The organism is Bradyrhizobium sp. BEA-2-5 (genome assembly GCF_032918025.1).
GTDB classification, from domain to species: domain Bacteria; phylum Pseudomonadota; class Alphaproteobacteria; order Rhizobiales; family Xanthobacteraceae; genus Bradyrhizobium; species Bradyrhizobium pachyrhizi.
This window is the reverse complement of sequence record NZ_CP136629.1, coordinates 7,871,066-7,927,382: the sequence shown is the minus strand read 5'-3', so window position 1 is coordinate 7,927,382 and position 56,317 is coordinate 7,871,066. Positions and strand designations below refer to the sequence as shown.

The window sequence follows — 56,317 nt, the reverse complement described above, 5'->3', positions numbered from 1 at the left end:
GCGTTCTATGCGGGCGTTCCGTTCTGCCCGGTATCGCCGGCCTATTCGCTGGTGTCGCGCGACTATGGCAAGCTCAGCTTCGTCATCAAGCTTCTGACGCCAGGCCTCATCTTTGTCGACGATGCCGACAAGTTCGCCGACGCGCTGCGTGCCAATGTCGGATCCGACGTCGAGATCGCCGCAAGCCGCGGCACCGTGCCCGGCCGTGAGGTGACGCGCCTCGCCGGTCTCTTGGCGACGCCGGAAGACCCGCGCCTCGATGCGACCCATGCGGCGATCGGCCCCGACACGATCGCAAAATTCCTGCTGACCTCGGGCTCGACCGGCAACCCCAAGGCCGTCATCAACACCCAGCGCATGATCTGCGCCAACCAGGTGATGCTGCGCGAGACGCTCGCCTTCCTCACGGACGAGCCGCCCGTCATCATCGACTGGCTACCCTGGAACCATACCTTCGGCGGCAACCACAATATCGGACTGACGCTCTACAACGGCGGCTCGATGTACCTGGACGCCGGCAAGCCGATGCCCGGCGGCATCGAGGAGACCGTGCGCAATCTCCAGGAGATTTCGCCCACAGTCTATTTCAACGTGCCCAAGGGCTACGAGTCGCTGCTGCCGTATTTGCGCGACGACCAGGGCCTGCGCGCAAAGTTCTTCGACCGGCTGCACGCGATGTTCTTCTCGGGCGCGGCGCTGTCGCCCTTCGTCTGGGACAGCCTCGACGAGCTCGCGGTGAAGGAAAAGGGCTACCGCGTGCCGATGCTGACGGGCCTTGGCGCCACCGAGACTGCACCGTTCTTCATGTCGGTCAATCCGCGCACCAGCCGCTCCGGCCATGTCGGCCTGCCGGTCTCGGGCAATGACGCCAAGCTGGTTCCGAACAACGGCAAGCTGGAGGTCCGCTGCAAGGGGCCGAACGTAATGCCCGGCTACTGGCGCCAGCCCGACATCACGGCGAAATCGTTCGACGAGGAAGGCTTCTATAAGTTCGGCGACGCGCTGAAGCCCGCCGACGCTGGTGATCTCAACGCCGGCTTCGACTTCGACGGGCGGATCGGCGAAGACTTCAAGCTCGCCAGCGGCACCTGGGTCAGCGTCGGCCCGCTGCGGGCGCGCTTCGTTGCGGCCTGCGCGCCGCTGGTGCGCGACGTCGTCATCGCCGGCATCAACCGCGACGAGCTTGCTGCGATCGTGATCCTCGATCTCGACGGCTGCCGCCTGATCAACCCGCAGCTCGCCTCTGGCGACATCGCGGCCGCGGCCAACGATCCGCTGGTGCGGGCGGCCTTCCGCGAGCGCTTCGCGCGCGTGCTGGCCGGCGCCACCGGCTCCTCGACACGGATCACGCGCGCGATCCTGATGGACACGCCGCTATCGATCGACAAGGGCGAGGTCACCGACAAGGGCTCGATCAACCAGCGCGCGGTGCTGGAGCATCGCACGGACATCATCGGAGCGCTTTATGCGCCGGTGCCCCCGGCATCGGTGATCACACTCGTCTAGTTCTCGAACAGGAGAAAGCCATGCAGTTGAAGGACCAGGCCGCCATCGTCACCGGCGGTGCATCGGGATTGGGCGCTGCGACCGCGCGCCGTCTCGCCGCGCAGGGCGCCAAGGTCGCGGTCTGCGACCTCAACGCCAAGCTCGCCGAGAGCGTCGCGGCCGAGATCGGCGGCATTCCCGTGGTCTGCGACGTCGCCGATGCGGCGGCCGCCGAAGCCGCGGTCGCTGCCGCCGCCAAGGCCCATGGCCCGGCCCGCGTGCTGGTCAATTGCGCCGGCATCGGCGTTGCCAAGCGCGTTGTCGGCCGCGACGGCCCGATGGCGCTCGCCGATTTCGACAAGGTGATCAAGGTCAACCTGATCGGCACCTTCAACATGCTGCGCCTCGCCGCGACCGAGATGTCCAAGCTCGAGCCGCAGGCGACCGGCGAGCGCGGCGTCATCATCAACACCGCCTCGGTCGCCGCCTATGACGGCCAGATCGGCCAGTCGGCCTATTCGGCATCGAAGGGCGGCATCGTCGGCATGACGCTGCCGATCGCGCGCGAGCTCGCGCAGTTCGGCGTCCGCGTGCTGACCATTGCGCCCGGCCTGTTCCTCACGCCGCTGCTCGCCAACCTGCCGCAGGAAGCCCAGGACTCGCTCGCCGCGGCGATCCCGTTCCCGCGCCGGCTCGGCAATGCCGACGAGTTCGCCGCGCTCGCGCTGCACATGGTCGAGAACGCCTACCTGAACGGCGAAGTGGTGCGCCTCGACGCCGCGCTCCGGATGGCGCCGCGCTGAAGCATGATCCGGAAGAGCATAAAGCGCGCTTCCGGATCGCTCATGCTCGATCAAGGATAAACCATGTTCGTGAACCGGCGCGAGGTCCAGATCCAGTGGGGCGATTGCGACCCCGCCAACATCGTCTATTACCCGCGCTATTTCGCCATGTTCGACGATTCGACCTCGACCCTGTTCGAGGTCGCCGGTTTCTCCAAGCAGGACCTGGTCCGCAAGTATGGCCTGGTTGGCATTCCCATGGTCGACACGCGAGCCAAGTTCTACATCCCCTCGACCTATGGCGACTGGATCACCATCGAGACCAAAATCGAGAGCATCAAGCGCTCGAGCTTCGAGGTGAAGCACAACGTCTACAAGGGCGAGGCGCTGGCGATCGAGGGGTTCGAGACCCGCGTCCTGGTCGGCCGCGACCCCGTTAACCCCGACAAGCTGAAATCGGCACCGTTCCCGCAGGAGATTATTGACCGCTTCATGAAGGGCTGACTCGCACCCCCTCATGACCTAAAGAAGGGGCTGAATTGGCCCGCAAAACCGGTTTAAACCCAAAAAACTTAACTGCAGGGAGGAATGAATGAGGAAGGCCACTCTCGCCGCGGCGCTCGCAGCAGCCATCGCGCTGCCGGGCGCGCCCGCACTGGCGCAGACCAATGAAATCACCATCGGTATCTCGATCTCGACTACGGGTCCTGCCGCCGCGCTCGGCATTCCCGAGCGCAATGCACTCGAGTTCGTGCCGAAGGAGATCGGCGGCGTGCCGCTGAAGGTGATCGTGCTCGACGACGGCGGCGATCCCACCACCGCGACCACCAACGCCCGCCGCTTCGTGACCGAATCCAAGGCCGACATTATCATGGGCTCGGCGCTGACGCCGCCGACCATCGCGGTCTCCAACGTCGCCAACGAGGCCGGGATCCCGCATTTCGGTCTTGCGCCGTTCCCGATCACGCCCGAGCGCATGAAGTGGTCGGTCGCGATGCCGCAGCCGATTCCGATCGTGGGCAAGGTGCTGTACGATCACATGAAGTCCAAGGGCGTGAAGACGCTCGGCTACATCGGCTATTCCGATTCCTACGGCGACCTCTGGTTCAACGACCTCAAGGCCCAGGCCGTGCCGATGGGCATGACCATCGTCGACGAGGAGCGCTTTGCCCGTCCTGACACCTCGGTAACCGGACAGGTGCTGAAGCTGGTCGCCGCCAATCCGGACGCGATCCTGGTCGGCGCGTCCGGCACCGCAGCCGCCCTGCCGCAGACCGAGCTGCGCGAGCGCGGCTACAAGGGCCTGATCTACCAGACCCATGGTGCTGCCAGCATGGACTTCATCCGCATCGCCGGTGCGGCCGCGGAAGGCGTCATCATGTCGGCCGGTCCGATCATGTCGCCGGAAACCCAGCCGGACACCGCGCTGACCAAGAAGCCGGGCCTCGCGCTGAACTCGGCCTATGAAGCCAAATATGGCCCGAACAGCCGCAGCCAGTTCGCCGGCCACTCCTACGACGCGTTCGAAATCCTCAAGCGCGTGATCCCGGCGGCGCTGAAAACGGCAAAACCCGGCACGCCGGAATTCCGCGAAGCGATCCGCAAGGCGTTCATCTCCGAGAAGGAGATCGTCGCGACCCAGGGCGTCTACAACTGGACCGAAAAGGATCGCTACGGCCTCGACGACCGTTCGCGCATCCTGCTGACGGTCAAGGACGGCAAATACGTCCCGGCGATGTAAGTTGGCTCACCATCCGTGAAACGAAGAAGCCGGTCCCGATGCGGGCCGGCTTTTTCCTTACCCTCCCCTGGAGGGGGAGGGTCGCTTCGCATCGCGGGAGCGATGTGAAGCGGGGCAGGGTGAAAGTCTATCGCCGCCGGTGGTGCCTCAATGGCACGGCTTCCGCCTCGCGAGTGCCGTAGAGTTCGACATAAATCCGCTCCAGCACGGCACTGAGGTCAGCCGTGATCTCCGAATTCCAGAAGCGGATGACGCGATATCCCTCGTTCTCCAGCCATTGCTGCCGCTCGCGATCGCGCAGTGCAGTGTCATCGTCGTTGTGGTGTCCACCGTCGAGCTCGATGATCATCCGCTTGGCCGGGCAAAAGAAGTCGACGACATAGGGACCGATCGCGGCTTGCCTTCGAAAATGCGTTCCGTCCGTTGGCAGCTCTCTCAGCCCGCGCCACAGGATTCGTTCATGCGGCGTCGTGTCGGCGCGCAGCTTCTTCGCAGCCGCTCTTAGGATCGATGCTGAGACCATTTGCGCGGCTTCACCCCACCCCGATCGCACCCGCGATGCTGCGCATCGCCGCGTGCCCTCGACCCTCCCCCTCCAGGGGAGGGTGAAGTGGAGCGCAATCTTCGCGCGAATGCAAGTCGATGGACGGCTCTTACCCTCCCCTGGAGGGGGAGGGTCGCTTCGCAGCGCGAGTAGCGATGCGAAGCGGGGTGGGGTGACGGTCTATCGCCGTCGGCAGTACCTCAATCACCACTGGCAACCGACGTACAACAAGGGCAATCTAAACCGCGCTCTCGCCTTCGTGCTGGAAGCCGAGATAGCTCGCGGCGACGCCCTTGTTGGCGGCGATGTCCTTGGCGGTACCTGACAGAACGAATTCGCCGAGCTCCATCACATAGGCCTGGTCCGCGATCTTCAGCGCGGCCTGCGCGTTCTGCTCGACCAGCAGTACGGAGACGCCGGCGGCGCGCAGCTCGGTGACGATACGGAAAATGTCGGCGACGATGATCGGAGCGAGGCCGAGGCTCGGCTCGTCCAGCATCAGGAGTTTTGGCTCGCCCATCAGCGCGCGGCCCATCGCGAGCATCTGCTGCTCGCCGCCGGAGAGCGTGCCGGCAAGCTGCTTGCGCCGCTCCTTCAGCCGCGGGAACAGCGTGTAGACCCGCTCCATCGAGGCTTTCGCCCGGCTCCGCTCGATGCGGAAGGCGCCCAGCTCGAGATTGTCCTCGACATTCATGGTCACGAACAATTCGCGGTGCTCGGGGACGAGGCCGAGCCCCATCGCGACGCGGTCCTCGATGTCGAGCCGGGCGCCATGTCGACGCCGGCGAAGCTGGTGCGACCCTTCAGCGGCAGAATGCCCATGATGGCCGAAAGCAGCGTGGTCTTGCCGGCGCCGTTGGCACCGACGATGGTGACGATCTCGTTGGCCCCGACCTCGAGCGAGACCGAGCGCACCGCCTCGACCTTGCCATAGGCGACATGCGCGTCGGTGACAGACAACAGCGCGCTCATGCCGCCACTCCGAGATAGGCCTTGATCACTTCGGGATTGGTCTTGATCGTGGCGGGGGTGCCCTCCGCGATCTTGGTGCCGAAATCGAGCACCACGATGCGGTCGGCGAGGTTCATGACGAAGCCCATGTCGTGCTCCACCAGCAGCACGCTCATGCCGCCGTCGCGCAGCTCGCGCAGCAGCGTCGCGAGGCGCTGCTTCTCCATGTGGCGCAGGCCCGCGGCCGGCTCGTCGAGCAGCAGCAGCATCGGATCGACGCAGAGCGCGCGGGCGATCTCGACGATGCGCTGCTGACCGAGCGAAAGGCTGCCCGCGAACTGGTGCATCTGCTCGGTGAGGCCGACGCGCTCGATCTGGCGGGCGGCTTCCGCGAGCAGCTTGGCCTCGTCGGCGCGGTCGAGGCGCAGCATCGAGGAGAGGGGGCCGGAATGGCCGCGCAGATGCGCGCCGATCGCGACGTTTTCCAGCACGGTCATGTCGGGGACGAGCTTGACGTGCTGGAAGGTCCTGCTGATGCCGAGCTTGACGATCTCCTGCGGCGGCGCGTTGTCGACCTTCTTGCCGAGCACCGAGATCTTGCCGCTGGTTGCGGTCAGGACGCCGGTGATCAGGTTGAACGTCGTGCTCTTGCCGGCGCCGTTCGGGCCGATCAGCGCCACGATCTCACGAGCCCGGACGTCGAACGAGACATTGTTGACCGCGACCACGCCGCCGAACTGCTTCCGCGCCCTGTCGATGTGCAGAAGGATCGGAGACGTTCCTGGCGCCCGTTCGCGGTGCTCCAGGTTCACGGACGTGTCCGGGGTCTTGCGGGCGGGCTTGAACGGCAGCCGCGACATCAGCCAGGGCCAGACACCCTGAGGTGCGAGCTGCAGCAGCGCCACCAGCATGATGCCGAACACGATGGTCTCGACCTGGCTCTGGCCGCCGAAGATGTAGGGCAGGTAGCTCTGCAACACCTCCTTGAGGATCACGACGATGCCGGCGCCCAGGACGCCGCCCCAGACATAGCCGGCGCCGCCGACCACGGCGATGAAGAGATATTCGATGCCCATATGCGCGCCGAACGGGGTCGGGTTCACCGCGCGCTGGAGATGGGCGTAGAGCCACCCCGAAAGACCGGCGAGCACCGCGGCATGGATGAACACCAGCAGCTTGGCGCGCGGCGTCTGCACGCCGAACGCTTCGGCGGCGACATGGCCGCGCCGCAACGCGCGGATCGCGCGCCCGGTGCGGGAGTCCAAGAGGTTCATGGTGAGTAGCGCGGACAGCAGCACCGCGACCCAGATCGCATAATAGATCGCATCCGGGCTCAGCATCTTGAACGTGCCGATCGACAGCGGCGGGATCGACGAGATGCCGTCGTTTCTCCCCAGGAACTCCAGCTTGCTGAAGAGATAGAACAGCCCGAGCCCCCAGGCGAGCGTGCCGAGCGGCAGATAATGGCCGGAGAGGCGGACGGTGATCAGCCCGAGCAGCACCGCGAGCGATCCGCTGACCACGAGCGACAGCGGCAGCGTCAGCCAGGGCGACAGGCCGTAGGCCGTCGACAGCACCGCGGTGGTGTAGGCGCCGAAGCCGACGAAAGCCGCCTGCCCGAACGAGGTCAGGCCGCCGACGCCGGTGAGCAGCACGAGACCCATCGCGACCAGCGCCGCGAGGCCGATATTGTCGAGCAGCACGATCCAGAACGGCGGCATACCCGGGACAAGCGGAATCACCGCCATCACGAGCGCGAAGATGATGAGGGGAAGGCGCTGCGTCATCGCGCTCAATCCTTCTCTTCTTCGACCTCGGGCGCCGCGAGCGAGCGCAACACGAGCACGGGGAGGATCAGCGTGAACACGATGACTTCCTTGAAATTGCTGGCATAGAAGGACGAGAACGCCTCGACGATGCCGACGACCAGCGCCGCGACGGCGGTGAGGGGATAGCTGACGAGCCCGCCGATGATCGCGGCGACGAAGCCCTTCAGGCCGATCAGGAAGCCGCTGTCATAGTAGAGCGTCGTGATCGGCACGATCAGGATGCCCGACAGCGCGCCGATGACAGACGCCAGCAGGAAGGCGATCTGCCCGGACAGCGTGGTGCGGATGCCGGCAAGCCGCGCCCCCAGCCGGTTCACGGCGGTCGCGCGCAGCGCCTTGCCGGTCTTGGTGTAGCCGAAGAACAGCCACAGGGCGACGATGAAGCCGATCGTCAGGCCGTAGACCGCAAGGCTTTGGCCGGTGAAGCGCAGCGGGCCGGCGGTTACTGCGGCATTCGACAGCGCAGGCGCGCGCAGGCCCTCGGCGCCGAAGAACAGCAGGCCCAGTCCCTGCAGCGCGAGGTGGACGCCGACGGACGCAATCAGCAGCACCAGCACCGAGGTGTGCGCCAGCGGCTGGAACGCGATGCGGTAGAGGTAGAGGCCGATCGCCGCCACGATCAGGAGCGCGAGCGCGATGTTGACGGCGATCGGCGTGCCGGGACCGACCAGCGCGTAAATCAGGCCGAGCAGCGCGACGGGAAAGGCGATGTTGAGCGCGACCGAGTGGATCACCAGCCGCGCATGCAGCGCGTTGCGGGCGAAGAACAGGTCGAGGGCGAAGGCGACGAGGCCCATCGCGACCGCAAGCCGTGCGGTGCCGGGCACCTGGCCGGTCGCCAGCATGGCATAGGTCAGCGCGCCGTAGGTGACGAATTCGCCCTGGGGAATGAGGATGACGCGGGTGACGGCGAACACCAGCACCAGCGCCAGGCCGAGCAGCGCGTAGATCGCGCCATTGGTGATGCCGTCCTGTACCAGGAACAGCATGATGGTGGTATTCAAGACCGGACGCTCCCCCTCAAGCGTCGGACCGCCTCAACCGGTCGTGCCGGTCAGGTCGGCCGATATCGGCTGTTGAAAGGTGCCGACATTTGATATAGTCCATAACAATTATTAGATATAATCTCAAGGTCCCCGAGTGTCGTGCGGGATTCTTGTACCGGGATTGCGAGCCTGGAGCGATGACTGTTTCCAAGACCGCCACCGATGCCCTCCGTTCGTCGCGCGCCCTGCGCAGGGAACCGGCCGACTCTGCCGGGGACGACAGCATGCTGCAACTGGGCGAACTGTCCGGATTGCTCGGCTATTCGTTGAAGCGGGCCCAGCTCAAGGTGTTCGAGAACTTTCTGCGCTGCATGGCCTCGCTCCAACTGACGCCGGCGCAGTTCTCGGTCCTGCTCCTGGTCGAGAAGAACCCCGGCCGCAACCAGACCGAGATCGCCTCCACGCTCGGCATCCTCAGGCCGAACTTCGTGGCCATGCTCGACAATCTCGAAAGCCGCGATCTGTGCGCGCGGATCCGCTCCACCAACGACCGCCGCTCGCACATCCTGGTGCTGACCGACAAGGGCAAGGCCGTGCTGGCGCGAGCGAAAAAGCTCGTCGCCACCAAGCACGAGGCCCGGCTGAACGAGGTGCTCGGTCCGGCTAACCACGCCGCGCTGCTGGAGATGCTGGCGAAGCTTGCGCAGGAGTTTTGACGCTCTTGTCATTCCGGCGCGTCGCGTAGCGACGAACCCGGAATCTCGCGCGACAATCTCTAAAGCGCGATGCGATCGGGATGAATCGTCATCGCGCCTTAGCTCTTTGTTTGAGCATGATCTTTTCGGAAAGCCGCTGCGCACCTTTCCGGATCATGCTTTAGATTCCGGGTTCGCGCTTACGCGCGCCCCGGAATGACGAAGGTGGATCAATCCACCAGGATCACCCGCACATCGTTGACATTCGTCAGTGTCGGCCCGGTCAGCAGCAAATCCCCGGTCTGCGCGAAGAAGCCGGTGGCATCGTTGTTCTCGAGATAGGCCTTCGGATCGAGGCCGATCGATTTCATCTTCGCGAATGTCGCCTGGTCGATCACTGCGCCGGCCGGGTCGGTCGCGCTGCCGGCGCCGCCGTCGGCGCCGTCGGTGTCGCCGGCGAGGGCCGAGATGCCGGCGGTGTCCTGCAACAGGCCGGCGAGCGCCAGCGCGTATTCCTGGTTCGGTCCGCCGCGCCCCTGGCCACGCACGGTGACCGTGAGCTCGCCGCCGGAGAGGACCGCAACCCGCTTGCCTTCGCTGCGCGCCTTCAGCGCAAGCCGCGCGTGATCGGCGGCGACCTCGCGCGCCTCGCCTTCGAGATCGGCGCCGAGGTCGATGGTCTCGTAGCCGGAGGCGCGCGCCATCTTCACCGCGGCGTCGATCGAGGCCTTCGGCTTTGCCAGCAGTTCGAATGTCGCCCGCGCGAAGGCGGCATCGCCGGGCTTGCAGCTTTCGTTCGCGGGATCGTCGAGCGCGCGACGGACCGCGTCGTCGATGGAGAGATTGTATCTGGCGACCAGCGCGCGCGCATCCGCCAGCGTCGTCGGATCCGGCACGGTGGGGCCGGACGCGATCGCGGAAGGGTCGTCATGCGGCACGTCGGAGATCGCGAGCGTGACGATCTCGGCGGCGTTCCTGCCTGCGCGCGCCAGCCGGCCGCCCTTGATGCGCGAGAGGTGCTTGCGCACGACATTCATCTCGCCGATCGGCGCGCCCGAGCGCAGCAGCGCGCGGTTGACCTGCTGCTTCTGGGCAAAGCTCACGCCCTCGACCGGCGCGATCCAGTTCGCCGAACCGCCGCCGGTCAGCAGCACCAGCAGGAAATCGTCCGGGGTCGCTGTCGCGGCGAGCCGCAGCGTGTCGTCCGCCGCTTTGAGCCCGGCTTCGTCAGGCACGGGATGGCCGGCCTCGACCACGCGGATGCGGCGGGTCGGCACGCCGTAGCCATGGCGCGTGGTGGCGATGCCGACCAGCCGCTCCGGCGGGAGCTCGAGCGCGTCGAGATAGTGCCGCTCGGCCGCCGCGGCCATCGCGGCTGCGCCCTTGCCTGCGCAGAGACAGATCACCCGTCCCTTCGGCACCGGCCGCAGCCGCGGCGCCAGCACGACATCGGGATGCGCAGCCGCCACCGCGGCATCGAAGATCGAACGCAGGAAAGGACGACGGTCGGTCATGGTTGTGCCTTATGTAACGCGGTCAGTTTCCGCCGACTTCGCCGCTGATGACGTCGCCGAACAATTGCCAGCGCTCGCCCTTGAACTGCATCAGCTGGAGCTGTTCGATCGGCTGGAAGTCGGCAGGCCCGGTCGACAGCGTCACGCCGGGCAGCAGGCCGCCCTGCGCGAATTGCTTCAGGCTCGCCGCCTGCTTCATCACATTGGCGCGGGTGAGGTCGTCACCGCAGCGGCGCAGCACCTCGACCATCGTGGTCGCCATGTTGTAGCCGGTCATCGCCGAGGCATCGACGCGGTTGGTGTCGGGCATGTATTTGGCGAGCAGGTCGTCGAACGCCTTCATGCCGGCGTCGTCCTTCCATTGCGGATCGCTGGCGTCCTTGGCGTAGGCGGCCGAGATCACGCCCTGCGCATTGTCGAGGCCGGCCGGACGCATCACGGTCGCGGTGGAGGCCGAGACGTTCGAGATGATGGTCACGGGCTTCCAGCCGATCTCGCCGATCTTGCGGATCGCCTGCGCCGCGAATTTCGGCGTGGTGAAGAAGACGATGACGTCGGGATTGGAGGATTTCAGCCGCACCACATGGGAATCGATCGTCGGCTCGGCGACTTCATAGCTCTCCTTGGCGACGACGCGCGCGGGGTCGCTGGCGAAGCCGTCTTCCAGCCCCTTGAGGTAGTCCTTGCCCATGTCGTCGTTCTGGTAGAGCACCGCGACCTTGGTGCCGGGCTTTTCCTTGAGCAGATATTTCGCGTAGATCCGCGACTCGCTCTGATAGCTGGGCAGCCAGCCCATGGTCCAGGGGAAGGCCTTCGGATCGTTCCACTTGGTCGCGCCGGTGGCGACGAACAGCTGCGGCACCTTCTTGGCGTTGAGATATTTCTGGATCGCGGTGTTGGAGGCGGTGCCGAGCGTGCCGAACAGGAACAGCACCTCGTCGCTCTCGACCAGCCGGCGCGTCTGCTCGACGGTCTTAGGCGGCGAGTAGCCGTCGTCGTAGGAGACGAAAGTAATCTTGCGCCCGTTGATGCCGCCGTCGTCGTTGACCTTCTTGAACACCGCGGCCATCGCCTTGCCGACCACGCCATAGGCCGAGGCCGGGCCGCTATAGGGCATGGTGTTGCCGATCTTGATCTCGGTGTCGCTCGCACCGGTGTCGTATTTCTTCTGCGCCCATGCGGCATTGCCGGTCGCGGCGGCGACGGCGAGGCCGAGCAGGGCGGTTGCGACACGGTGTCGGATCGGCATCGGCATTTCCCGAAATCTCCTTGTTGTTGCCGCCGCGCAAGGGCGTCGGTTTCTTGTCGGGGTTCTTGCCGGTTTACCTAGCGTATTGCCGGGCAAAGTGTAAGCAGGCATTGCCCGGGCCGGCCTGCGAGCAGGCTATGGCTATAAACTCCGGTTTCCGACGCGTTTTCTTCGCGCGAACCGGTACCCGCTTCGCCCGAAAACGCGCCAACAAAAAGCCCCCTGCGACGGTATCGCAGGGGGGCCTTTCCCGGTCGAGGGGCGGCGGGAAATCAGCCGCCGACGTCGGCGCTGATGACCTCGCCGAACAGTTCCCATTTCTCGCCCTTGAACTTCATCAGCTGCAGCTGGCTGATCGGGGCGAAATCGGTCGCCGACGTGTTGATCTTGATGCCGGGCAGCAGCGCCTCGGTGCGGAAGTCCTTCAGGCTCGCGGCCTGTTTCATGACGTTCGCGCGCGTGAGGTCGTCGCCGCAGTTCTTCAGCACCTGGACCAGCGTCTGTGCGACGCCGTAGCCGACGATCGTGCCGCCGTCGGTCTTGTCGCCTTCGGGGAAGTACTTCGTCATGAAGTCGAGGAACGCCTTCATGCCGGGGTCGTTGGCCCATTGCTTGTCGGAAGCGTCCTTCAGATAGGCCGCCGAGATGATGTCCTGCGCGTTCTCGAAGCCGGCCGGCTTGATCACGCTGCCGACCGAGGCCGAGACGTTGTTGAGGAAGTGCAGCGGCTTCCAGCCGATCTCGGCGACCTTCTTGATCGCCTGCGCCGCGAATTTCGGCGTTGTGATGTTGATGAAGACGTCGGCGCCGGTCGCCTTCAGCTTGACGATGTGATTGTCGATGGTCGGCTCCGACGTCTCGTAGCTTTCCTCCAGCACGATCATGCTTGCGGCCTTGGCGCCGAGGCCGTCCTTCAGGCCCTTCAGGTAGTCCTTGCCGTAATCGTCGTTCTGGTAGAGCACGCCGATCTTGGCGTTGGGCAGCTCCTTCAGGATGTATTTGGCGTAGATCTGCGTCTCGCTCTGGTAATTGGGCTGCCAGCCCATGGTCCAGGGAAAATCCTTCGGGTCGTTCCACTTGGTGGCGCCGGTGGCGACGAACAGCTGCGGTACTTTCTTGGAGTTCATGTATTTCTGGATCGCCGAGTTCGACGGCGTGCCGAGCGAGTTGAAGATCAGCAGCACTTCGTCGCTCTCGACCAGCTTGCGGGCCTGTTCCACGGCCTTCGGCGGCGAGTACGCGTCGTCGTAGGAGACGAAATTGATCTTGCGGCCGTTGATGCCGCCCTCGTCGTTGATCTTCTTGAAATAGGCGGCTTCGGTGCGGCCGATCACGCCATAGGCGGAGGCCGGTCCGCTGTAGGGCATGATGTTGCCGATCTTGATCTCGGTATCGGACGCGCCGGTGTCGTATTTCTTCTGGGCGAGTGCAGCGCTGCCGGATGTCGCGACGAGCGCGAGCGCGGCCCCGAGGACCGCAAGTTTCTTGGTAGCGGACATCTATGTCTCTCTCCCTGTTTGTCAGACGCATGTGTCTCGGCCCTCTTGCTTGGAGAGCTCTTTATTTGGCTGCAGTGATTATCATTTTAGGCGGTTCGCCTCAATGAGAAGCCCCTGCGGCAAACGCCGCAGGGGCGGTATCTTTGGTCGACCTTTCCGGCCTAACCGCCGACGTCGCCGCTCAGGACCTCGCCAAATCGCTCCCAATGCTCGCCCTTGAAGCGGATCAGTTGCAGCTGCGAGAGCGGCGCGAAATCGGAGGCCGACGTGTTGACCTTGATGCCCGGCAACAGCCCCGCAGGCTCGAAATCCCTGATGCTGGCCGCCTGCTTCATGATGTTCTCGCGGGTCAGATTGTCGCCGCAGGCCTTGAGCACGTGCACGAGGCCCTGGCTCACGATATAGCCATACATCACCGCGGCGTCGGCGCGGTTCGCATCCGGATAGTACTTATCCAGGAATTCGTTCCAGGCGATCATCGCCGGGTCCTTCTTCCATTGCCCGTCGGTCGGGTCCTTGAAGTATTGCGACGAGATGATGTCCTGGGCGTTCTCGAAGCCGGCCGGCTTCATCACGCTGCCGACCGAGTTCGAGACGTTGTTGAGGAAATGCAGCGGCTTCCAGCCGATCTCGGCGTTCTTCTTGATCGCCTGCGCCGCGAATTTCGGCGTGGTGATGTTGATGAAGACGTCGGCGCCGGTCGCCTTCATCCTCACGATGTGGGAATCGATGGTTGGCTCGGAGACTTCGTAGCTGTCCTCAATGGCGATCATCGAGGCGGCCTTGGCGCCGAGCCCGTCCTTGAACCCCTTCAGATAGTCCTTGCCGTAGTCGTCGTTCTGGTAGAGCACGGCGATCTTGGCGTTCGGATGGTTCTTCAGGATGTATTTGGCGTAGATCTGCGTCTCGCTCTGGTAATTGGGCTGCCAGCCCATGGTCCAGGGGAAGTTCTGCGGATCGTTCCACTTGGTGGCGCCGGTGGCGACGAACAGCTGCGGCACCTTCTTCGAGTTCATGTATTTCTGGATCGCCGTGTTGGGCGGCGTGCCGAGCGAGTTGAAGACGAGCAGCACCTCGTCGCTCTCGACCAGCTTGCGCGCCTGCTCCACCGTCTTCGGCGGCGAGTAGGCGTCGTCATAGGAGATGAAATTGATCTTGCGGCCGTTGATGCCGCCCTCGTCGTTGATCTTCTTGAAATAGGCGGCTTCGGTGCGGCCGATCGCGGCATAGGCGGAGGCCGGGCCGCTATAGGGCATGATGTTGCCGATCTTGATCTCGGTGTCGCTGGCGCCGGTGTCGTATTTCTTCTGGGCAAGCGCAGCGCTGCCGGATGCGGCGACGAGCGCAAGCGCAGCAGCAAATGCCGTCAATTGTCGTATTGCAGACATGCCGTTTCTCTCCCTGATTGCAGATGATGTGTCGCGGCCCCCTGTTTCGAGGGCTCATTATTGGTCGTAAAAACTATCATCTTACCTGGGGTGTCTCAATGAAAAGCCCCTGCGGCATTGCGGCAGGGGCTGCGTCTTTAGTCGACCACCCTCAAGGCGGGCCGCTGCTCAAAAATTCGCCAACGCGTTCGCCTGTGCGCGGCGCCAACCGCAGAGATTGCGGTCGAGTAAAGCGGCGCCGTTGAGTTGAGCGCGCGGCCGAACAGACCGACGTGACGATCAGTTGCTCAGATTGCTCGAAATGATGTCCCCGAACAGCTCCCACCTTTCGCCTTTGAACCGCATCAGGCGCAATTGCTTGATCGGTGCGAAATCGGTGGCCGAGGTGTTGATGCTGATGCCCGGCAGCAGCGTGCCGGGGACGAAGTCCTTCAGGCTTGCGGCCTGCTTCATGAGGTTGGCACGGGTGAGGTCGTCACCGCACATTTCCAGCACCTGCACCATGGTCTGTGCGGCGGCGTAGCCGAACGAGGTGGCGCCGTCGAGCTTGTTGGCGTCGGGATAATTCTTCTTGAGGAAGGCAAGGAATTTCTCCATCCCGGGATCCTTGTCCCACTGCGGATCGGCGCCGTCCTTGAGATAGGATGCCGACAGGATACCCTGCGAATTCTCGAAGCCCGCCGGCTGCATCACGCCGCCGACCGAGGCCGAGACATTGGCGACGATCTGCAACGGCGTCCACGCGATCTCGGCGGCCTTCTTGATCGCCTGTGCCGCGAATTTCGGCGTCGTGATGCTGACGAATGTGTCGGCACCGGTGGCCTTCAGCTTGACGATGTGGCTGTCGATCGTGGGCTCGGATGTCTCGTAGGCCTCGTCGGTGACGATCATCGATGCCTTGTCGCCGAAGGCGTCCTTCAAGCCCTTCAGATAGTCCTTGCCGAGATCGTCGTTCTGGTAGAGCACGCCGACCTTGGCGTCCGGCTTCTCCTTCATGACGTATTTGGCGTAGATGCGCGCCTCGCTCGCGTAGTTCGGCTGCCAGCCCATGGTCCAGGGATAATCTTTCGGGTCGTTCCACTTCGAGGCGCCGGAGGCGATGAACAGCTGCGGCACCTTCTTCTCGTTCATGTATTTGCGGATGGCGCTATTGGTGGAGGTGCCGAGCGAGCCGAAAATCAGCAGCACCCCGTCGCTCTCGACCAGCTTGCGCGCCTGCTCCACCGTCTTGGGCGGCGAATAGCCGTCGTCATAGGTTATGAAGTTGATCTTGCGACCGTTGATGCCGCCCTTGTCGTTGACCATCCTGAAATAGGCCTCCTCGGTCTTGCCGATCACGCCGTAGGCCGAGGCGGGTCCGCTGTAGGGCATGATGTTGCCGATCTTGATCTCGGTGTCGGATGCGCCGGTGTCGTATTTCTTCTGCGCCAGCGCGACATTGCAGCTCGTCAAGATCAGAGCGAATGCGGACAACAGCGCCGCCAGGGACGGGCGTACGGCAGTCATGGTTTCCCCACCTCGGACTCTTGGTTTTGGGTATTCAATACCATCGGCGCGGGGCGTCAACAAAAAGCCCCCGCGACGGATATCGCGGAGGCCGTTGTTTTATTCCCGCAGTGCAACGTCACTCGGAGGGGACGTCGCCGGAGATGATCTCGCCGAACAGTTCCCACTTCTCGCCCTTGAAGCGCATCATCTGCAGCTGCGCAATCGGGGCGAAGTCGGTGGCGCTGGTGTTGATCTTGACGCCGGGCAGCAGGGTATCCGGCGCGAAGTCCTTCAGGCTTGCGGCCTGCTTCATGACGTTGGCGCGGGTGAGATCGTCGCCGCACATTTCCAGCACCTTGGCCAGGGTCTGTGCGGCGCCATAGCCGTACACATAGCCGCCGTCGGACTTGTCGGCACCCGGCATGTACTTGTCGACGAACTCGTTCCACCTCTTCATGCCGGGATCGTTGGCCCATTGCGGGTCGGTGGAGTCCTTGGCGTAGGCTGCCGACAACACGCCCTGCGCGCTTTCGAATCCGGCCGGCTTCATCACGCTGCCAACCGAGATCGACACATTGGTGAGGATCTGGAGCGGCTTCCAGTTGAGCTCGGCGGTCTTCTTGATGGTCTGGGCCGCGAACTTCGGCGTGGTGTAGATCAGGAGCACGTCGGGATTGGCCGCCTTGATCTTGACGATGTGACCGTCGATCGACGGCTCGGAGATCTCGTAGCTCTCTTCCATGATGATCATGGACGAGGCCTTCGCGCCGAGACCGTCCTTGGTGCCCTTGAGGTAGTCTTTGCCGAAATCGTCGTTCTGATAGAGGATCGCGATCTTGGCGTCCGGCTTCTCCTTCATCAGCCATTTGGCGTAGATGTGCGCTTCGCTCTGGTAGGAGGGCTGCCAGCCCATGGTCCAGGGAAAGCTCTTCGGATCGTTCCACTTGGTCGCGCCGGTGGCGACGAACAGCTGCGGGATCTTCTTGGCGTTGAGGTATTTCTGGATCGCGGTGTTCGAGGGCGTGCCGAGCGGGTTGAAGACGGCCAGCACCTCGTCGCTCTCGACCAGCTTGCGGACCTGCTCGACGGCCTTCGGCGGCGAATAGCCGTCGTCATAGGTGACGAAATTGATCTTGCGGCCGTTGATGCCGCCGCGATCATTGATCATCTTGAAATAGGCCTCCTCGGTCTTGCCGATCACGCCGTAGGCGGAGGCGGGTCCCGAATAGGGGATGATGTTGCCGACCTTGATCTCGGTATCGCTTGCGCCGGTATCGTATTTCTTTTGGGCGAATGCGGCAGTGGACGTCGCGGCAACAGCAACGATCGCCGCGGAAATCGCGGCGATCCGAACGGTAGAAAGCATAATATCTCCTGGTTTGCTTCTATAGGCTCTTAACTGGTTTGAGCATGATCTCTTTCGGAAAACCGCTTCGCACTTTTCCGGATCATGCTTCAGTTTTTCTTGAACTTTGCGGCCAGTTGCTGGGCAACGATCGCAATCTGCCTCGCGCCATGCGGCACGAGGTAGATGACGAGGAACAACAGCACGCCGAACACCGCGCCGGAGAGGCCCTTGGAGATGCTTTCCGCCATGTTCGGCACGAAGATGATGAAGGCCGCACCGACGAACGAGCCGGGCAGCCAGCCGACGCCGCCGACCACCATGCCGAGGAACAGCGAGATCGCGAGCGTGATGGTGTAGCTGTCAGGCGCGACGAATTGCACGGCGATGGCGCCAAGCGAGCCGGCAACGCCGGTGATGCCGGCGGACACACCGAAAGCCAGCGTCTTGTAGAGCGCGACGTTGACACCCATCGAGGAGGCCGCGATCTCGTTGTCACGGATCGCCATGAAGGCGCGCCCCGAGCGGGAGCGCAGCAGGTTCACCGAGAAGATGTAGATCGCGATCGTCACGGCGAGCGTGAAGTAGTACAGCCACATGTCCTGCGACATCGGCAGGCCGAACGGCGCGTCCGGCTTGGTGACGACGAGGCCCTGCACGCCGCCGGTCCAGTGCTCGAGGAAGTTCAGCTTCAACAGTTGCGGCATCGCGGTGGCGAGCGCGAAGGTCGCGAGCGCGAGATAGACGCCGGACAGCCGCAGCGCCGGCTTGCCGAACAGGTAGCCGAATCCGAAGCAGATGATGCCGGCGATCGGCAGCGTGAGGGCATAGTTCATGCCCGCATGCTCCATCAGCACCGCCGAGGTATAGGCGCCGACGGCGTAGAACGCGCTCTGGCCGAGCGAGAACTGGCCGGAGCCACCGGTCAGGATGTTGAGCGCCAGCACGGCGAGCCCGTAGATCAGGAGCATCGTCATCTGGAAGATGATGAAGTTCTTGACGAACATCGGCACGACCAACAGCGCCGCCAGCACCACCAGCGAGGTGCCGGTGCCCAGCGTCATGGCCCGCTTCGGAACGGCCTCGACCGCCTGGTGGCCTTCGGCGACGACTTCTTCTGCAGCGCTCATGATCAAACTCGCTTGACGATGTGCCGGCCGAACAGGCCAGCGGGTTTGACGACCAGGACGGAGATGATCAGCGCGAGCGCGATCGGGAGCTTCAGTTCGTTGCCGACGCCGGGGATGTAGGTGCCGGCGAGGTTCTCGAAGACGCCGACCAGGAAGCCGCCGACCACGGCACCGAACGGGCTGCTCAATCCGCCGAGCACCGCCGCGGCGAAGCCGTAGATCAGGACGCCGCCCATCATGTTGGGCTCGAGGAACACGACCGGGGCGATCAGCATGCCGGCGATCGAGCCGATCGCGGTCGCCATGCCCCAGCCGAGCGCGATCATCCAGCTCGTATTGATGCCGACGAGGCGGGCCGATTCAGGCACCGAGGCGGCCGCGCGCATCGCAAGGCCGATCCGGGTGTACTGGAAGAAGAAGAACAGCAGGAGCAGCATCAACAGCGTGATGCCGATCATGCCGGCCTGGTGCGTCGAGATCAGCTGGCTGCCCAGGAACGGCGAGGAGCCGAACGGGGTCGGGTACTGCTTGATGGTGAAGTCCCAGATCAGGCCGGCCGAGGAGTTGATGATCGCAAACAGCGCGATGAAGCCGGCGACGTTGGTCAGCACCGGCGCCTTGGCGAGCGGCTTGAACAGGATGCGCTCGATCGCGATGCCGGCGGCAAACGAAAAGGCGACGGTGAGCACGAAGGCGCCCCAATAGGACAGGCCCCACTGCATCAGCTGCCAGGAGATGAAGGTCGAGAACATCGCCATCTCGCCTTGCGCGAAATTGAGATGGTCGATGGCCTGGTAGATCATGACCACGGCGAGCGCCATGCAGGCGTAGATCGCGCCCGTGGCGATGCCGGCCAGGACCTGGTTGGTGAAAAGCTCCATTGTCCCGGCTCCCTCAGTAACCCAGATAGGATTTGCGGATTTCTTCGTTGTTCGCGATGTCCTTGGCTTTGCCCGACATCACGATCCGACCGGTCTCGATCACATAGGCCTGGTCGGCGAGCTCGAGCGCCAGCTGGGCGTTCTGTTCGACCACCAGGATCGACACCTTGTCCTCGCGGTTGATCTTGCCGAGGATGCCGAACAGATCGCGCACCACCAGCGGCGCGAGGCCGAAGGACGGCTCGTCGAGCAGCATCAGCCGCGGCCGCAGCATCAGGGCGCGGGCGACCGCGAGCATCTGCTGCTCGCCGCCGGACAGCGTACCGGCCACCTGGGTGTGCCGCTGCTTCAGCACCGGGAAGTGGGCGTACATGCGCTCGATGTCGCCGCCGATCGCCTTCTTGTCGGCGCGGCTGATGGCGCCGAACTGCAGGTTCTCCTCCACCGTCATGGTGGTGAAGGTGCCGCGGCCCTGCGGCACGTGGGCGATGCCGAACCGCACGATGCTTTCGGTCGAGCGGTTGTTCAGAGGCTTGCCTTCGAACTCGATCGCTCCGGTCGAGCGTACCATGTTGCAGATCGCGCGCAGTGTCGTGGTCTTGCCGGCGCCGTTGGCACCGAGCAGCGTCACCAGCGAACCCTCGTTGAGCGAGAAGGACAGGCCATGGAGTGCCTGGACCTGGCCGTAATAGGCGCGCAGGTCCTTGACGTTGAGCAGCGTCGTCATTGGTCCTTGCTCCCGAGATACGCCTTGATGACGTCGGGGTCGGCCTGCACCTGGGCGGGCGTCCCCTCCGCGAGCTTCTTGCCGAAATTCAGCGCGACGACGTGGTCGGCGATCGACATCACGAGGCCCATGTGGTGCTCGACCAGGAGCACGGTCATGTGGCGCTCGTCGCGAATGCGGCGGATGAGAGCTCCGAGCACGTAGACTTCCTCGTGGTTGAGGCCGCCGGCAGGCTCGTCGAGCAGCAGGATCTTCGGATCGGCCGCCAGCGCGCGCGCCAGCTCGACCCGCTTCTGCGTACCGAAGGGCAGGCCGGAGACGATGGTGTGGGCGACGTCCTCGAGGTCGAGATAGGCGAGGATCTCGTGCACCTTCTTGTTGACGCTGGTCTCGCTGCGCCGGACCCAGGCCAATCTCAGGGAATCGCTGATGATGTCGCTCGAGGTCTTCGAATGCGCGCCGACGCGGACATTGTCCATCACCGAGAGGTTCGGAAACAGCGCCACGTTCTGGAAGGTGCGGCCGATGCCGATCTCGGCGATGCGGTGCGGCGGCCGCGACAGGATGCTCACGCCGTCCAGCAGGATGTCGCCGGACGACGGCTGGTACAGCCGCGAAAGGCAATTGAAGAGCGTGGTCTTGCCGGCGCCGTTCGGGCCGATCAATCCGAGGATCTGGCCCTTGTGCATGTCGAAGGACACGCCGTTGAGCGCGATGATGCCGCCGAACACGACGCTGACGTCGCGAACCGCGAGCAGGGGCGATGTCCCCCGCGCGAGCTGTGCCTGCGTCATGTCGTCTCGCTCGCCGTCTTCGAGCGGTGCGAGCGGCCCTGCGATGCGTTTCGCTGGGCGTGATGGAGGCTATCTGATCCCCTCGGCCAAACGTGCAACTTTCCCTCCTACTCTGGTCTTTTTGCGTTCTTCTTTTTTGGATTGCGGCGCCATTCCACCGAGCGCCTGCTCGATGTTCCTTACCATCGCCAGCAGACGCGGTCCAATGTCGTTGATCAAACGCTCTTCCGTGAAGCGGAATGCTGGCGCGCCGCAATTGAACGCGTAAGGTCCGGTTCCGTCGTTCAATCTCAATGCGACGCCGACTGCGGCGACGTCGTTCTGCCAGTCGCCTGCGGACATCGTGAAGCCGTGCTTCGCGACCGTCTCGCCGGAGCGCTCGATGCCGTCGCGCATCTTGGCCCAGCGGCTGCCATAGTGATCGCGCAGCTCGCGTAATAAAGCCGCGCGCTCGTCGGGCGGCAATGCCCAAATATAGGCGCGGCCCATCGCACTGGTTGCAATCGGCACGCGCGAGCCGACGTCAAGTTGAACGCCGACCGTCTCGCTGCCGCGGCTCTGGCCGAAATAGATCATGCTGTGACGGTCGCGGCCGCCTACGGCGACGGCACCGCCGGTCGCGCGCATCACTTCCTCGCGGAACGGCTCCGACAGATGCCGAACGCCCAGATTGGCCAGCGCCGCGTAACCGAGCGACATCGCTGCGGGTGCGAGCTGGTACTTCTCGAACTTCGGTACAGGTGTAAGGTATCCCAGCTTGGTCAAGGTGTAGGTCAGCCGCGACACGGTCGGCTTGGGCAGGTTGGTGCGGGCCGCAATCTCCTGATTGCCGAGCAGGCCGTCATTGGGTTGGAACGCGCGCAATACATCCAGTCCGCGGGAAAGCGCGACGACGAAATTCCGATCGGTCGCGGCTTTCTTGCTGGCGCGCTTCATTCCCTGCCCTTGTCATGCTCGTTGACAAGGCACGTGCTTCAAAATAACCCTCCATGTCAAGATGTGGAATTAAATTTCGCAGTGCGAAATTGGTCTAATCGTAGCGGCTCAACGCAAGTCGTGCAGCTACTCAACACAAGTCCAAGAACAAGCATCCAGGGAGAGTCCCGGTGAGTGAAGTCGTCAAGCTCGAACGTCATGACAATATTGCCGTCGTCACGGTTAACAGTCCGCCTGTGAATGCGCTGAGCGCCGCGGTGCGCGGCGGCATCTTCGAATGCATCAAGAGCGCGATCGATGACGCGCAGGTCCAGGGCATCGTGCTGACCTGCGCCGGCCGCACCTTCATCGCGGGCGCCGACATCACCGAATTCGGCAAGCCGCCGAAGCCGCCGGCCCTCAACGACGTGCTGTCCGAGATCGAGAATTCGCCCAAGCCCGTCGTTGCCGCGATCCACGGCACCGCACTCGGCGGCGGCCTCGAGGTCGCGCTCGCCTGTCATTTCCGTGTCGCGGTGAAAGAGGCCAAGCTCGGCCTGCCCGAGGTGAAGCTGGGCCTGTTGCCGGGCGCCGGCGGAACCCAGCGCCTGCCGCGTGCGGTCGGGCCTGAGCTCGCAGTCAAGATGATCGTCGGCGGCGACCCGATCGGTGCCGCGGAAGCGCTGAAGAACGGCCTGATCGAGGAGATCGTCGAGGGGCCGGCCTCGGGCGGCGAAGCCTTCGTGCGCAAGCTGCTGGCCGAGAAGCGCCCGCTGCGCCGCCTGCGCGACGACGATTCCAAGATCGCGGCCGCCAAGGCCGACCGCTCGATCTTCACCAATGCCGTCGCCGCCATGACCAAGAAGTCGCGCGGCCTGGAAGCGCCGTTCGCGGCGGCCGATGCCGTCGGCTACGCCATCGACCTTCCGTTCGACGAAGGGTTGAAGAAGGAGCGCGAGGGCTTCCTGAAGCTCGTCGCCAGCGACCAGTCCAAGGCGCAGCGCTATGCGTTCTTCGCCGAGCGCGAAGCCGCCAAGATCGCGGGTGTCCCCGAAGGCACCAAGTCGCGCCCCGTTAACCGTGTCGCCATTCTCGGCGCCGGCACCATGGGCGGCGGCATCGCGATGTCGTTCGCCAATGCCGGCATTCCGGTCACCCTGATCGAGACCGCCGAGGAGCAGCTCAAGCGCGGCATGGGCGTCATGCAGAAGAACTGGGAAGCGACCGCGGCGCGCGGCGGCATCCCGGCGGACGCGCCCGCCAAGCGCATGGCGCTGATCGACGGCAAGGTCGGCATCGAGAATGTCGGCGACGCCGACCTCGTCATCGAGGCCGTGTTCGAGACCATGGCGGTGAAGAAGGAGGTGTTCGGCAAGCTCGACCAGTACGCCAAGCCGGGCGCGGTGCTCGCCTCCAACACCTCGTACCTGAATATCGACGAGATCGCGAAGTCGACCAAGCGTCCGCAGGACGTGCTCGGCATGCACTTCTTCTCGCCGGCCAACGTCATGAAGCTGTGCGAGATCGTGCGTGCCGACAAGACCGCGCCGGACGCGCTCGTGACGGCTGTCACGATCGCGCGCAAGATCGCAAAAGTGCCGGCCGTGGTCGGCGTCTGCGACGGCTTCGTCGGCAACCGCATGCTGGCCCAGCGCGGCAAGCAGTCCGAGAAGCTGCTGTTCGAAGGCGCCTTGCCGCAGCAGGTCGATGCCGTCGTCACCAAGTTCGGCATGCCGATGGGACCGTTCGCGATGGGCGACCTCGCCGGCCTCGACATCGGCTGGCGCTCGCGGAAGGACCGCGGCATCAAGTCGGAGATCGCGGACGCGCTGTGCGAAGCCGGCCGCTTCGGCCAGAAGACCGGCAAGGGCTACTACAAGTATGAAGCCGGCAGCCGCGCCCCGCTGCCCGACCCCGAGGTCGAGAAGCTGATCGACGAGACGCTTGCCCGCCTCGGCCGCAAGAAGCGCGTCGTCAGCGACGAGGAGATCCTCGAGCGCATGATGTATCCGATGATCAACGAAGGCGCGAAGATCCTGGAAGAGGGCATCGCGGCACGTCCTAGCGACATCGACGTGGTCTGGCTCTACGGCTATGGCTGGCCGATCTACCGCGGCGGCCCGATGTTCTGGGCCGACAGCGTCGGCCTCAAGCACATCGCCGATCGCCTGTCGTTCTACGCCAAGGAGACCAACGACCCGAGCCTCGAGCCCGCCCCGCTACTGAAGAAGCTCGCCGCCGAAGGCAAGACGTTCGCCTCGCTCGCGGCGGCGTCGAAAGCTGCGTGATCGGGCGACGGCCCAACCAAGTGTCGTTCCGGGGCATCGCAATGCGATGAACCCGGAACCCATGGCGCCGTCGAATGAGTGGATTGATGGATTCCGGGTCTGGCCCTTCGGGCCATCCCGGAATGACGACCTTTAGAGTCCCTGCGAAGGCATTCATGACCTATCCCGGCGAACAATATTATCCCAAGGGCGTGCAGTGGAGCGACGAGATCACGCGCGGCACGCTGCCGGACCTGCTCTCGAGCGCCGCCGCCGAGTTCGGCGCGCGCCCGGTGCTCGAATTCCGCGACCGGCCGATCAGCTACGCCGAGCTGGAGGCCCTGGTCGAGACCGCCGCTGCGGCCTTCATGCGGGCCGGCTACGGCAAGGGTACGTCGGTCGCGCTGTTCCTCGGCAACACGCCGGACCATCCCGTCAATTTCTTCGGCGCGCTGAAGGCGGGCGCCCGCGTAGCCCATCTGTCGCCGCTCGACGGCGAGATCGCGCTGACGCACAAGGTCTCCGATTCAGGCGCGCGCGTGCTGGTCACCAGCAATTTGTCGGCGCTGTTGCCGACCGCGCTGAAATTCCTGGAGAAGGGGCTGATCGACCGCCTGGTCGTCTGCGAGGACGATCATTGGGGCAAGGTCGGCACGCCGCAGGCGGCGATCCCCGACGATCCCGCGATCATCACCCACCGCCAGTTCATCGACGGCGCGACCAGGCCGTCGCAATGGCCGGCGGTCGACGTCGAGGACGTCGCGCTGCTGCAATATACCGGCGGCACCACCGGCCTTCCCAAGGGCGCCATGCTGACGCACGGCAATCTCACCGCGGCGGTGTCGATCTACGACGTCTGGGGCAAGCCGTTGCGCGCGGCGCGTGGCGAGACGATCGAGCGCGTGATCTGCGTGCTGCCGCTGTTCCACATCTACGCGCTCACCGTGGTGCTGTTGTCCTCGCTCAGCCGCGGCAATCTGATCTCGCTGCACCAGCGCTTCGACGTCGAGGCGGTGATGCGCGACATCGAGCTCAAGCGCGCGACCTACTTTCCGGGCGTGCCGACGATGTGGATCGCGATCGCCGCGCTCCCGGACCTCGACAAGCGCGACTTCTCCTCGCTCGCCACCATCGGCTCCGGCGGCGCGCCGCTGCCGGTCGAGATCGCGAATTTCTTCGAGCGCAAGGTCGGCAAGAAGCTGCGCAGCGGCTGGGGCATGACCGAGACCTGCTCGCCCGGCACCGGTCATCCGCCTGACGGTCCCGAGAAGCCGGGCTCGATCGGCCTGATGCTGCCCGGCATCGAGATGGACGTGGTGTCGCTGGAGGATTCCACCAAGGTGATGCCGGTCGGCGAAGTCGGCGAGATCCGCATCAAGGGCCCGAACGTCACTGGCGGCTACTGGAACAGGCCGGAAGGATCCGCGGATGCCTTCGTCGACGGCCGCTTCCTCACCGGCGACATCGGCTATGTCGACACCGACGGCTATTTCTTCCTGGTCGACCGCAAGAAGGACATGATCATCTCCGGCGGCTTCAACGTCTATCCGCAGATGATCGAGCAGGCGATCTACACCATATCAGGCGTGCACGAGGTGATCGTGCTCGGCATCCCCGACCAGTACCGCGGCGAGGCCGCAAAGGCCTTCATCAAGCTGCGCGACGGGCAGCCGCCGTTCTCGCTCGACGAGCTGCGCGCGCAGCTCAATGGCAAGCTCGGCAAGCACGAACTGCCGGCCGCGGTCGAGTTCGTCGACGATCTGCCGCGCACACCGGTCGGAAAATTGTCGCGCCACGAATTGCGCCAGCAGCAGCCCAAGACACCTCAATCCACGCAACAACAGACTGCATCAGGAGCTCGTTCTTGACCGACGCCGTCATCGTTTCCACCGCCCGCACCCCGATCGGCAAGGCCTATCGCGGCGCGCTCAACGCCACCGAGGGCGCAACCCTGCTCGGCCACGCCATCGGCGAGGCCGTCGCGCGCGCCAAGATCGATCCGAAGGAGATCGAGGACGTCGTGATGGGCGCCGCCCTCCAGCAGGGCGCGACCGGCGGCAACATCGCGCGCAAGGCGCTGCTGCGCGCCGGCCTTCCCGTCACTGTCGCCGGCACCACCATCGACCGGCAATGCGCCTCCGGTCTTCAAGCCATCGCGCTGGCCGCGCGTTCGGTGCTCTTCGACGGCGTCGAGATCGCGGTTGGCGGCGGCGGCGAGTCGATTTCGCTGGTGCAGAACGACAAGATGAACGGCTTCCACGCCCAGGACCCCGCGCTGCTCAAGATCAAGGGCGAGGTCTACATGCCCATGATCGACACCGCGGAAGTCGTCGCCAAGCGCTACGGCATCTCGCGCGAACGCCAGGACGAATATTCGCTGGAGAGCCAGCGCCGCACCGCGGCCGCACAACAGGGCGGCAGGTTCAAGGACGAGATCGCTCCGATCACCACGCAGATGGCGGTCACCGACAAGGCGACCGGCACCGTCTCGATGAAGGACATCACGCTGTCGCAGGACGAAGGTCCGCGGCCCGAGACCACCGCTGAAGGCCTCGCCGGCCTGAAGCCCGTGCGCGGCGACGGCTTCACCGTCACCGCCGGCAACGCCAGCCAGCTCTCCGACGGCGCCAGCGCCTGCGTGATCATGAGCGACAAGGAAGCCGCCAGGCGCGGCCTCGCGCCGCTCGGCATCTTCCGCGGCTTCGTCTCGGCCGGCTGCGAGCCGGACGAGATGGGCATCGGCCCGGTCTTCGCCGTGCCGCGCCTCCTCAAGCGCCACGGCCTCACCGTCGACGACATCGGCCTCTGGGAGCTCAACGAAGCCTTCGCCGTGCAGGTGCTGTATTGCCGCGACAAGCTCGGCATCGACCCCGAGAAGATCAACGTCGACGGGGGCGCGATCGCGGTCGGCCATCCCTACGGCATGTCGGGCGCGCGCCTCACCGGCCACGCCCTGATCGAGGGCCGTCGCCGCAAGGCGAAATACGCGGTCGTCACCATGTGCGTCGGCGGCGGCATGGGCGCGGCGGGGTTGTTCGAGGTGCTGCAGTAGTTCACCGTCGTCCTGGCGAAAGCCAGGACCCATACCCCGCGGCCGGGGTAAGGGGCACGGACGGTAGACGCCTTCGCAAGACAACGAAGGCCGGTGGTAATGGGTCCTGGCTTTCGCCAGGACGACGATGGAACAAGACGTTAGGTTTCGCTCAACAGGAGGATCCGATGGATCTCGCATTCACGAAAGAAGAGCAGGCGTTTCGCGAGGAAGTACGGCAGTTCTTCCGCGACAACGTGCCGCCGGATACGCGGCGCAAGCTGGTCGAGGGCCGCCACCTCTCGAAGGACGAGATGGTGACGTGGTGGCGCATCCTCAACAAGAAGGGCTGGGGCGTCAGCCACTGGCCGAAGGAATATGGCGGCACGGGATGGACCGCCGTGCAGCACTACATCTTCAACGAGGAGCTCCAGGCTCACCCGGCGCCGCAGCCGCTCGCCTTCGGCGTCAGCATGGTCGGTCCGGTCATCTACACCTTCGGCAACGAGGAGCAGAAGAAGAAGTACCTGCCGCGCATCGCCAATGTCGACGATTGGTGGTGCCAGGGCTTCTCCGAGCCCGGCTCCGGCTCCGACCTCGCCTCGCTCAAGACCAAGGCCGAGCGCAAGGGCGACAAGTGGATCATCAACGGCCAGAAGACCTGGACCACGCTCGCCCAGCACGCCGACATGATCTTCTGCCTCTGCCGCACCGACCCGGCCGCCAAGAAGCAGATGGGCATCTCCTTCATCGTGTTCTCGATGAAGTCGAAGGGCGTCACCGTGCGCCCGATCCAGACCATCGACGGCGGCCATGAGGTCAACGAGGTGTTCTTCGACGACGTCGAGGTGCCCTACGAGAACCTGATCGGCGAGGAAAACAAGGGCTGGGATTACGCCAAATTCCTGCTCGGCAACGAGCGCACCGGCATCGCCCGCGTCGGCGTCTCCAAGGAGCGCATCCGCCGCATCCGCGCGCTGGCCTCCAAGGTCGAGGCCGGCGGCCGTCCGGTGATCGAGGATCCAGCGTTCCGCGAAAAGCTCACCGCTTGCGAGATCGAGCTGAAGGCCCTCGAGCTCACGCAGCTCCGCGTCGTCGCCGACGAAGGCAAGCACGGCAAGGGCAAGCCCAACCCGGCGTCCTCGGTGCTGAAGATCAAGGGCTCCGAGATCCAGCAGACCACCACCGAGCTGCTCATGGAAGTGATCGGCCCGTTCGCCGCGCCCTACGACGAGCATGGCGACGACGGCTCGAACGAAGCCATGGACTGGACCGCCCAGATCGCGCCGAGCTACTTCAACAACCGCAAGGTCTCGATCTACGGCGGCTCCAACGAGATCCAGCGCAACATCATCGCCAAGGCGGTGCTGGGGCTGTAAGCCGCACATTCAGCTGTCGTCCCCCGCGCAGGCGGGGGACCCAGTACGCCGCGGCGGTCAGAATTCCCAATGATGGCCGCCGAGTACTGGATCCCCGCTTTCGCGGGGATGACGATCGGGGATCTGGGCAACAGCAGTGCCCGCTTGATTTTGGAGAGAAACATGGATTTTGATCTGTCCGAGGAGCAGCGGCTTCTCAAGGAAAGCATCGACGGCCTGCTGACCGATTCCTACGATTTCGAGCAGCGCAAGAAGTACATGAAGGAGAAGGGCGGCTGGAGCAGAACGGTCTGGCTCAAGCTCGCCGAGCAGGGCCTGCTCGGCCTGCCCTTCAGCGAGGCCGATGGCGGCTTCGGCGGCGGCGGCGTCGAGACCATGATCGTGATGGAAGCGCTCGGCAAGGCGCTGGTGCTCGAGCCGTATCTGGCGACCGTGGTGATCGGCGGCGGCTTCCTGCGCCATGCCGGCTCGGCCGAGCAGAAGGCCAAGTACATTCCCGGCATCATCGACGGCAGCAAGACGCTCGCCTTCGCCCAGCTCGAGAAGAACTCGCGCTACGATCTCTTCGACGTCTCGACGACCGCGAAGAAGAAGGCCGATGCCTGGGTCATCGACGGCGAGAAGTTTGTCGTGCTCAACGGCGAGAGCGCCGACACGTTGATCGTCACCGCACGCACCAAGGGCGATCGCCGTGACAAAAGCGGCATCGGCGTGTTCCTGGTGCCCGCGAATGCCAAGGGCGTCGCCAGGAAGGGCTATCCGACCCAGGACGGCCTGCACGCCGCCGACATCACCTTCACCGGTGTCGAGGTCGGTGCTGACGCTGCGATCGGCGATCCCGAGAACGGCCTGCCCCTGATCGAGCGCGTAGTCGACGAAGCCCGCGTCGCGCTCTGCGCCGAGGCGGTCGGCCTGATGGACGAATCGCTCAAGACCACGGTCGAGTACATCAAGACGCGCAAGCAGTTCGGCGTCGCGATCGGCTCGTTCCAGTCGCTCCAGCACCGCGCCTCCGACATGTTCGTCGCGCTGGAGCAGGCCCGCAGCATGTCGATGTTCGCCACCATGGCGTCGGACTTCGACGATGCCAAGGAGCGTGCGTCAGCGGTCGCCGCGGCCAAGGTGCAGATCGGCAAGTCGCTGAAATTCGTCGGCCAGCAGTCGATCCAGCTCCACGGCGGCATCGGCATGACCATGGAGGCCAGAATCGGCCACTACTTCAAGCGCCTCACCATGATCGAGAACACCTTCGGCGACACCGACTACCACCTCCGTCGCGTCAGCGAGGGCGGTGGGCTGCTGGCGTAAGTTGTCCCCGTCATTCCGGGGCTCGCGAAGCGAGAACCCGGAATCTCGCGCCACATCTCCGGATTCCCCCGATGCGCGATTGCGCATCTGAGGTTCGCGACTGCGTCGCGCCCCGGAATGACGTGCCAATAACAGGGAAACAACAACAATGAAAAACACCCCGTTCGATCTCACCGGCAAGGTCGCCGTGGTCACCGGCTCCAGCCGCGGCATCGGCCGCTCCTCCGCCGAGCTCCTGGCGAAGCTGGGCGCCAAGGTCGTGGTGTCCTCGCGCAAGGCCGAGGCCTGCAAGGAAGTCGCCGACGGCATCAACGCGTCCGGTGGCGAGGCAACCGTCATTCCCTGCAACATCGCGCGCAAGAACGAGGTCGAGGCGCTGATCGCGGGTGCCACGAAGCATTACGGCAAGATCGACGTCCTCGTCTGCAACGCCGCAGTGAACCCGTATTACGGCCCGCTGCTCGACATCCCGGATGAAGCCTTCGACAAGATCATGGGCTCGAACGTCAAGAGCAACATCTGGCTTTCCGCGCTCACGATCCCGCAGATGGCGGAGCGCGGCAACGGCTCCGTCGTCATCATTTCCTCCATCGGGGGCTTGCGCGGCTCCACCGTGATCGGCGCCTACGGCATCTCGAAAGCCGCCGATTTCGCGCTGTGCCGTTCGCTCGCGGGCGAATGGGGCCCGAAAGGCGTGCGCGTCAACTGCATCGCGCCCGGCCTGGTCAAGACCGACTTCGCCCGCGCGCTGTGGGAAGACGAAGCCAATCTGAAGCGCCGCACCGCCACCACCCCGCTCCGCCGCATCGGCGAGCCCGACGAAATCGCCGGCGCGGTCGCCTACCTCGCCTCGGACGCATCGAGCTTCATGACCGGCCAGACCATCGTCATCGACGGCGGCGTCACGACGGCCGCGACGTAAGGTCAATCGCTCTAAAGCATGATCCGGAAAAGTGCGAAGCGGTTTTCCGAAAAGATCATGCTCAAACAAAGAGCTAAGGCGCGATGACGATTCAACCTAATCTCATCGCGCTTTAAGAGATAGCGCGCAATCGTCCCACGATCTCGTCATGCCCGGCCTCGTGCCGGGCATCCACGTCTTTGGCGGTTGCTGCGAGCAAGACGTGGATGGCCGGGACAAGCCCGGCCACGACGACGCCGAAAGAACGGCGCACGCCGCCCGCGAGAGGCGTTTGCCTCAAACCTGCTCCAGCGCGCGCTCGAAGTCCTCGATCAGATCGTCGGCATGTTCGAGCCCCGCGGAGAAGCGAATGAACCCCTCGCTGATCCCGAGCGCGGCACGGTCCTCCGGCTTCAGGCGCTGATGCGTCGTCGTCGCCGGATGCGTGACGAGGCTCTTGGCGTCGCCGAGATTGTTCGAGATCCGCGAGATCTTCAGCGCGTTGAGGCAGCGGAAGGCGCCGGCCTTGCCGCCCTTGACCTCGAAGCCGACCAGGGTCGAGCCCCCGCGCATCTGCTTCTTCACCAAAGCTGCCTGCGGATGATCGGCGCGGCCGGGATAGACCAGCCGCGAGATCTTCGGATGGCTCGCCAGCACCTCGGCAATGCGCGCTGCAGTCTCGGTCTGCGCGCGCACACGCACGCCCAGCGTCTCCAGGCCCTTGAGCAGGACCCAGGCATTGAACGGAGAGATCGAGGGGCCGGTCTGGCGCATGAAATTGTGGATGTGCTCAGCGATGAAGGCTTCCGACGACAGGATGATGCCGCCCAGGCACCGGCCCTGGCCGTCGATATGCTTGGTCGCGGAATAGACGACCACGTCGGCCCCTAGCGCGAGCGGGCTCTGCCAGATCGGAGTGGCGAACACGTTGTCGACCACGAGCCGCGCGCCACCCCTGTGCGCGATCTCGGCGATCCCGGGGATGTCCAGCACGTCGAGGGTCGGGTTGGTCGGGCTCTCCAGGAAGAACGTTTTCGTGTTGGGCTTCAGCGCGCGCTGCCATTGGTCGAGATCGAGCCCGTCGACCAGCGTGGTCTCGATGCCGTAGCGCGGCAACAAGTCCTGGATGACGTAGAGGCACGAGCCGAACAGGGCGCGCGAAGCCACGACGTGATCGCCGGCCTTGAGCGGTGCGAGGATCGCGGTCGTCACCGCGGCCATGCCGGTCGCCGCCGAGCGGGCGGCTTCGGCGCCTTCGAGCTCGATCATGCGGCGCTCGAACATCGCGATGGTGGGGTTGGAGTAGCGCGAATAGATGAAGCCGGGATCCTCGCCCTTGAACCGCGCCTCGCACTCCTCGGCGCTGTTGTAGACGTAGCCTTGGGTGAGGAACAGCGCCTCCGACGTCTCGCCAAATTGCGAGCGCAGGGTCCCGGAATGGACCAAGCGGGTTTCGGGACGAAAGCGGGCCGTGGTTTCAGATTCAGACATGTGACCTCCGAGGTGGCCATTTCCTCTGGAGAACGGTCACAAAAAAACCGGCCTGGATATCTCCACTGGCCGGGATCACAGAGGTCCCCGGCCTGTTTAGCGACTTATTTAACGTGGCTGCAAGCCGGCCGGCTCAAATCACCACGGGATAAGTGATGCTCATATTCCCTCGCGCCCTTTCCGTCAAGACGGTCATCGGATAACCCGTAAAAGCCCATATTTTGGGGCTTGATGGCCGCCTGGAGTATGATTTTTGGGCCATCTCGAGGGATCGCCGAGGGACCGCATCGTGTCGTTCACGCTGGAAGATGAATCCAATGGTATCCTGCCCGACCGCATGATCGCGGCGATGGCGGAAGCGGGGCTCATCCTGCCCGAATACGACTTTGTCGAGAGCCAGATCCAGCCGGCAAGCCTCGATCTGCGCCTCGGCGATATCGCCTATCGCGTCCGCGCGAGCTTCCTGCCCGGTCCCGGCGCCACGGTCGCCGAACGCATCGATGAATTGAAGCTGCACGAGTTCAGCCTCGCCGACGGCGCGGTGCTGGAGACCAACTGCGTGTACATCGTGCCGCTGCTGGAAAGCCTGGCGCTGCCGCCGGAAATCGTCGCGGCAGCCAACCCCAAGAGCTCGACCGGCCGGCTCGACGTCTTCACCCGCGTGATCGCCGACGGCACCCGCCGCTTCGACATGATCGGCGCCGGCTATCATGGCCCGCTCTATGCCGAGATCAGCCCGAAGACCTTTCCGGTGCTGGTGCGCGAGGGCTCGCGCCTCAGCCAGGTCCGCTTCCGGATCGGCGAGGCGACGTTGACCGCCGACGAGCTCGAGACGCTGCATGCCGCCGAGCGCCTCGTCGACATCGACGATGCCGACCTCTCCGGCGGCGTCGCCGTCTCCGTCGACCTCTCCGGCGAGAAGGCGAGCGGCTTCGTCGGCTATCGCGCCAAGCGCCACACCGGTGTCGTCGACGTCGATCGCCGCTCCGGCTACGCGGTCGAAGACTTCTGGGAGCCGATCTCGGCCCGCCCCGACGGCAGCCTCATCCTCGATCCCGGCGAGTTCTACATCCTCGCCTCCAAGGAAGCTGTGCAGGTGCCGCCCGACTACGCCGCGGAGATGGTGCCGTTCGATCCCTTGGTGGGCGAGTTCCGCGTGCACTATGCCGGATTCTTCGATCCCGGCTTCGGCTATGCCGGCGCCGGCGGCCAGGGCTCGCGTGCCGTGCTTGAGGTGCGCTCGCGCGAGGTGCCGTTCATCCTCGAGCACGGCCAGATTGTCGGTCGCCTCGTCTATGAAAAGATGCTCGCCCGCCCCGACGCGATGTACGGCCAGCGCATCGGTTCCAACTACCAGGCGCAGGGCCTGAAGCTGAGCAAGCATTTTCGGGTGTAATTCCGTTTCGCGCGCGTGTAATTCCGCGCGCCGGATTTCGCGTCATTCTCCGCCGTCATTCCCCGCGAAAGCGGGGAATCCAGTACGCCGCGGCTTCTCCATCGACAACAACTGTCTCTGGAATACTGGATCGCCGATCAAGTCGGGCGATGACACCGAGTGTGTGTTGGTTGCGCCGTCTCTTCGGCGAATGACACATTTCAGTTTCGCGCGCGTGCGTAATTCCGTAGCTCGGACTTCCCACTCGTTGTCATTCCCCGCGAAAGCGGGGAATCCAGTACGCCGCGGCCTCTCCATCGACAACGTCTGTCTCTGGAATACTGGATCGCCCGATCAAGTCGGGCGATGACACCGAATATGTGTCTGGTTGCGTCGCGCCTATGCCGATGACACACTTCCAGAAGCTCTCCAAGGATTTCGGGTGCAATTCCGTTTCGCGCGCGTGTTCCGTAGCCCGGATGAAGCATAGCGAAATCCGGGACGCTGCATACGCGCATTGAGCTGCCCCGGATTGCGCTTCGCTCCATCCGGGCTACGATTGCGCATGCGAGCTCGCCTCGCCAACAACAGCCAGGGAGCGAACATGACCGCAGGCGAAAGCGCACAGGAAGCGCAATGGCGGAAGTGGCGCGGCGTCGCCGACCTCTATCATGCTTATTTCACCGGCCTCATCCTCACCGTGGTGACTCGGCGCGGGACAGCGGATGCTGCGGAATTCGTCTTCCGTGTGTTCCGCCGCCAGCAGCAGGAGCGTTTCCTGCCCGGGCTCGAGAAGCTCGGGCTTAAAGGTCTGCCGCCCGCGGTCGCGGCGGCGCAATATCACTATCTCTCCAACTGGATCGGCGGCGTGCATGTCGAATACATGTATGAGAGCGACGCCAAGGCCTGGATCCGCTATCCGCCGCCGCGCTGGATCTGGAGGGGCACCGCGATCTGCGGCGTGCCGGGCGAGGTCAGCCGCGCGATGCTGCGTGGCTGGCACGCCAACAACGGCGTTGCGCTTGGTGATCTCAGGCTCGGCTTCGTCTGCACCAAGCAGAGCGTCGATGGCCAGGATGGGCTCGAAGGCTATTATTGCGAATACGATCATCCGCTCGAGCTCGATCAGCGCCTGGTGTTCGCGCGCCATCTCGAGGCGCCGCCGTTCGATCCCGGGACCGCGCCGGCGCTGCCGGTCGCGAGCTGGCCGAAGCCGCGTCTGGAAAAGGCCTATCGCAACTACGCCATGGAATATGTCCGCACCGCCGCGCCCGTGATGGTGCAGCTGTTCGGTCCGGAGGATGCCGGCTATCTGCTGCATCTCACGGGCAAGCTGATCGGCATGCAATATTTCGACGAGGTTGCGCAGGCGCTCGGCGGCAGCCGTGGCCGTACCACGGAATTTGCCGCATTCCTGCGCACTCTCTTCGAGTCGCAGGACGATGTCGCTGACATCACCGAGTCCGAGGGCCAGTTCGAAATCCGCCAGCAGGGCTGGAAGCTGATGGCCGACGTCGCCGATTATCATCCGGCCTGCGCCAGCGTGCTGACCGGCCTGTTCGAAGGGCTGGCGGCCGGCTGCGGGCGGCATATTCCGGTGCATCTGAAGCCGAATAGCACCGCCGGCGCACCGTTCGTCTGGTCGATCGGCTAGCGCCAAGGTTCATCCGGGTTCACCTGCAATCGCGCAGGCCCCCCTTGCGTCCCGCGCACGTGGATTCCGCCGTTGCCATGGTAGGGAAACACCATGGCGCGGCTCCCCAGATCGCGCGTGGGAGTAGAAATGTCCGATCTCGGCCTCGCCGAAATACCTGTTGACGAACAAGAGCGGCCGCTGCCGCCGCCGGTGACCAAGCCGGCGCGCAATGCGCTGACCGACGGGCCGATCCTGCGCACGCTGCTCTCCCTCGCCTGGCCGAACGTGATCGGCTTGTCGGCCGGCATCTGCGTGGTGATCGCGGAGACCTCTTATGTCGGCCGGCTCGGTGTCGAGGCGCTGGCGGCGATGGCGTTGGTGTTTCCGACCGTGATCCTGACCATGACGATGTCGGGCGGCGCCATGGGCGGTGCGGTGGCCTCGGCCATCGCGCGTGCGCTCGGCGCCGGCGATCGCGAGCGCGCCGGAACGCTCGCCGTGCATGCGATGCTGATCGGCCTGACCTTTGGTTTGACCTTCATGCTGGGCATGCTGATCTTCGGACCCAGGGTGCTCGAAATGCTTGGCGGCCGCGGCGCCGTGCTGACGCATGCGATCGCCTACACGCAGGTGTTTTTCGGCGGCGCCGTGCTGCCCTGGTTGCTCAACACCATGGCGGGTGTCCTGCGCGGCACCGGCAACATGAAGCTGCCGTCATTTCTCATCCTCAACTCCGCGGCCTGGCAGATCGTGCTCGGCGGCACGCTGGGTCTCGGTCTCGGACCGGTGCCGCAGTTCGGAATGCGCGGCGTCGCCGCGGGTTCGCTGATCGCCTATTCGATCAGCATCAGCGTGATGGGCTGGTATCTGTTCTCGGGCCGCGCCCGCGTGAAGCCGAAACTCAAGGGGCTGCGCGTGCGATGGGCGATGTTCTTCGACATCCTCAAGGTCGGCGCCATCGCCTGCTTCTCGCCGCTGCAATCGGTGCTGACGATCTCGATCTTCACCCACATGCTGGCGAAGTTCGGCACCGCGATCCTCGCCGGTTACGGCATCGGCGCGCGGCTCGAGTTTCTGCTGACCTCGATCGCGTTCTCGTTCGGCATCGCCTGTGTGCCGATGGTCGGTATGGCGATCGGCGCAGGCCGCATCGCACGCGCCCGGCGCATCACCTGGATCGCGGGCACGGTGTCGTTCCTTGCGGTCGGCGTGGTCGGCAGCTTCATCGCCGTCTTCCCCGATCTCTGGGTCAACCTGTTCACCAGTGATCCGCACGTGCGCGCGACGAGCCATCAATATCTCTCGACCGTCGGGCCGTTCTACGCCTTCTTCGGCCTTGCAACGACGATGTATTTCTCCTCGCAAGGCGCCGCCAAGGTGATCGGCCCGGTGCTCGCGCAGACGGCGCGGCTGATCTATATCGCGGCCGTCGGCTGGTGGCTGTCGACGCACGGCGCCAGCGCGCAGAGCTTCTTCGCACTCGCCGCCGCCTCGATGGGCGTGCTCGGCGTGCTGTCCTGCCTCAGCGTGATCCTGACGCGCTGGGGCAAGTCGGCGCCGGTCGCCGAGCCGCAGCCGGCGCTATCTTGAACCGCCGAAAGTGCCGTCTCGGCTCTCACACCGTCATCCTGAGAGGATGTGCATGCATTCAGCGTCGTCCTGGCGAAAGCCAGGAGGTAGATTCACATTCGAAGTGCAACACTTGAGCAAAGGCCTCGGCAGGCGTGCGGTAGTCAAGGCATTTGCGCGGGGTGTTGTTGTAGGCGGCGATGAACTGGCGGAATCTGGCGGTCGAGAGGGTTACGAGATCGGTCTTGCGGGGAATAAAGCGGCGCATCCTGCCGATAGCGTTCTCGATGCCGCCCTTCTGCCAGGGGGCGTGGGGATCGCAGAAGAAGGTCTCGATCGAGAGGCGGTGCAGCGCCAGGTGACCGGCGAACTCGGTGCCGTTGTCGAAGGTCACGGTCTGGCGCAGCTCCTGTGGCAGGGTCGCGAAGAAGCCCACGAGATGGCGGGCGACACCGCGCGCGACCTTGCTGGCAAGGCGGATGCCGAGCAGCAGACGCGAGGTGCGCTCGTGCACGGTCAGCACGGCCTGACCGTATTTCGAGAACATCATCAGGTCGGCCTCCCAGTGTCCGGGCACGCTGCGGTCGGCCACTTCGATCGGCCGATTTGCCAAGGAAACACGGCCTTCGATGAAGCTTGCGGGGCTGCCGCCCCTCTTGCCGCGGCGGCCGCGCTTGCTCTTGGCGCGCGGCAGATAGCGCCGCCAGTTGAAATCCGTGGTGCGCCTGAGTTGGGCATAGATGAAGCGGTAGATGGTCTCGTGCGAGATCACCTTGCGCCCGGACTCGCGGGCCAGCCGGCCGGCGACCTGCTCGGGCGACCAGCCCCGGCGAAGGCGTTCCAACACCGCGCGGCGCAGGCCGGGCTCCCGTTCGAGGCGTCCGCCCGTCCAGCGCCGCGCTCGCATCTGGTGCTGGGCATAGTTTGGCTTGTAGCCGACCTGGCTCCCCCGATTGCGCCTCAGTTCCCGAGAGACCGTTGATGGCGAGCGATCCAGAGCTGCCGCGATTTGCCGGACCGAGCTGCCATTGGCCGATAGGCAGGCAATCTCGCATCGGTCGTCCAGAGAGAGCTGCTTGTAAGTCCGCCCCATGGCAACACCTCCTCAAGGAAGTGTTGCACTTCGTTTGCGAACTCAGGGGACCCATTACCCCAACCGCTTGTTGTTATGCGACGCTGGGGCCACTATCGCACGCTCAATCGAATTCGGTGGTTATGAGTCCTGGCTTTCGCCAGAACGACGGCGTGGGGAGGCCGCTCGCTACAATTCTCATACCGTTATCGCCGCGCAAAGGCGACCTTTGCGCGGGAGTGACGGTGATAAAGTTTCCGGCCGCTAAAGCATGATCCGGAAAAGTGCGAAGCGGTTTTCCGAAAAGATCATGCTCAAACAAAGAGCTAAGGCGCGATGACGATTCAACTTAATCTCATCGCGCTTTAGCCCTGCTACGCTGCGTTCTTCGCCGATTTGGCCATCGCGGCTTGCATCGCCGCCGCGCCGAGGTCCATCTGCGCGTCCATGTATGGCGCGACCTCGTGCGGCAGCACGTCGGCGATCCACACCACCCGGCAGCGCGCGTCGCCCTCGGCGAACACCTGCACCGAGGCGGAATGCTGCTTCAACCGTTCGCTGCTGATCGCATAGACCAGCCGTTGCCGCTTGTCGTCGCAATCGACCAGCGTCTCGCGGGCCACGGTGCCGTTGGCGAAGCTGACGGTGCGAACGTCGCCATCAAGCTTGGTGTCGGTGACGAAGCCCGGCACCAGCCGCTGGTACAGCGCGCCGAAATCGCGCACCGCGTCCCAGACATGATCTGCCGGCGCGTCGATCGGGATGTCTTTGTAAATGGAAGCCATGAGGTTGAGTCCTTTCTGTCGCATTTGAAGGACCGTCATTGCGAGCAAAGCGAGGCAATCCACCTCACAGCGGTATGCAAGAATGGATTGCTTCGTCGCTTCGCGCCTCGCCATGACGGGTTGAGGCTCAGGTCGAAACCGCCTCGACATTGTTGCCGTCGGGGTCGATCAAGAACGCCGCATAATAGGTCGGGCTGTAGTCCTTGCGGTGGCCCGCCGCGCCGTTGTCCTTGCCGCCGGCTTTCAGGCCTTCGGTATGGAATGTCTTGATCGCGTCATGGCTCGGCGCGCGGAACGCAACGTGCGCGCCGCCTTGGGCCTTGCCCTTGTGCAGATGCAGCCAGAGCGCGGGCTCGCCCTTCGGGCCGAAGCCGGCACCGCTGTCGTCGCGCGAGCAGAGCACGAAGCCGAGTGGTGCCAGCACCGCGGTGTAGAAGCGGACACTGGCGTCGAGGTCGGCGACGCGCAATCCGATATGGTCGTACATGGGAAATCTCCAGTCGCTAAGCGCATCGAAAGACGCGCGGACCGGAGCAGCCTAGCTATTGCAGCGCGAGACGTTCTTGGAAAATCTTGCGGTCGCCGCGCGAGGCCTGGCGGAACTTCAGCGGCGAGGCACCGGCGGCGCGGTGGAAGCTGCGCACGAAATTGGAGAGGTCGCCGAAACCGACGTCATAGGCGATGTCGGTGACCGCGATGTCGTCGTCGGCGAGCAGCCGCGCGGCGTGCCGCAGCCGCGAACGCACCAGATATTGATGCGGGGTGACGCCGAGCACGCTCGAGAACAGCCGCAGGAAATGGAAGGTGCTCAAGCCGGCCTGCTCCGCGGTATCGTCGAGGTCGATCTGATGGTGTGAGTTGTCGTCGATCCACAGCGCGGCCTCGACCGCGCGGCGGCGGTCGCGCAAGCCCGCGGTGAGAGGCTTTGCCTTGCGGTCGGACACCAGCTCGACAAGGCGGCCGGCGAGGATCTGGCCGATCTCGTCGAGACCGAGGTCGCTGTTGCCATCTGCTGCCGTCTGGGCGAGCTCGCCCAGCACCATCAGCTCGGGCAGCGGCGGCGTCGCGCCGACCTGCCAGACCGCCGCGCGGTCGCCGATGGTCTCGACCAGCTCCGGGTCCAGGAAGAACGACAGGCAGACGTCGCCGGACACGTGCTCATGCGTGCAGGTGTATTCCTCGCCGGGGGCGCCGACCAACATCGAGCCTGCCACCAGCTCGAAGAAACCGGCGCGGCAATGGCAGCCGAAGCTCCCGCTGCGCACATAGGACACCGAGTGGCAGGCGAACTGCTCGGCGAACGGCTCGTCGCCGGGTTCCGCCGTACAGCGAAACTCGTTCACCGTGATGCGATCGCGCTGCAGCAGCGTGGTTCGGACCATACCCGGGATTTAAGCTTGCGGCCGGAGTCGTGCAACGGGCAGCAGCACATCAAAAAGGGTCTTGCTGGTGGTCGGCTGGGCGCCCTCGATCGAGAGCAGCCGCCGCTTCGAGATGCTGCCGCCGTTCGGCGAGATCCGGTCGGCATAATTGCCCGCCTCGAGCACCCGGTGGCAGGGCACCATGAGCATGAAGGGATTGCGGCCGAGCGCCTGTGCCACCGAATAGACCGCGCCGGACGCGCGCAAGGCGCTCGCCACCTCGTCATAGGTCCGGGTTTCGCCGCGGGGAATGGTGCGGACAAACTGATAGACGCGCGCGTTGAATGCCGGAATGCCGCTCATGTCGAGCGCAACGCCGGCAAGCTCACCATTGCCGCCGCGCAAGGTCGCGGCGATGCCCTCGATCGCGACAGCGACCTCTTCAGGAGGCCGCATCTCGCGCGCGTCAGGATAAAGCTTGAATAGTCGCTTGCGGGTCTCGATCTCGCGCAGCTCGGGAAGCTGCACGCCGGCCACGCCGAGCTCGCCCCACGCGATACCGCATCGGCCGATCGCCGTGTCGAAAATGGTGTACCCACGCCCCGCCATGACGCCACCAGCCCCCATGCGCGCGATCTTAACATCGTCGCTGGCGCGCGCATCCGGAATCTTGACGTTCGGTTAAGCATGCCGTGGCGCGGTTGCGCGCGGGCCGGCGAGCCTCCGGTCACGCATCTTAAAGGCTTTGCCCGCTATCTGGTCGTCAGCATGCTGCTCCACGGTACGATCGGCGGAACGATGACCAGCACCGGCGCGGATGCGGCGCGCGGCAGCACCGCCGTGGCCGGGACATCGACCGGGCGTCTTCATCCGCTGTTCGCATTGTTGTTGCTGGCATTGGTCCTGCGCCTTGCGGCCGCGCTCTGGCCCAACGTGATGTATCCGGACGAGATCTTTCAATATCTCGAGCCGGCGTGGCGGATGCTCGGTCATGACGGCATTTTGACGTGGGACTGGCGCGAAGGCATTCGCGGCTGGTTCCTGCCGACATTGCTGGCCGGGCCGGTCGCGGTGGGCGGCTTGATTGCGCCGGGCGGCGAGGGCGCTTTCCTGGTGCCGCGCCTGGTCGCCGCATCTGCGTCACTGTCGATCGTGGTCAGCGCCTGGTTCTTTGGTGCACGGATCTCGCGAACCCATGCCATCGTCGCGGCGTTCGCTGCGGCAGTCTGGTTCGAGTTGATCCTGCTCGCGCCGCACACATTGGGCGAGCCGTTGGCGACGGCGCTGATCGTGCCGGCGGCGCTGCTGGTGACCAGCCGTCCGTCGCGGCGGCATCTTGCGATCGGCGGCGCGTTGCTCGCCTTTGCCTTTGTCTGCCGCTTCCAGTATGCGCCGGCCATCGCCGTGCTTGCGCTCGGCGCCTGCTGGATGCGTTGGCGAAACCTGATTCCCTTGATCGCGGGCGGTCTCGCCGCGCTGATGCTCTCCGCCGCGATCGAGCTTGCGCATGGCGCCGTGCCGTTCGCCTGGCTGATCGGCAACATCAGGGAAAACCTGCTGCACGATCGCGCGACCGAGTTCGGCGTGACGCCCCCTTCGGCCTATCTCGTCAACTTCCTGATCGTGTGGTCGGCGGCGATCGTATTGCCGCTCGCCGCGATCTGGCGCGGCGCGCGCCATGCGCCGCTGTTGCTGGCCGTGGCGCTGGTCAACCTCGTCTTCCACAGCCTGATCGCGCACAAGGAATACCGCTTCGTCTTCCTGTCGGTGGCGCTGTTCATCATCGTCGCGGCGCTGGGATCGGCCGATTGGGTGCAATGGCTGCGCGCAAAACCCGGGTGGCGCCGCTGGGCGTTGCCGATCGTGACCGGCGGCTGGGCCTTGCTCTCGGTCACGCTCGCCGGCGCCAGCGAAGGGATGCGCGACTACTGGACGCGTGGTGTCGGCGCGGCGCGGCTCGCCGCCGAACTGCGCAGCGATCCGCAGATGTGCGGCCTTGCACTTTACAATGTTCGTTTCCAGCTGTTGCCGGGTCGCGAACGATTGGTGGGGGCGGTGCCGCTCTATGCGCTCGAGCCCGCCGATCCGCTCGCCGAGCTCATGCTGCCGCCGCTGTTGCAGGCGACCAGGCCGGCCTTCAACCGTATCCTTGCGCGGCCCGCGGCCGCCGGTGATCTGCCGGCGGATTTTTCAAGGCAAAGCTGTGCCCGCGTCGGCATCGCCGATGCCTGCATCTATGCACGAAGCGGCACCTGCGACGCATCCGCCGCCACGGCTTTTGTCCTCAATGACGTGCTCGTGAGGATGGGCCATTAGCGGGGCGGTGCGGCGATCGGCTTCAATGCGCGCTTGATCCGCTGGCTCCGCCCGGGCTATGGTCCGGCCGGTCGCACCGTAGGGTGCGACCTCAAGCATTGAGATCGCGGGCGTAGTTCAATGGTAGAACGGCAGCTTCCCAAGCTGCATACGAGGGTTCGATTCCCTTCGCCCGCTCCAGCCTTCAGGCAAATGTCGCGGGACAGTTTGTCGGCAAGGCACCGTTTGTCGGCAAGGCAATGTATTTCGCGACAGCAGGAGACGTGACGTGAGGTTGCTTGGAGCGCTGCTGCTTGCGCTAGGGGCGCTTTGGATGACAAGGCCGGCATCCGCGCAAATGTATGATCCGCGCTATCCCGTCTGCATGCATGTTTACGGTATGCTGGTCGGCGAGCGCATGGACTGCGTCTTCACGTCGCTGGAACAGTGTCAGGCCGGCGCCGTTGGGCTTCCGGCAACCTGTCTGGTGAACCCCTATTATGCGCCGAGATCGGCGCGTCCTCATCGGCCTGAACGATGACCTTTCCGGCCGTATCGCGAGCGTTGATTTGAGATCAGTGCATGGCATGGTGGTACTACGCGCTCTTCGCGATCGTTCTGCTCGGATGTTGTGCATTGGTGGTTCGCGCCCGTCGCGGCAGCAATACGCGAGAAGATGAGGAGCTGAACCGGCGGATCGATGAGCGCGTCGAGCGGCTCGATCTGACTCGGCGCAATCGCGACAGGGATTCCTGATCGAGGGAATCCGCGTGGCAATCCAGCCAGCTTCGGGCGATCATCCCGGGATATTACGGCGATCTGTTCACGCAACGTGCGCGCCTAACGAACCGTACTCAACCTGTTCTTCTCACAACGCGCAGTTATGTTTCCGTAGTTCTCCGCGTTTGAGAACGAAGTTCCGCCGGAACGATGTCGCGGGTTCCGGCATTGGTCGAATAGAGCCGACCGACCTCCGGCGAGAACGGTCGGTTCAAGCCCGCGTCCGGCCGTTCCCTCTCAACAGCCCCCCTAGAAGACGGCCGGCGCGGGTCCTTATCCCTGTCGTGCTCGATGTGACGAGCCTGCGCGCCGGTCGAGTATCGCTGACATTCGCGATGGATTTAGCGCCAGCCCAAAGCGGGTGCGATCTGGGTCAAGATCGTCTCGATCACATGCGCGTTGTAGTCGACGCCGAGCTGATTGGGGACGGTCAGGAGCAAGGTATCGGCCTCCGCGATCGCCTCATCCGTCTTGAGCTGCTCGATCAGCCTGTCCGGCTCGGCGGCGTAGCCGCGGCCGAAGATCGCGCGCGTCCTCTCGTCGATGAAGCCGATCTGGTCTTCCTCCTGTCCGTTGCCGAAATAGGCGCGGTCGCGATCGTCGACCAGCGCGAAGATGCTGCGGCTCACCGAGACCCGCGGCTCGTGCGTGTGCCCGGCTTCCTTCCATGCGGCGCGATAGGCCCGGATTTGCGCGGCCTGCTGCACATGGAAAGCCTCGCCGGTCTCGTCGTTCTTCAGCGTCGAGCTCTGCAGGTTCATGCCGAGCTTCGCCGCCCACACCGCGGTCGCGTTCGAGCCGGCGCCCCACCAGATCCGCTCGCGCAGGCCCTCCGAGAGTGGTTCGAGCCGAAGCAGGCCGGGCGGGTTCGGAAACATCGGCTGCGGATTGGGCTGGGCAAAACCTTCGCCGCGGAGCAGGTCGAGGAAGACCTCGGCATGGCGCCGGCCCATGTCGGCATCGCTCTGGCCTTCGGCCGGCTGATAGCCGAAATAGCGCCAGCCGTCGATCACCTGCTCCGGCGAGCCGCGGCTGATGCCGAGTTGCAGCCGGCCGCCGGCGATGAGATCGGCGCTGCCTGCGTCCTCCACCATGTAGAGCGGGTTCTCATAGCGCATGTCGATCACGGCCGTGCCGATCTCGATCCTGCTGGTCTTGGCGCCGACGGCCGCAAGCAGCGGGAAGGGCGAGGCCAGCTGCCGCGCGAAGTGGTGGACGCGGAAATAGGCGCCGTCTGCGCCTAGCTGTTCCGCCGCAACGGCAAGCTCGATCGATTGCAGCAGCGTGTCGCCGGCGGAGCGGGTCTGCGATTGCGGCGAGGGCGTCCAGTGCCCGAAGGAGAGGAATCCGATCTTTTTCATGCCGGCAATGTAGGGATGTCCGCGACGAATTGCGATCCGTGGATGTGACCCAGGGATGACTGAAAGTGTTTACCAGCCGGGAAATTGTTCTGCGGCAAATGTTGCGGGTTTTGCAGATCGCGCCGTTGCGCAAGTGCTGCATGCGTGCAGGTCTTGCCGCCTGCGCCGCGGCATGACTTGCGATCTCGGGACGCGCCGCCTAGCTTTCCGCCACGATTTCTCCCGCCAACACCTTTCCGCAGGTCCCGATGTCGCAGCCGCTTCTGTTTCAGCCGATCACGCTTCGCGGCGTGACCTCCCGAAACCGCATCCTGATCTCGCCGATGTGCCAGTATTCGGCGACCGACGGGCTCGCCAATGACTGGCATCTCGTGCATCTCGGCAAGTTCGCCCAGGGCGGCGCCGGGCTCGTGATGGTCGAGGCCGCAGCGGTTGTCGCCGAGGGCCGCATCACCCATGGCGATGTCGGCATCTGGAACGACGAGCAGATCGCGCCGCTCGAGCGGATCGCCGCTTTCCTCAAGGACAATGGCGCGGTGCCCTCGATCCAGCTCGCGCATGCCGGTCGCAAGGCCAGCATGCAGCGTCCCTGGTACGGCAATGCCGCTCTCGATGAGGCCGATCGCGCTCGCGGCGATCTGCCGTGGCGGACGGTGGCGCCGAGCGCGATCCCGATGGAAGACGGCTGGCTGATGCCGCACGCGCTCGACCTGGCCGAACTCGCCGCGCTGCGCGAGCAATGGCGGCGCGCCACCTTGCGCGCGGTTGAGGCCGGCTTCGAATTCGTCGAGGTGCATTGCGCGCATGGCTATCTGCTGCACGAATTCCTCTCGCCATTGTCGAACCGCCGCACCGATGCCTATGGCGGCGACCGCGCCGGGCGGATGCGCTATCCGCTCGAGATCATCGAGACCGTGCGCGCGGCCTGGCCGGCGGAGCGGCCGCTGGCGGTGCGGATCTCCTCGGTCGACGGTATCGACGGCGGCCTGACGCTCGAGGACCAGGTCGCGTTTGCCCGCGAAGCCAGGGCGCGCGGTGCCGATTTGATCGATTGCTCGTCGGGCGGACTGCTCGGCTCGGCGACCGCGGCGCGGATTCCGCGCGGCTACGGCTTTCAGGTGCCCTATGCCGATGAGATCCGCCGCGCCGCCGGCATTGCGACCATCGCGGTCGGCCTCATCCTGCATCCGCAGCAGGCCGAAGACGTCCTGGCCAAAGGCCAGGCCGATCTGGTCGCGATCGGCCGCGAGGCGCTGTTCGATCCGAACTGGCCGCTGCATGCCGAGCTGGCGCTCGGCGGTGGAGGCGGCGAGGTGTTCGCGTCCTGGCCGAAGCAGTATGGTTGGTGGCTGGAGCGGCGCGAGCCGGGCCTGCGCCGGCTCGATGGCCCGCCGCTGCCGTTCCGCCAGAGCTGACAAGAAAATCCGACAACAACCTGGGAGGTCGTTACCATGACATCAGTCGCAAAGCGCCCCTATCGCGGCGTCTTCCCCGTGGCGCCGACCATCTTTGACGCCAACGGCAATCTCGACCTCGAAGGACAACGGCGCTGCATCGATTTCATGATCGATGCCGGCTCGCACGGCATCTGCATCCTCGCCAATTTCTCCGAGCAGTTCGTGCTCACCGACGCCGAGCGCGAGGCCGTGATGCATGCGGTGCTGGAACATGTGGCTGGCCGGGTTCCCGTGATCGTGACCACCACGCATTTCAGCTCGGCCGTGTGCGCGGCGCGCAGCCGCGAGGCGGAAGCTGCCGGCGCCGCCATGGTGATGGTGATGCCGCCCTATCACGGCGCGACCTTCCGCGTCGGCGAGCCGGGCATCTATGAGTTTTATCGGGTGGTGTCGGATGCCATCGACATCCCCATCATGATCCAGGACGCGCCTGTGGCCGGCACGCCGCTCTCGGTCGAGCTGCTGGCGCGGCTGGCGCGCGAATTCGCCAACATCCGTTATTTCAAGATCGAGGTGCCGATGGCGGCAAACAAGCTGCGCAGTCTGATCGAGAAGGGCGGCGCCGAGATCGAAGGCCCCTGGGACGGCGAGGAGGCGATCACGCTGCTGGCCGATCTCGACGCCGGCGCCACTGGCGCCATGACCGGCGGCGGCTATCCCGACGGCATCCGCCAGATCACCGATCCGTTCTTCGCCGGCCGGCGCGACGAGGCCATGCAGGCCTATGCGCGGTGGCTGCCGCTGATCAATTACGAAAATCGCCAATGCGGGCTGCAGGCCTGCAAGGTGCTGATGCGCGAGGGCGGCGTCATCAAGTCCGAGGCGGTGCGCCACCCGCTGCAACCGCTGCATCCGGCGACCCGCGCGGGGCTGATCGAGATCGCGCGGACACTCGATCCGGTCGTGCTGCGCTGGGGACGGTAACGAGGCTTACGCGTCCCACGTCACCGGCAGATCCAGGAGGCCGCGGAATGCCCAGCCGCCGATCCGCGCCGGCTGGTGCGCGATCAGGCGCAGATTCTTCAGCCGGTTGAAGATCGCGGGCAGCGCGACCTCGGCGATCATGGCGCGGGAGGCGAAGGCGCCGGCGCAGAAATGCGGGCCGGCGCCGAAGGCGACGCTCTTGGAGGTGTCTCGTCTCACGTCGAACGCATCGGCGCGCTCGAAGTGCTTCTCGTCGCGGTTGGCGGAGCCGAACATCAGGAATACGCGCTCGTCGGTCTCAAACGAGACGTCGCGGATGCTCCAGGGCTTTGCGATCCGCCGCGGCGACATGCCGATGGGCGAGATCCAGCGCGCATATTCCTCGAAGGCCTGCAGCCACGGGATCGCGCCGGTCGTCGCCAGCGCGAGCTGCTCGGGATGGGTGAGCAGCGCCCACACCGTGCCGGCGATCGCCTTGCGCGGCTCGTTCTGGCCGCCCGAGATCGCGAGCTTGACGTTGGCACGCACGCTCTCCATCGGCATGTCGGTCTGCAGCATCACGCCGAGCAGGCTGAGGTCGGGCGTCTTGCGCAGCCCAGGGACCATGTCGTCGATCGCGGCATCGATGCCCGACGTCGCGGCATGGCAGCGCGCCTCGACCTCGGGGTCGCCGGCATAGTTGGCGATGCCCTCGATCATGCCTTGCGACCACGCGTCCATGGCCTCGAAGCCGATATTGGTGAGGCCGGTGATCGACTTCAGGCACTCGCCGGAGAAGGGCAGCGCGAAGGCCTGCACGAAATCGACCACGCCGTCCGGCTTCAGTTCGTCGAGGATGCGCGTCGCGTGTGCTTCGAACTGCGCCGTCCAGTGCGATCTGACGGTTTTCGGCGAGATCGCCGGAAAGATCGCCTTGCGCTCGTTCATGTGCGCCTCGCCGTCCTTGCGCATCATGTTGTGGCCCATCAGCCGGTTCATCAGGCCGGCGGGCTGGTGTGAGGAGAACACGTCGATCTGCTTCTCGGAGATCGAGATGTCGTCGCGGCTCGTCAGCAGCGTCGAGCCGAGCTGCGGCACGAACGCGATCGGCGCCTCTTTGCGCATGCGCGCCAGCGCCGGGTAGGGATCCTGCCAGAAGGCGGGGACGTCGATGTCGAAATGGGGCGCGGTGCTCACGAGTGATCTCGGTTTGGCCTCGGGTTTTCGGGCCGAGCATAGGCCGGGCGGCGCGGCCCGTCTGTCCCCACCGCTGGGGACAGCGGGAGACCACCGCCCGGAGCGCGCTCAGTTCAGCTGGCGCGCCGAGGCCATCAGGCGCAGCACGATCGCGAACAGCTCGCTCTGCGAGGAGATGCCGAGCCGCTCATAGGCGCGCTTGCGATAGGTTAGGGCGGAGTGCAGCCCGATGCCGAGCTCGGCGGCGATCGCTTCCGAGCTGAGACCGGAGAGGATGCGCAGGCAGACCTCCTGCTCACGCCCGGTCAGCCTGGCGAGCGGCTCAGCGGTTGCAAACAAGGTCTTCAACCGCTCGATCGGTTCAACATCCGCTGCCGGGTCGCGCTGGAAATGCCGCGCCACGGCCGCCGTCAACGCCGGCGCGACCGCGGCCAGGCGCGCGATCTGCTCGCGGCTGAAGCGGCCCTGCGCCGCGATGCGGTAGAAGTTGACGTAGAAGCAGGTGTCGCCGGTCCAGATCGCGGTGGCGCATTTGTCGACGATGCCGGAATCGTTGAAGAAGATCTTGCGATAGCCGTCGCTGTACATGCGGCGGGCAAAATTCGGCAGCACGATCGGCGCGGCCTGCGTCCGCCCCTCGAACACCGCATCGCGGTTCGGGTCGGCCTGATGGAAATGTTCGGAATAGGCGATCCCGAGGTCGCGCCCGGTCGGGATGTTGCCGACATCGAGCAGGCACGCGGCGGTCCGCGGGCCGGTGAACGAGAACACCATGCAGTGACCGACACCGGCGACGCGGCGCAGCGCGCCGATCAGGGCCTGCGGAAAGCTGTCGCGGCCGATCGCCAGCAGCGCCGGCGTGATGTCGCTGACGACAGAAGTCTTGAAGGCGTAATCTGCCTTCATGGCGTCCTCCCTGTGTTTCGGGAAGACTAGAGCGTTTTCCGTTCCGATGGAATCGGAACGGGACTCTAGGCTCCTTGTTTTGACGCGTTTTCTTGACGCGAACCGGTATCCACTTCGCTCGAAAACGCTCTGGCAGCGACATCGCCGGCGCGGAAGCGGCGCCTCAGGCGCCCGGCACCTGGTCGAGGAAGCCGGTGATGCTCCTGATCCGGCCGTCCTTCAGCATGGCGAAGTCGGTGCCCTTGATCGGGCTGTCGACGCCGTCGGGTCCGAGGCCCCAGGAGAATCGGACATGGTCGCCGAAGCCGTTCGGCTCCCCGATCAGCTTGAAGCGGAAGTCCGGAAACTTCTGCTGCACGCCGGCGATCAGCGCGTCGACGCCCTCTTGGCCGTCGCCGCTCATCAGCGGATCGACATAGCGCGCATCGGCGGTCCAGTTCTCGCTCAGCATCTCGCGGCGCCGGCTCGGCGTCCGCTCGTTCCAGAGATCGATATAGCGGCGGGCGATGGCGGCATGGTCGGTCATGGTGCTCTCCTTCGATAGTGCCGGACTGTGCGGCGGTCCGGACTATCGAAGGTTCGCGTGCGCCGATCGATTACCTCCGAGGTCATCGCGCAGGCTATGGTGCGATGGTCAGCACCGCCTTCATGTTGGGATGGTAGCGGCAGTAATAGTCGACCGTGCCGGCCTTGGTCAGGACCGACTTGACCGTCTTCTTCGGCGCGATCGTCACGTCGAATTCGCCGTTCTTCGCGGTGGCGGTGTGGGCCAGCACGTCCTTGTTGACCCATTCGATGGTGTCGCCGACCTTGGCCGACACCTCGGCCGGCGAGATCACCATATTCTCCATCACGATCCGGATGGTGGCCGCATGCGCCGGGACGGCCATCGCGCCGAGCGCGAGCAAAGCCAGCGTTGCGAGACAGCGTCCTGGCAACATCGCGCGCCTCCTCACTTCAGGCCGGCGGCGACGTGTTCGGCATGCTGCTGGTGGCCCTGGAAGATCTTCAGGCCGGTCTGCAGCAGGCTCTTCAGCTCGGGATTGCTGGCCGAGGGGATCAGCTGCGTCTCCAGCGCGGTGTTGACTGCCTTGTGGTAGGCGATCTCGTTGTCGATATAGGCCTTGTCATAGGCGGCGCCCTTCAGCTTGCCGAGTTCGGCGAGCTTGTCGGCCGCCTGCTTCGACAGCGCCTTGCTGGTGTCGTTGTCCTCCGGCGTCACCTTCAATTTCTTGACGAGGTCGAGCGCCTGCTTGTTCACCGCCTCGTGGTCGCGCGCCATGTCCTTGGCGAACGCCTTGATCTCCTTGTTGGAGGCCTTCTCTTCCGCCTGCTTGGCGGCATTGATGTCGATCACACCGGCCGTATAGGCGATGTGCGCGATCTGCGGATCGGTCGGCTTTGCGCCCTGCGCCAGCGCAGCGCAGTTGAGAAGGCTGAGCGCGGCGACCGCGATACCCAATCGAACGAACATGGCTTGAAACTCCTGTTGAGCCGGGCGTAGCGCGCGGCGCGTCGTTGCTTGCACAGGAGTTGGATGGTGCGGGCGAGCAGAGGTTCCCGAAAAATTCAGGCCGTGGCGCGGAGCCGTTTCAGAACCGCCTCGGTCAATCGCTCGCAGCGCTTGCCCGCGAAGGGGAAGGCCTCCATGACGACGGGGCCGATCTTCCGCTCGACATTGTCGCGCAGCATGGTCCGGGCGCGATGCAGGCGGGTCTTCACGGTTTCCGGCTTGAGGCCGAGGATCTCAGCGGTCTCCTCGACATTCATGCCCTCGATCACGCGGGTGATGAAGACGAGGCGGAACGCCTCCGGCAGCTCGTCGATCGCGTGCTCGACGACGTGCTGGATCTCACGCTGGGCCATGGATTTTTCCGGATCGTCCGTTGACGACAGGGGGAACTGGATGATCTGGGCTTCAGGAGCGCCTTTCGGCAGATCGGACCATTCGACGCTGCTGTGCCTGCGGCGCAGGCGGCCGAGCGCCTCGTTCATTGCGATCCGCGACAGCCAGGTCGAGAGGCTGGAGTCGCCGCGGAACTGGTCCAGATGGGTAAAGGCGCGCACATAGGCGTCCTGAACCACGTCCTCGGCCTCGTGGTCGTTGCGCAGGATGCCGCGCGCCAGCCGGAACAGCCGGCGATTATTGGCCTGCATGATGGCGCGGATTGCGGCCTCGTCGCGGGCGCGCGCGCGTTGCACCAGCTCGGCATCGTCCGAGCGGATCGGCGGCAGGGACGTTACATGGGCCTGGCGCATGGCGGGATCGCCCTCACTGTTGGCGGAATAATACCATTGGATGCCGACCGGCCGTACAGGTTCCCGGGAAAATGGTGATCGGCCAAAAAGACCCTACGGCCTGATATAGGCCTCCGGATCGCCGCGTGCATGCGCCTCCATCGCGTCGAGGAAGCAGCGCACCTTCGCCGGGACAAATTGCCGCGCCGGCAACAGCGCGTGCACGTTGAGCGGCTCGCAGGCATGGTCCGGCAGCAGTCGCCGCAGCTGGCCGGCCGCGACGGCGGTGCGAGTGTAGCTCGCGGTGACCCGCAGCACGCCATGACCGGCGAGCGCGGCCTGCAGGCGGACATGGGCATTCGAGCTGGTCAGGCGCGCGCGATCGACCGCGAGATGCTCGATCGCGCCGCCGGGAGCGGTGATCGCCCAGGGCGGATCGCTGGGGCCGGTCAGCAGCGGCAGCTTTCTCAGATCATCCAGCGTGCGTGGCTCGCCGAGCTTGTCGAGCAGCGCGGGTGCCGCGAACAGACCGCGCTCGAGCGTGAAGACGCGGCGGATCACGATGCCGGCCGACGGCAGCGGCGCCTCCAGCATCGCGAACACGATGTCGTAGTTCTCGGCGATCGGGTTGACGATGTCATGCTCGACGTCGATCCGGATCGAAAGCTCCGGATAGCGGCCCATCACCGCGCAGGCGACCGGCCCCGCATGATGCGCGCCGAATTCATAAGGCGCCTTGATGCGCAGCGTGCCCGCCACCGCGCTCGACATCGCCAGCGCCTCGCTGTGGGTGTCGTGCAGCGCCGCGAACAGCGGGCGCACCTTGCGATAGATGGTCTCGCCGGAATCGGTCAGCCGCAGGTGCCGGGTGGTGCGCTCGATCAGCCGCAAACCAAGCTTGGCTTCGAGACGCTGCACCGCAGCACTGAGGCTCGATTTGGGATGGCCAAGCACGCGCGCGGCCGCGGTGAAGCCGCCATGCTCGACAACCTCGCAAAACAGCTCCCAGTCGCGCCACTCCATGGCCGATTGTCCATCCACCGGTACAGTGTGTCCAGCCAAATCGGATTATCCCGGTGACCGCAATCACCTAACCTCGTCGCAACCAAATCTTGCATCGGGAGGGTGAGATGGCTGACGACGGAATTTTCCTGCGCAACACCTGGTACGTGGCGGCGTGGAATCACGAACTGATCGACGGCAAGATGGTCGCGCGCACCATCCTGGAACGGCCGATCGTGCTCTATCGCGGGTCGAGCGGGAAAGTCGTCGCGCTGGACGACCGCTGCTGCCATCGCGCCGCGCCGCTCTCGATGGGACGCGTCGAGGGCGACGACATCAGGTGCATGTATCACGGCATGAAGTTCGCGGCCGACGGCAAATGCATCCAGATCCCCGGGCAGGACACCATCCCCGCCAAGCTCGGCGTGCGCAGCTATCCGGTGGTCGAGCGCTACAATCTGATCTTCATCTGGACCGGCGATCCCGAGAAGGCCGATCCGAAACTGATCCTCGACTATCCGCCGCTCGAGGATCCCAGATGGCGCGGCCTGCCGGGTTACATGCACTACAAGGCCAACTGGCTCCTGATCGTCGATAACCTCAGCGACTTCGCGCATCTCGCCTTCGTGCACACCAACACGCTCGGCGGCTCCGAGGAGTATGCCTACAAGACCAAGCCGGTCGCGATCGAGAAGCTGGACGACGGTTTCCGTGTCGAGCGCTGGCACATGGGCGCCGAGCCGCCGCCCTACCACAAGAAGGTGATAGCGAACAAAACCGACAAGATCGACCGCCGCAATATCGGCCGCATGATCGTGCCCGGCATCTTCACGCTCGACACCACGTTCGCGCCGGCGGGGCAGGGCGTCGAGAAGGGCGTCCAGGTTCCGGGCACGCGGTCATATCGCAACGCGCAGTTCATGACGCCGGAGACGCGCTCGACCACGCATTTCTTCTGGAATTACCTGCACGATTTCGACATCGACAACCCGAACATCGCACTGTCGCTGCGGCACAGCCTCGAGGAAGGGTTCAACGAGGACAAGGATATCATCGAGGCGCAGCAGCGCGTGTTCGACGCCGATCCGGACTATCAGCTGCTCGCGATCGGCGCCGATGCGCCGCTGACCTATTTCCGCTGGCTGTTCGCGCGCAAGCTCGAGGCGGAGAAAGGCACGGCACGCGCCGCCTAGTCCGCTGAAACGACGGCTTTTGCTGCTTGGCAGCAAACCGCGCCGGGGTCGCGAGATCGTGACATCCCGGCGTGGCTGCCGTTGCAGCCGGTTTGGCGTAAACTGATCCGACCCGAATTTGTCGGTCCTTGATCAGCGTGAAGGTGGTCCGCGTTGGCCAGACTATCCCGGTAGCGATCAATCGGTGAATGAGCTTGCCCGAAAAGACGAATCGATCGGATCGAAGTGCGAGCACCAGCTGGGCGCAGGACGCCTGGCTATGGCCGTTTGAAGCCGCGCGATTGGCGCTGGACATCTACTCGCAGTGGTACCCCATTCGTGCGCCCGAGCCCGCAGATTCGCCGGGCGAAGTGGCGGCGCTGCCCTGGACGACAGCCCATTCGGTCGCGCTTCAGCTGCCGTCGATGTGCCTGCTGGATTTCTCAAGAGCGGCCGAAGGCCGGCCGCTGCTGGTCTGCGCGCCCTATGCGCTGCATCGCGCGCAGATTGCGGATCTTGCCCCCGGCCACAGCCTGATGGAGGCGTTGCAGAAGGCTGGCGTTGCGCGTCTCTATCTCACGGATTGGCGCTCGGCGGCACCGGAGATGCGATATTTCTCGATCGACACCTTTCTGTCCGATCTCAACGTGGCCGTCGACACGATCGGGCCGCCGGTCGACCTTGCAGGTCTCTGCCAGGGCGGATGGCTGTCGCTGCTCTACGCGGCGCGCTTTCCAGCCAAGGTGCGGCGGCTGGTGCTTGCCGGCAGCCCGGTCGACGTCTCGGTATCGTCGGAGCTTTCCCGGATGGTCGCCTCGCTTCCACCGCAAGGCTTCGAGGCGCTGGTCCGTCAGGGGGGTGGGATCATCAGCGGCAAGCATATGCTGCAGGCCTGGAGCATCCCGTTCACCATGCGTGACGCGGAAGCGGCGCTGCAGAGGCGGCTCGATCGCAAGTCGGAGGATGCGCGGGCGTTGCTCGATCGCTTCACGCGCTGGAATAGCGAGACGCTCGATCTGCCGGGCACCTACTACCTCGAAGTGACCGACTGGATCTTTCGCCAGAACCGGATCGCGGCTGGAGACTTCCTCGCGCTTGGCTGCAAGATCGATCTCGCTGCCGTCAAGCAGCCCGTCTTCGTGCTCGCCGCAGAGAACGACATCGTTGTTCCGCCCGACCAGGCATTTGCGACAGCGCGGCTCTTGGCCACGCCGCCCGCGTGGCTGCAATGCCATACCGAGCCGTGTGGTCATCTCGGACTGTTCATGGGCTGCAAGGCTCTCGCCGGTTCATGGCGCCGGATTGCCCGCTGGCTTCAGTCCGATCTCGGTGAGGCTGCCGGCGAGCGCGCGCGGATCAGCGCGTGAGTGCAAGATGAAAATGCCCCGAACTGCGCTTTGCAATCTGGGGCATCCGGTATCCTTGGATGACGTGCGTCGCGTCTATTTCGCCGCGACAACCATGATCTCGACGGTGTATTGCGGGGCAGCCAGCTTGGCTTCGACGGTGGCGCGCGCCGGGGTGTTGCCGGGCGAGACCCAGGCGTCCCACACCGCGTTCATCTCGCCGAAGGTCTTCATGTCGGTGATGTAGATCGTTGCCGACAGCAGCTTCGACTTGTCGGTGCCGGCCTTGGCGAGGTGGCCGTCGATGGTCGCCAGGATGTCCTGGGTCTGCTTCGTCACGCTTTCGCCGGCCGCCTTGTTCGCGACGACGCCGGCGAGATAGACGGTGTTGCCGTGCACGACGACCTGGCTCATGCGCGGACCGGTTTCAAAACGCTGAATGCTCATTGGGGATCTCCACTGAATGGCGGGCATGTCTATAGCGTTTTCAAGCGACGTGGCTACCGGTTCGCGTGGAGAAAACGCGTCAAAACAAGAGATCGACAGGTTTGGTCCTGATTTGATCAGAATCAAACCTCTAGCGCGTCAGGGCGACCACCGCCACTGCGCATTTTGCAGCGCGCACCTCATGGAAATCGCGGCCTAAAGCGTGATGAGATTAGGTTCAACTGGAACGGCGCCGAAGGTTTACCTCTCTCCGGCGGGGGAGAGGGAAACCGAAATCGCGTCAAGCAGATCTAACCAAGACACATCCTGCTTTAGGGAGTGGACTCCATTAGGCGTAACTAAATTCGGATCGATGCGAGTTTGACGAACGCCGGTCGAGGAACCTTGCCGCCGGATCTGCGTTCGGAGATTGCTGGCGGGCTCGAACATCGAATCCATGGGGGAGACCATGGGGCTGTCCTGGCAACAAGGTCCACTCTCAACGGGAGCAATCGGCCGGTTCCTCGTGCCCGAACCGCTGCCCAAGAGATTGTTGTACGTCGAGCGGTTGCGCCGGCGTATGCGCGTTCGCTTCGGGGGGATCTGGATCGCCGATAGCGAGAATGTCCTCCTGTTCTTCGAACCGGGCCGCTATCCGGTCGCCTATTTTCCGGAGACCGACATTTCCCCACGCGTCCTTGAACGCACCGAACATACCACCCAACACGCCGATCTCGGGCTCACGTCCTGGTACAGCGTCCGGGCCGACGAGCAGCACGTCGCACCGCGAGGGGCATGGCAGCACACCAGCCTTCCTCCCCATGCGAGCGAACTGCAGGCACGCGTTGCGTTCGCTTGGCGGGCTATGGACGCTTTCTACGAAGAAGACGAACGAATCGTGGGCCATGCCGCTGACCCCTACCACCGCATCGATATCCGCCGCGCCTCCCGTAACCTCGTGGTCCGCCATGGTGACCGGATCATCGCCGATACCAAGCGGCCGCTCGTCCTCTACGAGTCCGGCTTCGCGCCGCGCTGGTACGTTCCACGCGCCGACATCGATGAGTCCACCCTCACTCCCGTGAAACTCCAGACCTTCTGCCCATACAAGGGGCT

The 56,317-nt window shown here is 64.8% G+C and carries 51 protein-coding genes, 1 tRNA gene, 1 pseudogene and 1 riboswitch (2 of these 54 cut by a window edge); of the genes and pseudogenes, 23 read left to right on the top strand and 30 right to left on the bottom strand.

Going from position 1 to position 56,317, the window contains the following annotated elements; genetic code table 11:
• The 4 genes from RX327_RS37000 to RX327_RS36985 form a co-directional block, all read left to right on the top strand.
• On the top strand, positions 1–1,506 hold the 3' portion of the coding sequence (locus tag RX327_RS37000; protein WP_317248838.1) for a feruloyl-CoA synthase. It extends 366 nt beyond the left edge of the window; only the last 1,506 of its 1,872 coding nucleotides appear in the window; the start codon falls outside the window, past its left edge; it ends in the stop codon at positions 1,504–1,506.
• Between the two features lie 20 nt (positions 1,507–1,526).
• Positions 1,527–2,288, top strand: a complete 762-nt coding sequence (locus RX327_RS36995) for an SDR family NAD(P)-dependent oxidoreductase (RefSeq protein ID WP_317248837.1) — start codon at positions 1,527–1,529, stop codon at positions 2,286–2,288.
• A gap of 63 nt (positions 2,289–2,351) precedes the next feature.
• On the top strand, positions 2,352–2,771 hold the full coding sequence (locus tag RX327_RS36990; RefSeq protein WP_317248836.1) for a thioesterase family protein: 420 nt from the start codon (positions 2,352–2,354) through the stop codon (positions 2,769–2,771).
• An 88-nt stretch (positions 2,772–2,859) separates the two neighbouring features.
• On the top strand, positions 2,860–4,008 hold the full coding sequence (locus tag RX327_RS36985; RefSeq protein ID WP_317248835.1) for an ABC transporter substrate-binding protein: 1,149 nt from the start codon (positions 2,860–2,862) through the stop codon (positions 4,006–4,008).
• Positions 4,009–4,135: 127 nt separating this feature from the next.
• On the opposite strand, the gene RX327_RS36980 is transcribed toward RX327_RS36985, so the two are convergent.
• The 4 genes and pseudogenes from RX327_RS36980 to RX327_RS36965 form a co-directional block, all read right to left on the bottom strand.
• The gene (locus tag RX327_RS36980; protein ID WP_050382617.1) at positions 4,136–4,531 is read right to left on the bottom strand and encodes an endonuclease domain-containing protein; all 396 of its coding nucleotides are present in this window, start codon (positions 4,529–4,531) and stop codon (positions 4,136–4,138) included.
• 259 nt (positions 4,532–4,790) lie between these two features.
• A pseudogene (locus RX327_RS36975) lies at positions 4,791–5,524 on the bottom strand (ABC transporter ATP-binding protein).
• On the bottom strand, positions 5,521–7,290 hold the full coding sequence (locus RX327_RS36970; protein ID WP_317248834.1) for a branched-chain amino acid ABC transporter ATP-binding protein/permease: 1,770 nt from the start codon (positions 7,288–7,290) through the stop codon (positions 5,521–5,523). The pseudogene RX327_RS36975 and the gene RX327_RS36970 overlap by 4 nt, the downstream one beginning before the upstream one ends.
• A gap of 5 nt (positions 7,291–7,295) precedes the next feature.
• Positions 7,296–8,336 (bottom strand): branched-chain amino acid ABC transporter permease, encoded by a 1,041-nt coding sequence (locus RX327_RS36965; protein ID WP_317248833.1) that lies wholly within the window; start codon positions 8,334–8,336, stop codon positions 7,296–7,298.
• Positions 8,337–8,515: 179 nt separating this feature from the next.
• Here RX327_RS36965 and RX327_RS36960 point away from each other — a divergent pair, with 179 nt between their 5' ends.
• The gene (locus RX327_RS36960) at positions 8,516–9,034 is read left to right on the top strand and encodes a MarR family winged helix-turn-helix transcriptional regulator (protein ID WP_317248832.1); all 519 of its coding nucleotides are present in this window, start codon (positions 8,516–8,518) and stop codon (positions 9,032–9,034) included.
• Positions 9,035–9,243: 209 nt separating this feature from the next.
• Here RX327_RS36960 and RX327_RS36955 read toward each other — a convergent pair whose 3' ends face one another.
• The 11 genes from RX327_RS36955 to RX327_RS36905 form a co-directional block, all read right to left on the bottom strand.
• Positions 9,244–10,527, bottom strand: a complete 1,284-nt coding sequence (locus RX327_RS36955; RefSeq protein ID WP_317248831.1) for a glycerate kinase — start codon at positions 10,525–10,527, stop codon at positions 9,244–9,246.
• Positions 10,528–10,549: 22 nt separating this feature from the next.
• Positions 10,550–11,782 (bottom strand): ABC transporter substrate-binding protein, encoded by a 1,233-nt coding sequence (locus tag RX327_RS36950; RefSeq protein WP_317248830.1) that lies wholly within the window; start codon positions 11,780–11,782, stop codon positions 10,550–10,552.
• Between the two features lie 266 nt (positions 11,783–12,048).
• Entirely contained in the window at positions 12,049–13,275 is a 1,227-nt protein-coding gene (locus tag RX327_RS36945) for an ABC transporter substrate-binding protein (protein WP_317248829.1), read from the bottom strand.
• Positions 13,276–13,436: 161 nt separating this feature from the next.
• Positions 13,437–14,663: an ABC transporter substrate-binding protein gene (locus RX327_RS36940; RefSeq protein WP_317248828.1), complete on the bottom strand. Its 1,227-nt coding sequence runs from the start codon at positions 14,661–14,663 to the stop codon at positions 13,437–13,439.
• A gap of 279 nt (positions 14,664–14,942) precedes the next feature.
• Positions 14,943–16,169: an ABC transporter substrate-binding protein gene (locus RX327_RS36935; RefSeq protein WP_317248827.1), complete on the bottom strand. Its 1,227-nt coding sequence runs from the start codon at positions 16,167–16,169 to the stop codon at positions 14,943–14,945.
• Between the two features lie 118 nt (positions 16,170–16,287).
• Entirely contained in the window at positions 16,288–17,517 is a 1,230-nt protein-coding gene (locus RX327_RS36930) for an ABC transporter substrate-binding protein (protein ID WP_317248826.1), read from the bottom strand.
• An 89-nt stretch (positions 17,518–17,606) separates the two neighbouring features.
• Entirely contained in the window at positions 17,607–18,626 is a 1,020-nt protein-coding gene (locus RX327_RS36925; protein WP_317248825.1) for a branched-chain amino acid ABC transporter permease, read from the bottom strand.
• 2 nt (positions 18,627–18,628) lie between these two features.
• Positions 18,629–19,507 carry a branched-chain amino acid ABC transporter permease gene (locus tag RX327_RS36920; protein WP_317248824.1) on the bottom strand — a complete coding sequence of 293 codons (879 nt, stop codon included), beginning with the start codon at positions 19,505–19,507 and terminating at the stop codon, positions 18,629–18,631.
• Between the two features lie 13 nt (positions 19,508–19,520).
• Entirely contained in the window at positions 19,521–20,234 is a 714-nt protein-coding gene (locus RX327_RS36915; protein WP_317248823.1) for an ABC transporter ATP-binding protein, read from the bottom strand.
• On the bottom strand, positions 20,231–21,028 hold the full coding sequence (locus tag RX327_RS36910) for an ABC transporter ATP-binding protein (RefSeq protein ID WP_061881012.1): 798 nt from the start codon (positions 21,026–21,028) through the stop codon (positions 20,231–20,233). Before RX327_RS36910 ends, RX327_RS36915 begins: the two co-directional genes overlap by 4 nt.
• Positions 21,029–21,097: 69 nt before the next feature.
• Positions 21,098–21,964 carry an IclR family transcriptional regulator gene (locus RX327_RS36905; protein ID WP_317248822.1) on the bottom strand — a complete coding sequence of 289 codons (867 nt, stop codon included), beginning with the start codon at positions 21,962–21,964 and terminating at the stop codon, positions 21,098–21,100.
• A gap of 170 nt (positions 21,965–22,134) precedes the next feature.
• Here RX327_RS36905 and RX327_RS36900 point away from each other — a divergent pair, with 170 nt between their 5' ends.
• From RX327_RS36900 to RX327_RS36875, 6 genes are all read left to right on the top strand, one after another.
• Positions 22,135–24,231 carry a 3-hydroxyacyl-CoA dehydrogenase NAD-binding domain-containing protein gene (locus RX327_RS36900; protein WP_317248821.1) on the top strand — a complete coding sequence of 699 codons (2,097 nt, stop codon included), beginning with the start codon at positions 22,135–22,137 and terminating at the stop codon, positions 24,229–24,231.
• 155 nt (positions 24,232–24,386) lie between these two features.
• The gene (gene pimA, locus RX327_RS36895; protein ID WP_317248820.1) at positions 24,387–26,078 is read left to right on the top strand and encodes a dicarboxylate--CoA ligase PimA; all 1,692 of its coding nucleotides are present in this window, start codon (positions 24,387–24,389) and stop codon (positions 26,076–26,078) included.
• Complete coding sequence (locus RX327_RS36890; protein ID WP_317248819.1) at positions 26,075–27,262, top strand: acetyl-CoA C-acyltransferase; 1,188 nt, start codon at positions 26,075–26,077, stop codon at positions 27,260–27,262. Before pimA ends, RX327_RS36890 begins: the two co-directional genes overlap by 4 nt.
• A 167-nt stretch (positions 27,263–27,429) precedes the next feature.
• Positions 27,430–28,620 carry a pimeloyl-CoA dehydrogenase large subunit gene (pimC, locus tag RX327_RS36885; protein WP_317248818.1) on the top strand — a complete coding sequence of 397 codons (1,191 nt, stop codon included), beginning with the start codon at positions 27,430–27,432 and terminating at the stop codon, positions 28,618–28,620.
• A 162-nt stretch (positions 28,621–28,782) separates the two neighbouring features.
• On the top strand, positions 28,783–29,928 hold the full coding sequence (pimD, locus tag RX327_RS36880) for a pimeloyl-CoA dehydrogenase small subunit (protein ID WP_317248817.1): 1,146 nt from the start codon (positions 28,783–28,785) through the stop codon (positions 29,926–29,928).
• A gap of 148 nt (positions 29,929–30,076) precedes the next feature.
• On the top strand, positions 30,077–30,850 hold the full coding sequence (locus tag RX327_RS36875) for an SDR family oxidoreductase (protein ID WP_317248816.1): 774 nt from the start codon (positions 30,077–30,079) through the stop codon (positions 30,848–30,850).
• A 276-nt stretch (positions 30,851–31,126) separates the two neighbouring features.
• On the opposite strand, the gene RX327_RS36870 is transcribed toward RX327_RS36875, so the two are convergent.
• Positions 31,127–32,320 carry an O-succinylhomoserine sulfhydrylase gene (locus RX327_RS36870; RefSeq protein ID WP_317248815.1) on the bottom strand — a complete coding sequence of 398 codons (1,194 nt, stop codon included), beginning with the start codon at positions 32,318–32,320 and terminating at the stop codon, positions 31,127–31,129.
• A gap of 75 nt (positions 32,321–32,395) precedes the next feature.
• A riboswitch (SAM riboswitch) is annotated at positions 32,396–32,475 on the bottom strand.
• Positions 32,476–32,657: 182 nt separating this feature from the next.
• On the opposite strand from RX327_RS36870, the gene RX327_RS36865 reads away from it, so the two are divergent.
• The 3 genes from RX327_RS36865 (at position 32,658) to RX327_RS36855 (ending at position 36,921) form a co-directional block, all read left to right on the top strand.
• Positions 32,658–33,716: a 2'-deoxycytidine 5'-triphosphate deaminase gene (locus RX327_RS36865; protein ID WP_410712224.1), complete on the top strand. Its 1,059-nt coding sequence runs from the start codon at positions 32,658–32,660 to the stop codon at positions 33,714–33,716.
• A 583-nt stretch (positions 33,717–34,299) separates the two neighbouring features.
• Positions 34,300–35,349: a hypothetical protein gene (locus RX327_RS36860; RefSeq protein ID WP_317248814.1), complete on the top strand. Its 1,050-nt coding sequence runs from the start codon at positions 34,300–34,302 to the stop codon at positions 35,347–35,349.
• Between the two features lie 129 nt (positions 35,350–35,478).
• Complete coding sequence (locus RX327_RS36855) at positions 35,479–36,921, top strand: MATE family efflux transporter (RefSeq protein WP_317248813.1); 1,443 nt, start codon at positions 35,479–35,481, stop codon at positions 36,919–36,921.
• Positions 36,922–36,979: 58 nt separating this feature from the next.
• On the opposite strand, the gene RX327_RS36850 is transcribed toward RX327_RS36855, so the two are convergent.
• From RX327_RS36850 to RX327_RS36830, 5 genes are all read right to left on the bottom strand, one after another.
• Positions 36,980–37,993: an IS30 family transposase gene (locus RX327_RS36850; RefSeq protein WP_317248812.1), complete on the bottom strand. Its 1,014-nt coding sequence runs from the start codon at positions 37,991–37,993 to the stop codon at positions 36,980–36,982.
• A gap of 353 nt (positions 37,994–38,346) precedes the next feature.
• Complete coding sequence (locus RX327_RS36845) at positions 38,347–38,757, bottom strand: SRPBCC family protein (RefSeq protein WP_317248811.1); 411 nt, start codon at positions 38,755–38,757, stop codon at positions 38,347–38,349.
• A gap of 127 nt (positions 38,758–38,884) precedes the next feature.
• Positions 38,885–39,244, bottom strand: a complete 360-nt coding sequence (locus RX327_RS36840) for a VOC family protein (protein ID WP_317248810.1) — start codon at positions 39,242–39,244, stop codon at positions 38,885–38,887.
• Between the two features lie 55 nt (positions 39,245–39,299).
• Positions 39,300–40,139: an AraC family transcriptional regulator gene (locus tag RX327_RS36835; protein WP_317248809.1), complete on the bottom strand. Its 840-nt coding sequence runs from the start codon at positions 40,137–40,139 to the stop codon at positions 39,300–39,302.
• A 9-nt stretch (positions 40,140–40,148) separates the two neighbouring features.
• The gene (locus RX327_RS36830) at positions 40,149–40,727 is read right to left on the bottom strand and encodes a methylated-DNA--[protein]-cysteine S-methyltransferase (RefSeq protein ID WP_050382646.1); all 579 of its coding nucleotides are present in this window, start codon (positions 40,725–40,727) and stop codon (positions 40,149–40,151) included.
• Positions 40,728–40,805: 78 nt separating this feature from the next.
• Here RX327_RS36830 and RX327_RS36825 point away from each other — a divergent pair, with 78 nt between their 5' ends.
• The 4 genes from RX327_RS36825 to RX327_RS36810 all read left to right on the top strand — a co-directional run bounded on the left by RX327_RS36825 (position 40,806) and on the right by RX327_RS36810 (position 43,169).
• Positions 40,806–42,434, top strand: a complete 1,629-nt coding sequence (locus tag RX327_RS36825; protein WP_244481676.1) for a 4-amino-4-deoxy-L-arabinose transferase — start codon at positions 40,806–40,808, stop codon at positions 42,432–42,434.
• A 106-nt stretch (positions 42,435–42,540) separates the two neighbouring features.
• Positions 42,541–42,614, top strand: a tRNA-Gly gene (locus tag RX327_RS36820).
• 133 nt (positions 42,615–42,747) lie between these two features.
• On the top strand, positions 42,748–42,954 hold the full coding sequence (locus tag RX327_RS36815; protein WP_244481677.1) for a DUF3551 domain-containing protein: 207 nt from the start codon (positions 42,748–42,750) through the stop codon (positions 42,952–42,954).
• 41 nt (positions 42,955–42,995) lie between these two features.
• Positions 42,996–43,169, top strand: coding sequence for a hypothetical protein (locus RX327_RS36810; RefSeq protein ID WP_167350363.1), 174 nt, complete (start codon positions 42,996–42,998; stop codon positions 43,167–43,169).
• A 365-nt stretch (positions 43,170–43,534) separates the two neighbouring features.
• On the opposite strand, the gene RX327_RS36805 is transcribed toward RX327_RS36810, so the two are convergent.
• The gene (locus RX327_RS36805) at positions 43,535–44,554 is read right to left on the bottom strand and encodes an LLM class flavin-dependent oxidoreductase (protein ID WP_317248808.1); all 1,020 of its coding nucleotides are present in this window, start codon (positions 44,552–44,554) and stop codon (positions 43,535–43,537) included.
• A 248-nt stretch (positions 44,555–44,802) separates the two neighbouring features.
• Between RX327_RS36805 and RX327_RS36800 the strand changes: the two genes are divergently transcribed.
• Together RX327_RS36800 and RX327_RS36795 are read left to right on the top strand one after the other, a co-directional pair.
• Positions 44,803–45,969, top strand: coding sequence for an NADH:flavin oxidoreductase/NADH oxidase (locus tag RX327_RS36800; RefSeq protein WP_050382650.1), 1,167 nt, complete (start codon positions 44,803–44,805; stop codon positions 45,967–45,969).
• 36 nt (positions 45,970–46,005) lie between these two features.
• Positions 46,006–46,935, top strand: coding sequence for a dihydrodipicolinate synthase family protein (locus RX327_RS36795; RefSeq protein WP_317248807.1), 930 nt, complete (start codon positions 46,006–46,008; stop codon positions 46,933–46,935).
• A 6-nt stretch (positions 46,936–46,941) separates the two neighbouring features.
• Here the strand turns inward: RX327_RS36795 and RX327_RS36790 are convergent, their stop codons facing one another.
• The 7 genes from RX327_RS36790 to RX327_RS36760 all read right to left on the bottom strand — a co-directional run bounded on the left by RX327_RS36790 (position 46,942) and on the right by RX327_RS36760 (position 52,317).
• A complete protein-coding gene (locus tag RX327_RS36790; protein WP_317248806.1) occupies positions 46,942–48,111 on the bottom strand; it encodes a cytochrome P450 in 1,170 nt (389 codons plus the stop codon).
• 108 nt (positions 48,112–48,219) lie between these two features.
• Positions 48,220–49,017, bottom strand: a complete 798-nt coding sequence (locus RX327_RS36785) for a helix-turn-helix transcriptional regulator (RefSeq protein ID WP_317248805.1) — start codon at positions 49,015–49,017, stop codon at positions 48,220–48,222.
• A gap of 163 nt (positions 49,018–49,180) precedes the next feature.
• Entirely contained in the window at positions 49,181–49,543 is a 363-nt protein-coding gene (locus RX327_RS36780) for a nuclear transport factor 2 family protein (RefSeq protein ID WP_050382657.1), read from the bottom strand.
• A gap of 94 nt (positions 49,544–49,637) precedes the next feature.
• A complete protein-coding gene (locus tag RX327_RS36775) occupies positions 49,638–49,958 on the bottom strand; it encodes a cupredoxin domain-containing protein (protein ID WP_167350364.1) in 321 nt (106 codons plus the stop codon).
• 11 nt (positions 49,959–49,969) lie between these two features.
• Positions 49,970–50,491 carry a DUF4142 domain-containing protein gene (locus RX327_RS36770; protein WP_028334573.1) on the bottom strand — a complete coding sequence of 174 codons (522 nt, stop codon included), beginning with the start codon at positions 50,489–50,491 and terminating at the stop codon, positions 49,970–49,972.
• A 95-nt stretch (positions 50,492–50,586) separates the two neighbouring features.
• Positions 50,587–51,276, bottom strand: a complete 690-nt coding sequence (locus tag RX327_RS36765; protein WP_050382661.1) for an RNA polymerase sigma factor — start codon at positions 51,274–51,276, stop codon at positions 50,587–50,589.
• A 93-nt stretch (positions 51,277–51,369) separates the two neighbouring features.
• Positions 51,370–52,317 carry a LysR family transcriptional regulator gene (locus RX327_RS36760; protein WP_317248803.1) on the bottom strand — a complete coding sequence of 316 codons (948 nt, stop codon included), beginning with the start codon at positions 52,315–52,317 and terminating at the stop codon, positions 51,370–51,372.
• Between the two features lie 68 nt (positions 52,318–52,385).
• Here RX327_RS36760 and RX327_RS36755 point away from each other — a divergent pair, with 68 nt between their 5' ends.
• Both RX327_RS36755 and RX327_RS36750 read left to right on the top strand, forming a co-directional pair.
• Positions 52,386–53,450: an aromatic ring-hydroxylating dioxygenase subunit alpha gene (locus RX327_RS36755; protein WP_050382664.1), complete on the top strand. Its 1,065-nt coding sequence runs from the start codon at positions 52,386–52,388 to the stop codon at positions 53,448–53,450.
• A 350-nt stretch (positions 53,451–53,800) separates the two neighbouring features.
• The gene (locus RX327_RS36750; RefSeq protein WP_317251406.1) at positions 53,801–54,796 is read left to right on the top strand and encodes an alpha/beta fold hydrolase; all 996 of its coding nucleotides are present in this window, start codon (positions 53,801–53,803) and stop codon (positions 54,794–54,796) included.
• A gap of 75 nt (positions 54,797–54,871) precedes the next feature.
• Here the strand turns inward: RX327_RS36750 and RX327_RS36745 are convergent, their stop codons facing one another.
• Positions 54,872–55,222, bottom strand: coding sequence for a RidA family protein (locus RX327_RS36745; protein ID WP_063199776.1), 351 nt, complete (start codon positions 55,220–55,222; stop codon positions 54,872–54,874).
• Between the two features lie 448 nt (positions 55,223–55,670).
• Between RX327_RS36745 and RX327_RS36740 the strand changes: the two genes are divergently transcribed.
• On the top strand, positions 55,671–56,317 hold the 5' portion of the coding sequence (locus tag RX327_RS36740; protein WP_317248801.1) for a DUF427 domain-containing protein. It continues 232 nt past the right edge of the window; the window shows 647 of its 879 coding nt (coding positions 1–647); it begins with the start codon at positions 55,671–55,673; its stop codon lies beyond the right edge, outside the window.

What these genes read in the sequence shown, in the direction of transcription:
- RX327_RS36995 (WP_317248837.1), top strand. Translation starts at nt 1,527, where the DNA reads ATGCAGTTGAAGGACCAGGCCGCCATCGTCACCGGCGGTGCATCGGGA.
- RX327_RS36990 (WP_317248836.1), top strand. Translation starts at nt 2,352, where the DNA reads ATGTTCGTGAACCGGCGCGAGGTCCAGATCCAGTGGGGCGATTGCGAC.
- RX327_RS36985 (WP_317248835.1), top strand. Translation starts at nt 2,860, where the DNA reads ATGAGGAAGGCCACTCTCGCCGCGGCGCTCGCAGCAGCCATCGCGCTG.
- RX327_RS36980 (WP_050382617.1), bottom strand. Translation starts at nt 4,531, where the DNA reads ATGGTCTCAGCATCGATCCTAAGAGCGGCTGCGAAGAAGCTGCGCGCC.
- RX327_RS36970 (WP_317248834.1), bottom strand. Translation starts at nt 7,290, where the DNA reads ATGACGCAGCGCCTTCCCCTCATCATCTTCGCGCTCGTGATGGCGGTG.
- RX327_RS36960 (WP_317248832.1), top strand. Translation starts at nt 8,516, where the DNA reads ATGACTGTTTCCAAGACCGCCACCGATGCCCTCCGTTCGTCGCGCGCC.
- RX327_RS36955 (WP_317248831.1), bottom strand. Translation starts at nt 10,527, where the DNA reads ATGACCGACCGTCGTCCTTTCCTGCGTTCGATCTTCGATGCCGCGGTG.
- RX327_RS36950 (WP_317248830.1), bottom strand. Translation starts at nt 11,782, where the DNA reads ATGCCGATGCCGATCCGACACCGTGTCGCAACCGCCCTGCTCGGCCTC.
- RX327_RS36945 (WP_317248829.1), bottom strand. Translation starts at nt 13,275, where the DNA reads ATGTCCGCTACCAAGAAACTTGCGGTCCTCGGGGCCGCGCTCGCGCTC.
- RX327_RS36940 (WP_317248828.1), bottom strand. Translation starts at nt 14,663, where the DNA reads ATGTCTGCAATACGACAATTGACGGCATTTGCTGCTGCGCTTGCGCTC.
- RX327_RS36935 (WP_317248827.1), bottom strand. Translation starts at nt 16,169, where the DNA reads ATGACTGCCGTACGCCCGTCCCTGGCGGCGCTGTTGTCCGCATTCGCT.
- RX327_RS36930 (WP_317248826.1), bottom strand. Translation starts at nt 17,517, where the DNA reads ATGCTTTCTACCGTTCGGATCGCCGCGATTTCCGCGGCGATCGTTGCT.
- RX327_RS36925 (WP_317248825.1), bottom strand. Translation starts at nt 18,626, where the DNA reads ATGAGCGCTGCAGAAGAAGTCGTCGCCGAAGGCCACCAGGCGGTCGAG.
- RX327_RS36920 (WP_317248824.1), bottom strand. Translation starts at nt 19,507, where the DNA reads ATGGAGCTTTTCACCAACCAGGTCCTGGCCGGCATCGCCACGGGCGCG.
- RX327_RS36915 (WP_317248823.1), bottom strand. Translation starts at nt 20,234, where the DNA reads ATGACGACGCTGCTCAACGTCAAGGACCTGCGCGCCTATTACGGCCAG.
- RX327_RS36910 (WP_061881012.1), bottom strand. Translation starts at nt 21,028, where the DNA reads ATGACGCAGGCACAGCTCGCGCGGGGGACATCGCCCCTGCTCGCGGTT.
- RX327_RS36905 (WP_317248822.1), bottom strand. Translation starts at nt 21,964, where the DNA reads ATGAAGCGCGCCAGCAAGAAAGCCGCGACCGATCGGAATTTCGTCGTC.
- pimA (WP_317248820.1), top strand. Translation starts at nt 24,387, where the DNA reads ATGACCTATCCCGGCGAACAATATTATCCCAAGGGCGTGCAGTGGAGC.
- pimC (WP_317248818.1), top strand. Translation starts at nt 27,430, where the DNA reads ATGGATCTCGCATTCACGAAAGAAGAGCAGGCGTTTCGCGAGGAAGTA.
- pimD (WP_317248817.1), top strand. Translation starts at nt 28,783, where the DNA reads ATGGATTTTGATCTGTCCGAGGAGCAGCGGCTTCTCAAGGAAAGCATC.
- RX327_RS36875 (WP_317248816.1), top strand. Translation starts at nt 30,077, where the DNA reads ATGAAAAACACCCCGTTCGATCTCACCGGCAAGGTCGCCGTGGTCACC.
- RX327_RS36870 (WP_317248815.1), bottom strand. Translation starts at nt 32,320, where the DNA reads ATGTCTGAATCTGAAACCACGGCCCGCTTTCGTCCCGAAACCCGCTTG.
- RX327_RS36865 (WP_410712224.1), top strand. Translation starts at nt 32,658, where the DNA reads ATGATCGCGGCGATGGCGGAAGCGGGGCTCATCCTGCCCGAATACGAC.
- RX327_RS36860 (WP_317248814.1), top strand. Translation starts at nt 34,300, where the DNA reads ATGACCGCAGGCGAAAGCGCACAGGAAGCGCAATGGCGGAAGTGGCGC.
- RX327_RS36855 (WP_317248813.1), top strand. Translation starts at nt 35,479, where the DNA reads ATGTCCGATCTCGGCCTCGCCGAAATACCTGTTGACGAACAAGAGCGG.
- RX327_RS36850 (WP_317248812.1), bottom strand. Translation starts at nt 37,993, where the DNA reads ATGGGGCGGACTTACAAGCAGCTCTCTCTGGACGACCGATGCGAGATT.
- RX327_RS36845 (WP_317248811.1), bottom strand. Translation starts at nt 38,757, where the DNA reads ATGGCTTCCATTTACAAAGACATCCCGATCGACGCGCCGGCAGATCAT.
- RX327_RS36840 (WP_317248810.1), bottom strand. Translation starts at nt 39,244, where the DNA reads ATGTACGACCATATCGGATTGCGCGTCGCCGACCTCGACGCCAGTGTC.
- RX327_RS36835 (WP_317248809.1), bottom strand. Translation starts at nt 40,139, where the DNA reads ATGGTCCGAACCACGCTGCTGCAGCGCGATCGCATCACGGTGAACGAG.
- RX327_RS36830 (WP_050382646.1), bottom strand. Translation starts at nt 40,727, where the DNA reads ATGGCGGGGCGTGGGTACACCATTTTCGACACGGCGATCGGCCGATGC.
- RX327_RS36825 (WP_244481676.1), top strand. Translation starts at nt 40,806, where the DNA reads ATGCCGTGGCGCGGTTGCGCGCGGGCCGGCGAGCCTCCGGTCACGCAT.
- RX327_RS36815 (WP_244481677.1), top strand. Translation starts at nt 42,748, where the DNA reads ATGACAAGGCCGGCATCCGCGCAAATGTATGATCCGCGCTATCCCGTC.
- RX327_RS36810 (WP_167350363.1), top strand. Translation starts at nt 42,996, where the DNA reads ATGGCATGGTGGTACTACGCGCTCTTCGCGATCGTTCTGCTCGGATGT.
- RX327_RS36805 (WP_317248808.1), bottom strand. Translation starts at nt 44,554, where the DNA reads ATGAAAAAGATCGGATTCCTCTCCTTCGGGCACTGGACGCCCTCGCCG.
- RX327_RS36800 (WP_050382650.1), top strand. Translation starts at nt 44,803, where the DNA reads ATGTCGCAGCCGCTTCTGTTTCAGCCGATCACGCTTCGCGGCGTGACC.
- RX327_RS36795 (WP_317248807.1), top strand. Translation starts at nt 46,006, where the DNA reads ATGACATCAGTCGCAAAGCGCCCCTATCGCGGCGTCTTCCCCGTGGCG.
- RX327_RS36785 (WP_317248805.1), bottom strand. Translation starts at nt 49,017, where the DNA reads ATGAAGGCAGATTACGCCTTCAAGACTTCTGTCGTCAGCGACATCACG.
- RX327_RS36780 (WP_050382657.1), bottom strand. Translation starts at nt 49,543, where the DNA reads ATGACCGACCATGCCGCCATCGCCCGCCGCTATATCGATCTCTGGAAC.
- RX327_RS36775 (WP_167350364.1), bottom strand. Translation starts at nt 49,958, where the DNA reads ATGTTGCCAGGACGCTGTCTCGCAACGCTGGCTTTGCTCGCGCTCGGC.
- RX327_RS36770 (WP_028334573.1), bottom strand. Translation starts at nt 50,491, where the DNA reads ATGTTCGTTCGATTGGGTATCGCGGTCGCCGCGCTCAGCCTTCTCAAC.
- RX327_RS36765 (WP_050382661.1), bottom strand. Translation starts at nt 51,276, where the DNA reads ATGCGCCAGGCCCATGTAACGTCCCTGCCGCCGATCCGCTCGGACGAT.
- RX327_RS36755 (WP_050382664.1), top strand. Translation starts at nt 52,386, where the DNA reads ATGGCTGACGACGGAATTTTCCTGCGCAACACCTGGTACGTGGCGGCG.
- RX327_RS36745 (WP_063199776.1), bottom strand. Translation starts at nt 55,222, where the DNA reads ATGAGCATTCAGCGTTTTGAAACCGGTCCGCGCATGAGCCAGGTCGTC.